This window comes from Azospirillum aestuarii (assembly GCF_016632405.1).
GTDB lineage: Bacteria > Pseudomonadota > Alphaproteobacteria > Azospirillales > Azospirillaceae > Azospirillum > Azospirillum aestuarii.
Window position 1 is genome coordinate 1 of record NZ_JAEPIV010000012.1, and the last position, 55901, is coordinate 55901.

At 70.4% G+C, this 55901-nt stretch carries 54 protein-coding genes (1 of these 54 running past the window's edge); 25 read left to right on the forward strand and 29 right to left on the reverse strand.

The window, feature by feature from the left end; all coding sequences use genetic code 11:
* Positions 1–44: 44 nt before the first annotated feature.
* The 3 genes from JJL56_RS19535 to JJL56_RS19545 are packed head-to-tail and all read right to left on the reverse strand — an operon-like array spanning position 45 to position 2616.
* Complete coding sequence (locus JJL56_RS19535; RefSeq protein ID WP_145626194.1) at positions 45–518, reverse strand: SRPBCC family protein; 474 nt, start codon at positions 516–518, stop codon at positions 45–47.
* Positions 519–530: 12 nt separating this feature from the next.
* Positions 531–1367, reverse strand: a complete 837-nt coding sequence (locus tag JJL56_RS19540; RefSeq protein ID WP_200486014.1) for a phosphoenolpyruvate hydrolase family protein — start codon at positions 1365–1367, stop codon at positions 531–533.
* Positions 1368–1380: 13 nt separating this feature from the next.
* Positions 1381–2616 carry a Tm-1-like ATP-binding domain-containing protein gene (locus JJL56_RS19545; protein ID WP_200486015.1) on the reverse strand — a complete coding sequence of 412 codons (1236 nt, stop codon included), beginning with the start codon at positions 2614–2616 and terminating at the stop codon, positions 1381–1383.
* 105 nt (positions 2617–2721) lie between these two features.
* Here JJL56_RS19545 and JJL56_RS19550 point away from each other — a divergent pair, with 105 nt between their 5' ends.
* On the forward strand, positions 2722–4533 hold the full coding sequence (locus tag JJL56_RS19550) for a phosphoenolpyruvate hydrolase family protein (RefSeq protein ID WP_200486016.1): 1812 nt from the start codon (positions 2722–2724) through the stop codon (positions 4531–4533).
* On the opposite strand, the gene JJL56_RS19555 is transcribed toward JJL56_RS19550, so the two are convergent.
* Positions 4515–5213 carry a phosphoenolpyruvate hydrolase family protein gene (locus JJL56_RS19555; RefSeq protein WP_200486017.1) on the reverse strand — a complete coding sequence of 233 codons (699 nt, stop codon included), beginning with the start codon at positions 5211–5213 and terminating at the stop codon, positions 4515–4517. The genes JJL56_RS19550 and JJL56_RS19555 overlap by 19 nt on opposite strands.
* Before the next feature lie 112 nt (positions 5214–5325).
* Here JJL56_RS19555 and JJL56_RS19560 point away from each other — a divergent pair, with 112 nt between their 5' ends.
* Positions 5326–6555, forward strand: coding sequence for an ABC transporter substrate-binding protein (locus tag JJL56_RS19560; protein WP_200486018.1), 1230 nt, complete (start codon positions 5326–5328; stop codon positions 6553–6555).
* A 34-nt stretch (positions 6556–6589) separates the two neighbouring features.
* On the opposite strand, the gene JJL56_RS19565 is transcribed toward JJL56_RS19560, so the two are convergent.
* The 14 genes from JJL56_RS19565 to JJL56_RS19630 all read right to left on the reverse strand — a co-directional run bounded on the left by JJL56_RS19565 (position 6590) and on the right by JJL56_RS19630 (position 20903).
* Positions 6590–7801, reverse strand: a complete 1212-nt coding sequence (locus tag JJL56_RS19565; protein ID WP_200486019.1) for a YlbE family protein — start codon at positions 7799–7801, stop codon at positions 6590–6592.
* Between the two features lie 38 nt (positions 7802–7839).
* On the reverse strand, positions 7840–8325 hold the full coding sequence (locus tag JJL56_RS19570; RefSeq protein WP_145626201.1) for a MarR family winged helix-turn-helix transcriptional regulator: 486 nt from the start codon (positions 8323–8325) through the stop codon (positions 7840–7842).
* A 96-nt stretch (positions 8326–8421) separates the two neighbouring features.
* Positions 8422–8802 carry an oxalurate catabolism protein HpxZ gene (gene hpxZ / locus JJL56_RS19575; protein ID WP_200486020.1) on the reverse strand — a complete coding sequence of 127 codons (381 nt, stop codon included), beginning with the start codon at positions 8800–8802 and terminating at the stop codon, positions 8422–8424.
* Complete coding sequence (locus JJL56_RS19580; RefSeq protein WP_200486021.1) at positions 8799–9968, reverse strand: amidase; 1170 nt, start codon at positions 9966–9968, stop codon at positions 8799–8801. Before JJL56_RS19580 ends, hpxZ begins: the two co-directional genes overlap by 4 nt.
* Before the next feature lie 118 nt (positions 9969–10086).
* Positions 10087–10788: an SRPBCC family protein gene (locus JJL56_RS19585; protein ID WP_200486022.1), complete on the reverse strand. Its 702-nt coding sequence runs from the start codon at positions 10786–10788 to the stop codon at positions 10087–10089.
* A gap of 4 nt (positions 10789–10792) precedes the next feature.
* Complete coding sequence (locus JJL56_RS19590) at positions 10793–11281, reverse strand: (2Fe-2S)-binding protein (protein WP_145679934.1); 489 nt, start codon at positions 11279–11281, stop codon at positions 10793–10795.
* The gene (locus tag JJL56_RS19595; protein WP_200486023.1) at positions 11278–12090 is read right to left on the reverse strand and encodes an FAD binding domain-containing protein; all 813 of its coding nucleotides are present in this window, start codon (positions 12088–12090) and stop codon (positions 11278–11280) included. Before JJL56_RS19595 ends, JJL56_RS19590 begins: the two co-directional genes overlap by 4 nt.
* A complete protein-coding gene (locus JJL56_RS19600) occupies positions 12087–14444 on the reverse strand; it encodes a xanthine dehydrogenase family protein molybdopterin-binding subunit (protein WP_200486024.1) in 2358 nt (785 codons plus the stop codon). The genes JJL56_RS19595 and JJL56_RS19600 overlap by 4 nt, the downstream gene beginning before the upstream one ends.
* Positions 14445–14468: 24 nt before the next feature.
* Positions 14469–15173 carry an ABC transporter ATP-binding protein gene (locus JJL56_RS19605; protein ID WP_200486025.1) on the reverse strand — a complete coding sequence of 235 codons (705 nt, stop codon included), beginning with the start codon at positions 15171–15173 and terminating at the stop codon, positions 14469–14471.
* Positions 15160–15963 (reverse strand): ABC transporter ATP-binding protein, encoded by an 804-nt coding sequence (locus tag JJL56_RS19610; protein WP_200486026.1) that lies wholly within the window; start codon positions 15961–15963, stop codon positions 15160–15162. Before JJL56_RS19610 ends, JJL56_RS19605 begins: the two co-directional genes overlap by 14 nt.
* Positions 15960–16997 carry a branched-chain amino acid ABC transporter permease gene (locus tag JJL56_RS19615; protein ID WP_200486027.1) on the reverse strand — a complete coding sequence of 346 codons (1038 nt, stop codon included), beginning with the start codon at positions 16995–16997 and terminating at the stop codon, positions 15960–15962. The genes JJL56_RS19610 and JJL56_RS19615 overlap by 4 nt, the downstream gene beginning before the upstream one ends.
* The gene (locus JJL56_RS19620) at positions 16994–17866 is read right to left on the reverse strand and encodes a branched-chain amino acid ABC transporter permease (protein ID WP_014199598.1); all 873 of its coding nucleotides are present in this window, start codon (positions 17864–17866) and stop codon (positions 16994–16996) included. The genes JJL56_RS19615 and JJL56_RS19620 overlap by 4 nt, the downstream gene beginning before the upstream one ends.
* Positions 17867–18099: 233 nt before the next feature.
* Positions 18100–19254, reverse strand: coding sequence for an ABC transporter substrate-binding protein (locus JJL56_RS19625; protein WP_145626210.1), 1155 nt, complete (start codon positions 19252–19254; stop codon positions 18100–18102).
* 59 nt (positions 19255–19313) lie between these two features.
* Complete coding sequence (locus JJL56_RS19630; protein ID WP_200486028.1) at positions 19314–20903, reverse strand: gamma-glutamyltransferase family protein; 1590 nt, start codon at positions 20901–20903, stop codon at positions 19314–19316.
* Between the two features lie 716 nt (positions 20904–21619).
* On the opposite strand from JJL56_RS19630, the gene JJL56_RS19635 reads away from it, so the two are divergent.
* The 14 genes from JJL56_RS19635 to JJL56_RS19700 all read left to right on the forward strand — a co-directional run bounded on the left by JJL56_RS19635 (position 21620) and on the right by JJL56_RS19700 (position 34320).
* Complete coding sequence (locus JJL56_RS19635) at positions 21620–22891, forward strand: amidohydrolase/deacetylase family metallohydrolase (RefSeq protein ID WP_200486029.1); 1272 nt, start codon at positions 21620–21622, stop codon at positions 22889–22891.
* A 200-nt stretch (positions 22892–23091) separates the two neighbouring features.
* Positions 23092–23370 (forward strand): hypothetical protein, encoded by a 279-nt coding sequence (locus JJL56_RS19640; RefSeq protein ID WP_035682977.1) that lies wholly within the window; start codon positions 23092–23094, stop codon positions 23368–23370.
* Between the two features lie 93 nt (positions 23371–23463).
* Positions 23464–23853: a hypothetical protein gene (locus JJL56_RS19645; RefSeq protein WP_145626213.1), complete on the forward strand. Its 390-nt coding sequence runs from the start codon at positions 23464–23466 to the stop codon at positions 23851–23853.
* Between the two features lie 265 nt (positions 23854–24118).
* Positions 24119–25255 carry an ABC transporter substrate-binding protein gene (locus tag JJL56_RS19650; RefSeq protein ID WP_040137895.1) on the forward strand — a complete coding sequence of 379 codons (1137 nt, stop codon included), beginning with the start codon at positions 24119–24121 and terminating at the stop codon, positions 25253–25255.
* A gap of 99 nt (positions 25256–25354) precedes the next feature.
* Complete coding sequence (locus JJL56_RS19655; protein ID WP_200486030.1) at positions 25355–26227, forward strand: branched-chain amino acid ABC transporter permease; 873 nt, start codon at positions 25355–25357, stop codon at positions 26225–26227.
* Between the two features lies 1 nt (position 26228).
* Complete coding sequence (locus JJL56_RS19660) at positions 26229–27200, forward strand: branched-chain amino acid ABC transporter permease (RefSeq protein ID WP_200486031.1); 972 nt, start codon at positions 26229–26231, stop codon at positions 27198–27200.
* Positions 27197–27985 carry an ABC transporter ATP-binding protein gene (locus JJL56_RS19665; protein WP_200486032.1) on the forward strand — a complete coding sequence of 263 codons (789 nt, stop codon included), beginning with the start codon at positions 27197–27199 and terminating at the stop codon, positions 27983–27985. The genes JJL56_RS19660 and JJL56_RS19665 overlap by 4 nt, the downstream gene beginning before the upstream one ends.
* The gene (locus tag JJL56_RS19670; protein ID WP_200486033.1) at positions 27982–28746 is read left to right on the forward strand and encodes an ABC transporter ATP-binding protein; all 765 of its coding nucleotides are present in this window, start codon (positions 27982–27984) and stop codon (positions 28744–28746) included. The genes JJL56_RS19665 and JJL56_RS19670 overlap by 4 nt, the downstream gene beginning before the upstream one ends.
* 99 nt (positions 28747–28845) lie before the next feature.
* Entirely contained in the window at positions 28846–30057 is a 1212-nt protein-coding gene (locus tag JJL56_RS19675; protein WP_200486034.1) for an FAD-dependent monooxygenase, read from the forward strand.
* 138 nt (positions 30058–30195) lie between these two features.
* On the forward strand, positions 30196–30951 hold the full coding sequence (locus tag JJL56_RS19680) for a maleate cis-trans isomerase family protein (protein ID WP_282188871.1): 756 nt from the start codon (positions 30196–30198) through the stop codon (positions 30949–30951).
* Positions 30952–30963: 12 nt separating this feature from the next.
* Positions 30964–31779: an alpha/beta fold hydrolase gene (locus tag JJL56_RS19685; RefSeq protein WP_200486035.1), complete on the forward strand. Its 816-nt coding sequence runs from the start codon at positions 30964–30966 to the stop codon at positions 31777–31779.
* Positions 31780–31806: 27 nt separating this feature from the next.
* Positions 31807–32853, forward strand: coding sequence for a 2,5-dihydroxypyridine 5,6-dioxygenase NicX family protein (locus JJL56_RS19690; RefSeq protein ID WP_200486036.1), 1047 nt, complete (start codon positions 31807–31809; stop codon positions 32851–32853).
* Positions 32850–33464: an isochorismatase family protein gene (locus tag JJL56_RS19695; RefSeq protein WP_145626221.1), complete on the forward strand. Its 615-nt coding sequence runs from the start codon at positions 32850–32852 to the stop codon at positions 33462–33464. Before JJL56_RS19690 ends, JJL56_RS19695 begins: the two co-directional genes overlap by 4 nt.
* Before the next feature lie 91 nt (positions 33465–33555).
* Positions 33556–34320 (forward strand): TetR/AcrR family transcriptional regulator, encoded by a 765-nt coding sequence (locus JJL56_RS19700; RefSeq protein ID WP_200486037.1) that lies wholly within the window; start codon positions 33556–33558, stop codon positions 34318–34320.
* Between the two features lie 118 nt (positions 34321–34438).
* On the opposite strand, the gene JJL56_RS19705 is transcribed toward JJL56_RS19700, so the two are convergent.
* Positions 34439–35455 (reverse strand): LacI family DNA-binding transcriptional regulator, encoded by a 1017-nt coding sequence (locus JJL56_RS19705; protein ID WP_145626223.1) that lies wholly within the window; start codon positions 35453–35455, stop codon positions 34439–34441.
* A gap of 221 nt (positions 35456–35676) precedes the next feature.
* On the opposite strand from JJL56_RS19705, the gene ptsP reads away from it, so the two are divergent.
* From ptsP to JJL56_RS19730, 5 genes are all read left to right on the forward strand, one after another.
* Positions 35677–38214: a phosphoenolpyruvate--protein phosphotransferase gene (gene ptsP, locus JJL56_RS19710; RefSeq protein ID WP_247891158.1), complete on the forward strand. Its 2538-nt coding sequence runs from the start codon at positions 35677–35679 to the stop codon at positions 38212–38214.
* Complete coding sequence (gene pfkB, locus JJL56_RS19715) at positions 38211–39176, forward strand: 1-phosphofructokinase (protein WP_200486038.1); 966 nt, start codon at positions 38211–38213, stop codon at positions 39174–39176. The genes ptsP and pfkB overlap by 4 nt, the downstream gene beginning before the upstream one ends.
* Before the next feature lie 32 nt (positions 39177–39208).
* Positions 39209–40951, forward strand: a complete 1743-nt coding sequence (locus tag JJL56_RS19720) for a fructose-specific PTS transporter subunit EIIC (protein WP_200486039.1) — start codon at positions 39209–39211, stop codon at positions 40949–40951.
* A 256-nt stretch (positions 40952–41207) separates the two neighbouring features.
* A complete protein-coding gene (locus JJL56_RS19725) occupies positions 41208–41792 on the forward strand; it encodes a DUF6655 family protein (protein WP_145626227.1) in 585 nt (194 codons plus the stop codon).
* A 143-nt stretch (positions 41793–41935) separates the two neighbouring features.
* Positions 41936–43540 carry a GAF domain-containing protein gene (locus tag JJL56_RS19730; protein ID WP_200486040.1) on the forward strand — a complete coding sequence of 535 codons (1605 nt, stop codon included), beginning with the start codon at positions 41936–41938 and terminating at the stop codon, positions 43538–43540.
* Between the two features lie 46 nt (positions 43541–43586).
* Here the strand turns inward: JJL56_RS19730 and JJL56_RS19735 are convergent, their stop codons facing one another.
* Positions 43587–44267: a LuxR C-terminal-related transcriptional regulator gene (locus tag JJL56_RS19735; RefSeq protein WP_145626229.1), complete on the reverse strand. Its 681-nt coding sequence runs from the start codon at positions 44265–44267 to the stop codon at positions 43587–43589.
* 305 nt (positions 44268–44572) lie between these two features.
* Here JJL56_RS19735 and JJL56_RS19740 point away from each other — a divergent pair, with 305 nt between their 5' ends.
* From JJL56_RS19740 to JJL56_RS19755, 4 genes are all read left to right on the forward strand, one after another.
* Entirely contained in the window at positions 44573–44773 is a 201-nt protein-coding gene (locus tag JJL56_RS19740) for a hypothetical protein (RefSeq protein WP_145626230.1), read from the forward strand.
* Between the two features lie 100 nt (positions 44774–44873).
* Entirely contained in the window at positions 44874–45302 is a 429-nt protein-coding gene (locus JJL56_RS19745) for a VanZ family protein (RefSeq protein WP_200486041.1), read from the forward strand.
* A gap of 110 nt (positions 45303–45412) precedes the next feature.
* Positions 45413–45655 (forward strand): hypothetical protein, encoded by a 243-nt coding sequence (locus JJL56_RS19750; protein ID WP_040137885.1) that lies wholly within the window; start codon positions 45413–45415, stop codon positions 45653–45655.
* 225 nt (positions 45656–45880) lie between these two features.
* Positions 45881–46918: an FkbM family methyltransferase gene (locus JJL56_RS19755; protein WP_345772610.1), complete on the forward strand. Its 1038-nt coding sequence runs from the start codon at positions 45881–45883 to the stop codon at positions 46916–46918.
* 6 nt (positions 46919–46924) lie between these two features.
* Here the strand turns inward: JJL56_RS19755 and JJL56_RS19760 are convergent, their stop codons facing one another.
* The 9 genes from JJL56_RS19760 to JJL56_RS19800 form a co-directional block, all read right to left on the reverse strand.
* A complete protein-coding gene (locus JJL56_RS19760) occupies positions 46925–49045 on the reverse strand; it encodes a tetratricopeptide repeat protein (RefSeq protein ID WP_200486043.1) in 2121 nt (706 codons plus the stop codon).
* Between the two features lie 122 nt (positions 49046–49167).
* Positions 49168–50472, reverse strand: a complete 1305-nt coding sequence (locus tag JJL56_RS19765) for an NAD(P)/FAD-dependent oxidoreductase (protein ID WP_200486044.1) — start codon at positions 50470–50472, stop codon at positions 49168–49170.
* On the reverse strand, positions 50469–51668 hold the full coding sequence (locus JJL56_RS19770; protein WP_200486045.1) for a M20 aminoacylase family protein: 1200 nt from the start codon (positions 51666–51668) through the stop codon (positions 50469–50471). The genes JJL56_RS19765 and JJL56_RS19770 overlap by 4 nt, the downstream gene beginning before the upstream one ends.
* Positions 51665–52189 (reverse strand): L-2-amino-thiazoline-4-carboxylic acid hydrolase, encoded by a 525-nt coding sequence (locus JJL56_RS19775; RefSeq protein WP_109068445.1) that lies wholly within the window; start codon positions 52187–52189, stop codon positions 51665–51667. Before JJL56_RS19775 ends, JJL56_RS19770 begins: the two co-directional genes overlap by 4 nt.
* Before the next feature lie 19 nt (positions 52190–52208).
* The gene (locus tag JJL56_RS19780) at positions 52209–52943 is read right to left on the reverse strand and encodes an ABC transporter ATP-binding protein (protein WP_200486046.1); all 735 of its coding nucleotides are present in this window, start codon (positions 52941–52943) and stop codon (positions 52209–52211) included.
* Positions 52933–53700, reverse strand: coding sequence for an ABC transporter ATP-binding protein (locus JJL56_RS19785; RefSeq protein ID WP_040137879.1), 768 nt, complete (start codon positions 53698–53700; stop codon positions 52933–52935). Before JJL56_RS19785 ends, JJL56_RS19780 begins: the two co-directional genes overlap by 11 nt.
* Positions 53701–53708: 8 nt before the next feature.
* A complete protein-coding gene (locus JJL56_RS19790) occupies positions 53709–54776 on the reverse strand; it encodes a branched-chain amino acid ABC transporter permease (protein ID WP_145626238.1) in 1068 nt (355 codons plus the stop codon).
* Positions 54757–55674, reverse strand: coding sequence for a branched-chain amino acid ABC transporter permease (locus tag JJL56_RS19795; protein WP_145626239.1), 918 nt, complete (start codon positions 55672–55674; stop codon positions 54757–54759). Before JJL56_RS19795 ends, JJL56_RS19790 begins: the two co-directional genes overlap by 20 nt.
* 132 nt (positions 55675–55806) lie before the next feature.
* Positions 55807–55901: the final stretch of an ABC transporter substrate-binding protein gene (locus JJL56_RS19800; protein ID WP_200486047.1), read on the reverse strand. The gene runs 1027 nt beyond the window's last position; 95 of the gene's 1122 nt are visible here — the last part of the coding sequence; its start codon lies off the right edge, out of view; the stop codon is at positions 55807–55809.

Here is a 55901-nt window from a genome sequence, read left to right on the forward strand (position 1 = left end):
GCCGATCTTCCAGGTCGCAGACTACGGCCTCGTCGCCGACCTGTTCAAGGCGGTGCCGGAGCTGCAGCAGGCGCTGTGACGCCGGCGCGGCACAGATCCGCGAGCGCCCGGAACCCCGCGGCGAAGGTGTTCCGGCCGACCTGCTCGCGCAGCGTGGGCAGGTCCTCGGGCCGGCAGTCGAAGTCGGCCCACCATTCGCCGAAGGTGCGGTTTCCCTCCGTCACCTCGGTCAGGCGAAAGGTCGCGACGTAGTCGGTGAGCGGCAGCGGGGATTCGAGGATCGTGTAGGTGTAGGAACGCTCCCGGTCGCTGAAGGACACCAGCTGTTCGCGCAGCCGGCCGCCGGGCGTGAGCCCGAAATTGCGGACGCAGCCGACCGTGTCGCTGCGCAGCCCATCCTCGATGTGGCTGTCCGCGATGATGGGATGCCAGGCGTGGTGGCCGTTGAAATCCCGCGCCTTGTCCCAGACCTGCCCGACGGGCGCGTCGATGACGGCGCTGACATAGACCCGTGCCATGCGTTCCTCCCCTCAGCGTTGCTTGGTGATGGCCTTGAAACGGCGCGTCTGCTCGGTCAGCGCGGTTTCCGTGGGCAGGCGCTCCATGCTGGACGCCCCGTAGAAGCCGTGGCAGACAGCGCATGCGCCGAGGACGAAGGAGGCGTCCTCCGGCGTGGCGATCGGGCCGCCGTGGCACAGCACGATCACGTCCTTGCGCACCCGCAAAGCCGCTTCCGCCCAGGCGTCGATCTTCGGCACGCAATCCTTCAGCGACAGCGCCGTCTCCGCCCCGATGCTGCCGCCGGTGGTCAGGCCGAGGTGGCAGACGATGATGTCGGCCCCGGCTTCCGCCATCGCAACCGCCTCCCCTTCCGAGAAGACATAGGGCGTGGTCAGCAGATCCAGCTCATGGGCGGCGCGAATCATGTCCACCTCCAGACCGTAGCTCATGCCGGTCTCCTCCAGGTTGGCCCGGAAGACGCCGTCGATCAGCCCCACGGTCGGGAAGTTCTGCACGCCGGAGAAGCCCAGGTCGGCCAGCCGCCGCAGGAACTGGTCCTGGATCATGAAGGGATCGGTGCCGTTGACGCCGGCCAGCACCGGGGTGTGCCGGACCACCGGCAGCACCTCGCGCGCCATGTCGACAACGATCTCGTTGGCGTTGCCATAGGCGAGCAGCCCGGCCAGCGAGCCGCGCCCGGCCATCCGGTAGCGGCCGGAATTGTAGATGACGATCAGGTCGATCCCGCCCGCCTCCTCGCATTTGGCGGACAGCCCGGTTCCGGCGCCGCCGCCGACGATGGGTTCGCCGCGGGCCATCATGCCGCGGAACCGGTCGAGGATTTGTTGACGGGGAATGCGGGGCATCGTCGAAGGCTCCTTATGGCGTCGTGCCGTGGCCGGCCGCGGCGATGTCCCGGAAGGCCCGGACGAGCGCGGCGGCGAAGGCGGGGTCGTTGATGTTGTGGGGAAGGCGGATCAGCCGGCGTGCGTCCGTCTGCTCGACGGTGCGCTCCAGCGCGTCGAACAGCGCGGCGTCCGCCTCGGGATCGTGGAAGGGCTGGCCCGGCGCGTCGAGCACCGACACGCCCCCTTCGGGGATGAGGAAGCGCACCGGCCCGGTGAAGGCGTTCAGCTTGCGGCCGATCCAGGCACCCATCGCCCGGTTCTCCTCCGCCGTGGTGCGCATCAGCGTGACCTGCGGGTTGTGCACGTAGAACAGCCGGTCGCGGTAGCGGTCGGGCACGGTCTCGCGCGGGCCGAAATTCACCATGTCCAGCGCGCCGCAGGACCCGACATAGGGGATGCCGGCCCGCGCGATGGCGTCCAGCCGCTCCTCCCCGGCGCTGAAGACGCCGCCCATCAGCAGGTCGCAGACCTCGGTGGTCGTCACGTCCAGCACACCCGACAGCAGGCCCGAGGCGACGAGCTTCTCCATCGCCCGCCCGCCGGTGCCGGTGGCGTGGAAGACCAGGCAATCGTAGGCGGGGTCGAGCGCCTGGGACACCTGCGTGACGCAGGGCGTCGTCACGCCGAACATGGTGAGGCCCAGCGCCGGCTTGGCGTCCGTCTCGGGGATCGCGCGCGCCACCATGCCGGCCATCGCGTGGGCGGCGTTGCCCAACACGCGGCGCGAAATCCGATTCAGCCCGGCGACGTCGGTGACCGAGGCCATCATGCAGAGGTCCGTCTCGCCGACGTAGGACGCGACGTTGCCCGACGCGACCGTGGACACGATCAGCTTGGGCGTTCCCACGGGAAGCGTCCGCATTCCCGGCGCGATGATCGCCGTGCCGCCGGAGCCGCCCAGCCCGATCATGCCGGCGACGTCGGGGCGCTGCTCGACGAAGCGGCGGAACGCGTCGGCCATGCGCGACACGGCCAGTCCGCGATCATCGGTGCCCAGCACGGCCTCCGCCCCGTCGGGGTGGCAGGACGCGACATCCCGCGCCGGGACGTCGGCGGGGACGGCCGGCTGACGGGTGCCCACATCGACCGTCACCGTGCGCAGCCCCTCCGCCGCGATCAGCCCCCGCACATAGTCCAACTCGACTCCCTTGGTGTCGTAACAGCCGACGACATAGACCGCCGCCGCTCCTTGCTCCGCATCCGCCATGGCCGGGCCTCCTCCCTTCGTCTTTTCCGGAAGTGTAGGCCGCCCGCCGGGGGCGCCAACCGGAGCGTTGCGGCGGAGCGGGTAATCTTGGGTATAATGGTTCGCATGACCGATGACCGCATGACCCAGGCTCTGATTGCCCATCACCGGACTCAGCTGCTGGACGATCTGCGGCGGGCCTGCGCGGGCCGGCACACGCTGCTGGTCGGCGCCGCCATCGGCACCGGCCTCGCCGCCCGCGCGGCGGCGCGCGGCGGCGCCGACTTCCTGTTGGCGCTGGCCGCGGGGCGCTTCCGCACCATGGGGGCGTCATCCATCGCCACCATGCTGGCGTTGCGGGACAGCAACGCCTTCGTCGCCGACTTCGCCTGCTCGGAGATCGTCCACGCCACGCCGATCCCGGTCTTCTTCGGGGCCAGCGCCTGGGGACTCGCGGAGGAGGAGTATCCCGCCTTCATGGACCGGCTGCGCGGCTGGGGATTCGCCGGTGTGGTGAACTTCCCGACCGTGACGCATGTCGACGGACGCTTCCGCGAGGCGCTGGAGCGCACCGGCCTGGGCTTCGCGCGCGAGGTCCGCCTGCTGGAAGCGGCGCGGGCCGCCGGGCTGGCGACCATCGGTTATTTCCGCCGCCGGGAGGAGGCGCTGGCGCTCGCCCGGACGGGGATTGACCTCTACTGCTTCAACATCGGCTGGAACGCTGGCGGCGCCGTTGGCGTGCCCAGCGGGGAGTCGGTGCTGCAGGTCGGCAACCGCGCCCGCGGCCACATCAAGGCGATCCGCACCGCCGACCCCGGCGCGCTGTGCGTGATCGAGGGTGGGCCGATCACCACCCCGCAGGAGATGCACGAGGCTTGCCGCGAGGCGCGGGCTGACGGCTACATCGGCGGCTCGACCATCGACCGCCTGCCCTCGGAAAGCTCGATGGAGGAGATGACCGCCGCCTTCAAGCTCGTTTCGACGCTGCAACGGCGCATCGACCGGCTGGAGCGCCGCCTCGACCAGACCGGCCAGGGGATGGGGCTGGTCGGCCGCACCGACATGCTGGTGGAGGCGCGGGCGCGGCTGGAGCATCTCGGCGCAGACGGCGGGCCGGTGTGGGTCGCCGGGCCGGACGGCAGCGGGCGAACGCTGGTGGCGCGATTGCTGCACGGGCGCGGTCCCCAGCGCCAGCGTCCGCCGATGACCGTCGATGCCCGCCATCTGGACGGCGGGTGGCTGTTCGGGGCGGAACCGGCGGAGGGCGGACGGCGCCGCCTGGGCTGGGTCGAGGCCGCGAACGGAACGACGCTGGTGATCGAGAACGCGGAGATCCTGACGCCCGGCACGCAGGCGGAACTTGCCGCCTTCCTGGAGCGCGGCAGCTTCCGCCGCCAAGGCGGCCAGGACAGCCTGCGCTCCAACGCGCGGATCATCCTGATCGGAACGGCGGGTCTGGAGGCCGCGGCCGGCGCCGGAGCGCTCGTGCCGGACTTGGCCCGCCGCCTCGCCCGACGCGACATCGACCTGCCGCCGCTGAGCGAGCGGCTGGACGACATTCCGCTGCTGGTCGAGCATTTCGCGGCGGCGCTGCGCCCATCGGCGGGTCCCGTGCGCCTCTCGCCACGGGCGTTCCGGCTGCTCATCGCCCATGACTGGCCGGGCAACCTCCGCGAACTGCGCGCGGTGGTGGAGCAGGCGCTGGACGGCAGCGGCGACGTCATCGAGGCGGAGGCCCTGCCCTCCCTGGACGGCAAGCGCGCGAGCCGCCCACGCCCCGACGCGCCCGGAGACCGGTCGCCCAAACAGTCGGAACGGGACTGGATTCTCGACGGCCTGCGGCGGCACCGCTTCCGCCGGGGGGAGACCGCCCGCTTCCTCGGCCTGTCGCGCAAGACGCTCTACAACAAGATGCGGCACTACGGCCTGTTGGAATGACCGCCGCCGGGCGGGAGCACCAGCCCGTCGGCCGCCTGCCTCATAAGATCATGATGATCCTCGAAGCCGGCCGGCCGATAAAGGAGGACGGGGCCGCCGCCCTCTCCGCGCAGTTCGGCGACGACCGCGGCGGCGTTCGCGACCGCCTCGGCGTCGCGTGACGGATCGCCGGTCGCGGCGCCGGGATGCACGACGAGGCGCACGGCACCCGCCGCCCGCAGGCGCCGGCCGATCGCCGCGTCGGCGGCGAAGCCGGTGACGGCGAACCCGGCCTGGGCGGCCTGCTCCAGGAACGACACCTCCCGCTCCGCACCGAGCCCGACGCCGCGCAGCGTCTCGCCGGTTTCCCCGTCGAACAGCGCGGTGGTGGGGAAATTGGCGACCGCGCGCACCCCAAACTGGCGCAAAGTCTCCAGAAACGGCCCCACCGGCCGGAAGGGGTCCACGGCCAGCACGCCGACGCACACACCCTCCGGCACGCCATCCGGCAGGGCGGCCAAGGCGGCGAGCAGCCGCCCGTTGCTGTCCTGGACGGGAAGCAGGGCCAGATACTCGGCTCGGTCCGCCGGATGCCCGCCGAAGGCCGGACAGAACAACCGCTCCCCCGCCCCTTCCGCCCATCCGGCCGGGGGGCCGAGCGCCGAAACGATTTGTACGTCGAACCGACCGTTTTTCCCCATTTTACCCATGCCCCGGATCGCGCGCCGTTGTGGAATCGACCACGGGGCGGGACGGTATGGCAACGGGTTTCGGTGAAGGCTCGCCGGGACGACGCAAAACAGGGAGGAAGCGATGAAGCGTCAGTTGGGCACCGCGCTGCTGTCCGGGACCGCGCTGCTGCTCGCCGCCATGCTGCCGGCGGCGGCGCAGCAGGGCGCGAAGATCTCGAACGACGTCGTCCGGATCGGGGTCATCACCGACCTGTCCGGGGCCTTCTCCGACCAGAGCGGCCGCGGCTCCGTCGCCGCCGCCCAGATGGCGGTGGAGGATTTCGGTGGCACGGTGCTGGGCAAGCCCATCGAGGTGCTGACGGCCGACCACCAGAACAAGGTGGACGTCGGCTCGGCCATCGTGCGCGAGTGGATCGACGCGCAGAACGTCGATCTCATCCAGGACGTGGCGAACTCCGGTCTGGCGCTGGCGGTGGCGGACATCGTCCGCGACAAGAACCGCGTCGCCATCTTCAACGGCCCGTCCGTCACCCGGCTGACCGGCGACAAATGCACGCCCAACACCATCCACTACGCCTACGACGCCTACGCGCTGGCCAAGGGCACCGGGGCGCAGACGATCAAGCAGGGCGGCGACACCTGGTATTTCCTCACCGTCGATTTCGCCTTCGGCCACGGGCTGGAGGAGAACACGGCGAAGATCGTCCAGGAAAACGGCGGCAAGGTCCTGGGCGCGGTGCGCTTCCCGCTGAACAACCTGGACTTCGCGTCCTACGTGACGCAGGCGCAGGCGTCCGGGGCCAAGATCGTCGGCCTCGCCACCACCGGAATGGACGCGCGCAACGCCATCAAGGCCGCCTCCGAATTCGGCCTGACCCAGAGCGGCCAGCAGCTCACCGGCCTCCTGCTGTTCGACACCGACGTCCACGCCCTGGGGCTGGAGGCGACGCAGGGGATGTACCTGACCACCGCCTTCTACTGGGACCGCGACGACGAGACCCGCGCCTTCTCCCGGCGCTTCCACGAGCGGGTGAAGATCATGCCGAACATGGGGCAGGCCGGCGTCTATTCCTCGACGCTCGCCTACCTGAAGGCCATCGAGGCCGCCGGCACCGACGAGGCCGGCCCGGTCATGGAAAAGCTGAAGAGCACGCGGATCAACGACGTGTTCGTGAAGGACGGCTGGGTGCGCGAGGACGGCCGCTTCATGCGCGAGATGTACCTGATGCAGGTGAAGAAGCCCTCGGAGTCCAAATACCCCTGGGACTACTACAGCCTGCGCGCCACGATCCCCGCGGAGGAGGCCTTCCGGCCGCTGTCGCAGAGCGATTGCCCCCTCGTGAAGAAGTGATGGGGGATCGTGTCTGAACCGCTGCCCCCGGTCGTCAGGCGCGACGGTCGGGGGCGTCCGGGAAACCGGCACGGCTCAGCGCGTCCACCACGGCCACCGCCTCGGCGTGGCAGGAGGGCGGGTGCCAGGCGAGGCCGCGCCCGACGATCCCGTCCTCCCCCGCCGCGTGCAGGGCGGCCAGACAGACCGGGGGAACCGGGCCGCCCAGCAGCACGGCGCGGGCATCCAGCCCGACGCGCCGCCCGTGGACGGGATGTTCGGCGCAGAGCAGCCGGTCCGCCGCCGCGATGGCCGTCTCGGCTGCCGCCCCCAGTTCCGCCCGCAGCAGCGGGGCGGCGTCGAGCGCCAGCGCACCGAAGCCCAGCGCGTCGATGACGGCGCTGTCCCCGATCGCCGGCAGGCGCGGGCGGGAAGCACCGCCGGGAGAGCCGATGTCCGGCCCCTGCGGGGCGGCCACCGGCGCGCTCGCCCAACCCTCGCCCATCATGCCCGACAGGCGCAGCCCGAAGCGCACCCCGTTGCCGCCCGCCGCCGTCACCAGCGCCGCCCCCGGCACGCCGTCGCCGGCCAGCATCATCGCCTTGCAGGCGGCCATCCACGGGTTCAGGAAGAACTGCCCGGCCTCCTTCAGGAAGGCGCAGACCTCGCCGGTCCCGCCCAGCCGCGACACCAGCGTCTCGGTCAGCAGCGCCGAGGCCACCCCGACGCGCCCGTGCAGTTCGTCCCCCTGCTCCATCGCCTCGCGGGCGATGCCGGACAGTTCCACCGGCCCGATCCCGGCCAGCGCCGGGCCGACCGCGCCGTGCAGCAGGCGCAGCCGCTCCACCACCGCGCCGCTGACGATGCCGAAGCGCAGGGCGGGGCCGCCGCCCTCGTTGAGCGGGCTGTAGGCGCGGGCACCGGAACCGCCAGCATCCTCCACCACATGCAGCCACATCGACCGCGACACGACGGCGGCGAGCGGGGTGACCACGCCGAAGTCCTGGGCGGGGCGCAGGGTCACGGCGCCGCTGCGCACCAGGGCGCGGGCCTCCTCCACGCCGTCGGCCATGCCTTCGAACAGCAGCGCCGCGGTGGCGGCGTTGAGGATCGGCGGGCAGATCTCCGCCGGATCGGCGAAGGGCGGCCCGGCGTGCAGCAGCGTGTGGCGGTCGAGCCCGATCCGCTCCCCGGCGGTTCCGGTTTCCGTCCACACCGGATCGGCGGCCAGCATCCGCTCCACGGCCCGCGCGGTGGCGTCGTTCATCGCGTGTGTCCCCAACTCTTCAGGTTTTTCCGATGCCGTTACGGCAGATGCAGCGGGGCGCGGCCGTAGCCGTTGCTGGCGTCCACCAGATGCAGCAGGTAGCGCAGGAAAACCGCCCGGTCCTCCTTCGGCAGGGGCGCGATGGTGCGGTCGTGGGCGCGCTGGGCCTTCTTGTCCATGCGGCGCAGCAGCTTCCGGCCCTCTGCGGTGATGGCGGCCAGCTTCATGCGCTTGTCCACCGGGCTGGCCCGGCGCTGGATCAGCCCACGCTCGGCCAGCCGCGCCAGAACGCCGGCGGTGGTCGTGCGGTCGATGCCGATCTGGGCGCCCAGCGTCACCTGATCCAGGTCGGGACGGTCCACCAGGGCGGTCAGCACGCTGTACTGGACGGGGGTGATGTTGAACTCCGCGCACTCCTCCATGAACATGGCGACGTGAATCTGGTGCAGGCGGCGGATCAGGAATCCGGGACGCTCCGCCAGGACGCGGTACGCCTCTTCGATCAGGGGGTCGTCTAAGGTCATCGCGGGCGGTCCGTCGGAGCGGGTTCGGGAAAGCGGCTAACAAGAGAGGATGGCGGCAGGCCGGAAAATCGGCAACCGGGCCGAAGGCTGTGACGTCTAGCCCATCAGCGACACATGCGCCGCGACGATCCGCCAGCCCTCGGGCATGCGGACCCATGTGTGGCTCTGCCGCCCGACGCGCTCGGTGGCGGGGCGCGTGAATTCGGTGTTGGCGGTCGCCATGTCGCGGCCATAGGTGGTGATGACGGTGTTGCGCAACACCCGGTCCAGCCCGGCCGCCGGGCGGCCCTGGCGGAAGGCGGCGATGGCCTCGTAGCCGTACAGGTTCTCGCCCACGCCGTAGCGCAGGGTTGCCGGGTGGTTCCAGAACAGCTCGTCCAGAACCGCCACGTCGTTGCCGGTCAGCGCGCACTCGTAGCGCTCGAAGGCGGCGGTGACCTCGGCCACCACTTCGGGGATGTTGATCTCAAGCGTCATGCGAAGAGGTCCTCGGCAATGGCCAGAAGGGTCGAATCGCCGCCGCGCGGGCCGATCAGCGACAGGCCAAGCGGGCAGCCCTGGAGCCGCGCCACGGGAATGGAGAGTTGCGGCAGACCGGCCAGACCGGCAGGGCACAGGATCGCCAGCGCCCGTCCCCGCTCCGCGTCCACCGCCGCCCCCGAGGAGCCGCGCAGCGGCGCGATGCCCGGCGCGCTGGGCAGGACGATCAGGCCGTCCGGTCCCAGCAGGTCGTCCATCCGCCGGCGGATGCCCTGCCGCGTCTCCGCCGCCGCGCGGGCCAGGGCGGGGTCGAGCGTGGCCGCCGCCGCGAAACGGTCGCGCACGCCCGGCCCGAAGGTCGGTTTCGTCGCCGTGATCCAGGCGCCGTGCGCCGCCCAGGCCTCGGCGGCCTGGAGCGTCTGGAAGACCGGCCGCCATTGGTCCAGCCCCTCCGGGGCCAGCGTCACACCGTCCGCCGACCCGAACCGCTCGCGCAGCCGGTCCAAGGCCGGGGCGAGGGCGGCGCGCACCGCAATTCCCGCGATGGCGAAGGCGTCCTCGGCGACCAGCAGGCGGCGCAGGGCCAGATCGGGCGCCGGGGGCAGCAGCACCGACCCGACGCGGCGGAGCAGCGCCGCCTCCCGCGCGAACCAGCCCACCGTGTCGAAGCTCGGTGCCAGAGGAACGGAGCCGTCCAGCGGAACCGCCCCGTGGGTGGGCCGGAGGCCGTAGAGGCCGCAATAGCTCGCCGGCAGGCGAACCGAGCCGCCGGTGTCCGTCCCGATGGCGAAATCCGCCGCCCCGCCCGCCACTGCGGCGGCCGACCCGCTCGACGATCCGCCGGGGATGCGGCCGGGCGCCTTCGGGTTCTCCGGCGTGCCGTAATGGGCGTTCTCGCCGGCCAGGCTCCAGGCCAGCTCATCGGTCAGCGTCTTGCCGGCAACGCGCGCCCCGGCGTCGAGCAGCCGCTGCACGGCGGGCGCGGTCTCTTGCGGGACGTCGTGGGTGCGCAGCCAGTCCGGGTTGCCGGCCCCGGTGGGCAGGCCAGCGATGTGGAACAGGTCCTTCACCGCGAAGCGCAACCCGGCCAGCGGGCCGCTTGCGGCTCCGGCGACCTCGGTCCGGCCGTAGGGGACGAAGGCGTTCAGGGGGTCGTTCGGCATGATGCGGGTTTAGGTCTCGTCAGAATTCCAAATTCCCCTCTCCCCTCCGCTCTCGCGCAAACGAAGTTTGCGCTGACGCGACAGGCGGACCTCTGGTCCGCCGAAAGCGGGGAGAGGGTCAGGGTGAGGGGGTTGCGCCTTTGCCGGACGCACCGCCACGCGCATCCCCCTCACCGGCCCTCCGGGCCACCCTCTCCCCAGAGGGGAGAGGGTTGGAAAAGAGCTTGCGCAGCCAATCCTTCAACATGCTCCACAGGAGATTGCCAGCGTTCAGTTCCTTGGCGGGCTCGGGGGCGGGCTCGAAGGCAGGCTCCGGGGCCGGAGCGGCAACCGCTTCCGAGGACGCAGCCGCCACCTCCTCCGCCGGAGCCGTCGCGGCGAGCTTGGCTTCCAGGTTGCGGGCGAATTCGGCGGTCAGGCGGTTGGCGATCTCCTGCACGATGGCGCCGCGGCTGAACTGGGCCAGAACGCCGGTCAGGGTGAAATCGACGGTCAGGTCGATGCGCGTCCCCGGCCCCTCCTCCACGACGGCGAAGGTCACGTCGGCCTTGGCGCGGGAGTTGTTCTTGGGGTCGGTGCCCTGGCCGTGGATGACGCCGGTGTGGGTCGCCTCGTCCATCGTCAGCGTGCCCTCGCCGGCGAAGGCGGCGGCGATGGGGCCGAGCTTCACGCGCATCTGCCCGAAGATCCGGTCGCCCTCGCGCGGCTTGGTCAGCGAGGCGCCGGGCATGCAGGCGATCACCCGCTCCACATCGCTCAACAGCGGCCAGACGCGGGCGCGCGGGAAGTTGACGGCAAGGGTCTGGGTCATGGTCGGCATGGGCTTACCCCGCGTTCGTGTTGCGCGCGTCGATGACGCGGCGGATGGCGTTGACGATCCCGACATAGCCGGTGCAGCGGCACAGATTGCCGCTCATCGCGGTGCGGATCGCCGGGTTGTCGGCGTCCGGGCGGCGCAGCACGACGTCGCGCGCCGCCACCAGCATCCCCGGCGTGCAGAAGCCGCACTGGAGCCCGTGCTCGGCGGAGAAGGCCTCGCGCAGCTCCGCGGCGACGGGGTCGTCGTCCAGCCCTTCCACCGTGGTGACGGACCGCCCGTCGCAAGCCACCGCGAAGGTGATGCAGGAGCGCGCCGGCTCGCCGTCGATCAGGATGGTGCAGGCCCCGCACACGCCGTGCTCGCAGCCCAGATGGGTGCCGGTCAGCAATTCCCGCTCGCGCAGGAAGTCGCCGAGATGCTGGCGGGGCGGCACGCTGGCCTCGACGCGCGTGCCGTTGACGGTCAGGGAAATGCTTTTGGCATGGGCGCTCATGACATCACCTGCGCGATGGCGCGCTTCAGCGCGACGGTGTGGGTCTTAAGGGCGATGGGGTCGTCCGCGGCGGGGCTGCCGGCGAGATGAGCGGCCATCGCCGCCTCCGTGCAGCCGCCCGCGAACAGGGCCGGGCCGTCAATCACCACCGGCTTGCCGGAGGTCGCCCCGGCGACGCAGCGCTGGACGCCGCGGGCCGGGTCGATCAGCACCGCCCCGGTGGCGTGGGAGAACTCGCCGGTCTTGCGGCAGACCTTGTAATAACCCCAGCGCGCCCGGTCGGACAGGGCGGGCACATGGATTTCCGCGACGATCTCGCCCGGCTGCAGGGCCGTCTCGAAGACGCCCAGGATGAAGTCGGTCATCGGCACCGTGCGCCGCCCGCCCGTGCCGGCGATCACCACGTCGGCGCCGAGCGCGGTCAGCACGTTCACCCAATCCGCCGCCGGATCGGCGTGGGCGAGGCTGCCGCCGATGGTGCCGCGGTTGCGCACCGCGCGGTAGGCGATCACCGCCGCCACGCTGGGAAGCACGCCGCGCGTCACGTCCGGATAGTCGCCGTCCTCCAGCCGCGCGTGGGTGACACAGGCCCCGATGACCAGCCGCTCGCCCTCCTGGCGGATCGTCCGAAGCTCGGCGATGCGGGTGATGTCCACCAGCAGCTCCGGCTGGGCCAGCCGCAGGTTCAGCATGGGGCCAAGCGACTGGGAGCCGGCCACCGGCCGAACCATCACGTCCTCGCGCGACAGAAGTTCCAGCGCCTCGGCGAGCGTCGCCGGCTGCGCGTAGTCGAAATCGACCGCCTTCATGCCGCACCCCGCGTTTCGGCGATGGCGCCAAGGATGGCTTCAGGCGTCATCGGTGCGTTCGTCACGATGACCCCCAGCGGCTTCAGCGCGTCGTTGATGGCGTTGCAGATCGCCGCCGGCGGGGCGATGGCGCCGCCCTCGCCGATGCCCTTCACGCCGAACTCGGTGTAGGGCGAGGGCGTCAGCATGTGGATGATCCTCACGTGCGGGACCTCGGTGAATCCGGGGATCAGATAATCCGCGAAGGTGGAGGCGAGCGGCTGGCCCTCCGCGTCGTAGGGCATCCGCTCGTAGAGCGCGGTGCCGACGCCCTGGGCGACGCCGCCGTAGATCTGGCCGTCGACGACCATCGGGTTGACCATGGTCCCGGCGTCCTCGACCACCACGTAATCGAGGATCTCGACCTGCCCGATCTCCGGGTCCACCGCCACCGCCACGGCGTGGGTGGCGTAGGAGAAGGTGCCGTGGTCGCTGCCCGGCTTGTAGCCGGCGGTGACCTCCAGCCCGCCCCGGTCGACGTCGGCGGGGAGGAGCTGCGGCGCGCGGTACCAGGTGTGGGCGATCTCGCGGATGGTCACCGCGGCGGCCCCGGCCTTCACCGCACCACCCTCCAGCACCACCCCGTCCGGACCGGCCTGCATCAGGTGCGCGCCGATCCGGCACAGCCGCTCGGCCAGCGTGCGGCAGGCTGTGGCGACGGCGCCGCCGGCCATGACCATGCTGCGCGACCCCCAGGTGCCCGTCGAATAGGGCGTCAGGCCGGTGTCGCCGTGCACCAGCTTGATCTTCTCCAGCGGGATGCCCAGCACCTCGTGCGCGACCTGGGCGAAGGTGGTCTCCATGCTCTGGCCGTGCGACTGCACGCCGACGCGCAGTTCCAGCCCGCCGTCCGGGGTGATGCGGGCCTGAGCCTGCTCGTGCCCCGGCACCATGGGGATGCCCCAGCCGTGATAGACGGCGGTGCCGTGGGCCGACTGCTCGCAATAGGTGGCGAAGCCGACGCCGATCAGCCGTCCGTCCGCCTCCCCGGCCTTCTGGCGGGCGCGCCAACCATCCAGCTCGATGGCGGCGACGGCGCGGCGGACGGATTCGGGATAGTCGCCGCTGTCGAAATGCTTCTTCGTCACGTTGTCGAAGGGCATCTTCTCCGGCGGGACGAGGTTCTCCAGCCGGACCTGCCACGGCTCCCGCCCCACGGCGTCGGCGACGGCGTCGATCATCTGCTCCATGGCGAAGCACACGCCGGTGCGCGCCACGCCGCGGTAGGGAACGATGGGCGGCTTGTTGGTGCAGACGGAGAAGGTGCGGCAGCGGTAATGCGCGAAGTCGTAGGGGCCGGGCAGGATGCTGCCGACCTGCGCGGCTTCCAGGCAGGCGGAGAAGGGATAGACGGAATAGGCCCCGGCATCGACCCAGGCGTCGGCCTCGATCCCCAGCAGCCGCCCGCGCGCGTCGGCGTAGGCGGTGATCTCGTAATGGTGCTCGCGGGCGTTGGCGGCGGCCACCAGATGCTCCCGGCGGTCCTCGGTCCAGCGGACGGGGCGGTCGAGGCGCATGGCGATCCAGGCGGCCACGATCTCCTCGGGCTGAAGCAGGCCCTTCCAGCCGAAGCCGCCGCCGACGTCGGGCGCCACCACGCGGATCAGCCCCTGGTCGAGGTCCAGGCATTCCGACAGGCCGGCGCGCACGATGTGCGGCATCTGGGTCGAGGTGGTCAGGACGAGCTGCTCGACATGGCGGTCCCAATGGGCGACCACGCCCTTGCCCTCCAGCGGCACCATGCACTGGCGCGCCGTGCGGATGGTCCGCGACACCTTCACCGGGGCGGTGGCGGCGAGCTCCGCGATGTTCCCGCCGACGTTGGTCTCCAGGAAGACGTTGTCCGGCCAGTGGTCGTGCACCTTCGGCGCGCCCGGCGTCACCGCCTCCAGCATGTCGGAATTCACCGGCAGCTCGGCGTAATCGACGAAGACGGAGGCGGCGATGTCCTCGGCCTCGGCGCGGGTGGCGGCGACGCAGACGGCCACCGGCTCGCCGACGAAGCGCACCTTGCCGTCGGCCAGCGCCGGCTGCTCCGACACCTTGAAGCCGGGCAGTCCCGACACGGCGCGGATCGGCTTCACGCCGCCCGCCGCCAGATCCGCCCAGGTGAAGACGGCGCCGCGGTGCTCCTCCGGGATCTCGATGCCGGTGATGGTGGCGTGGGCGACCGGGCTGCGCACGAAGGCCAGTTCCTTCATGCCAACCAGGGCGATGTCGCCGACGAAGCGGCCCCGCCCGCGCAGCAGCCGGTCGTCCTCCTTGCGGCGGACCCGCGCGCCCACTCCTGATCCGGCGGTGCTAACCTCTCCCATTCCCTGACCCTCTCGTTCTTCTTCTCAGCCGCCCAGATAGGCGCGCTGGATGTGGTCGTTGGCGAGCATCGCCTGCCCCGTGCCCTGCTCCATCACCTGCCCGCTTTCCAGCAGGTAGGCGCGGTCGCACATGTCGAGCGCGGCGTAGGCGTTCTGCTCCACCATCAGCACGGTCGTCCCTTCCCGGCGGATGTCCGACACGATCTCGAAGGTGCGCTCCACGAGGTTGGGGGCGAGGCCGAGCGACGGCTCGTCGAACAGCACGATCTTCGGGCGCGACATCAGCGCCCGCGCGATGGCCAGCATCTGCTGCTCGCCGCCCGACATGGTGCCGGCGGGCTGGTTCAGCCGCTCCTTCAGGCGGGGGAAGCGGTGGAACAGCCGCTCCATGTCCTGGGCCACCGCCTGATGGTCGCGGCGCAGATAGGCGCCCATCTCCAGGTTCTCGCGCACGGTCAGGTGGGGGAAGACGCGCCGCCCCTCCGGACAGTGGGCCACACCCAGCGCCAGCACCGTGCGGGGCACGGCGTTGCCGATCTCCCGCCCCTCGAAGGTGATGCGGCCGGACGCCAGCGGCAGCAGGCCGCTGATGGCGCGCAGCGTCGTGGTCTTGCCGGCCCCGTTGGCGCCGATCAGGGTGACCAGCTCCCCCTCCTCCACCGTCAGCGAGACGTTGCGGAGCGCCGGGATCTGGCCGTAGCAGACGGTGATCCCCTCAACCTTTAGCATGCTTCACCCCCTGGCCCAGATAGGCCTGGATCACGTCCGGGTTGGCGCGGATGACCTCCGGCGGGCCTTCGGCGATGATGCGCCCGTGGTTCAGCACCACCACGCGGTCGGAGATCGTCATCACCATGCGCATGTCGTGCTCGACCAGCAGGATGGTCACGCCGCGGTCGCGGATGCGCTGGACGACGCCCATGAAGGCCTCCGTCTCCGACGGGTTCAGCCCGGCTGCGGGCTCGTCCAGCAGCAGCAGCTTCGGGTCGGCGGCCAGCGCGATGGCGATGCCGAGCAGCCGCTGCTCCCCGTAGGCGAGGTTGCCGGCCAGCTCGTCGGCGCGGTGCGACAGCCCGACGAAGGCCAGGATCTCCGCCACCGCCGCCCGCATCCGCTCCGTCTCCGCCCGCACCGAGGCGAGCCGCAGCAAAGCGCCCCAGGTCTCCGCCCGGCCCTGCCGGTGCATCCCGGTCAGCACGTTGTCGAAGACGGTGCAGCCGGCGAAGATGCTGGTGCGCTGGAAGGTGCGCACGACGCCCAGCCCGGCGATGCGGTTGGAGGACAGGCGCGTCAGGTCGGTGCCGCGGAACAGCACCTTCCCGCCGGTCGGCTTCAGGAAACCGGTGATGACGTTGAAGGCCGTCGTCTTGCCCGCCCCGTTGGGGCCGATCAGGCTGACGATCTCCCCCTCCGGCACGGCGAAGCTCATCGAGGCGATGGCGATCAGGCCGCTGAAGTGAACCGCGACCTCGCGCACCTCAAGGATCGGTGCATCGGTGGTGTCGAGGGCGAGGCTCATGCCGAGGTCTCCTTGCGCAGGCCCAGCGCCGTGGCGGCGACGCGCTTGCGGCGGCCGGCGAACCAGTTCGTCACCGCCGGAACCATGCCCTGCGGCAGGAAGAAGACGACCACGATCATGGCGACGCCGTAGATGATCCACTGCACCTCGGGCCGCGCCACCTCGCGCAGCACCTCGGGCAGGATGCCGAAGGCGAGGCCGCCGACGATCGGTCCGGCCAGCGTGCCCTTGCCGCCCGTCACCACCATGATGACCATGGTCACCGTGTAGATGAACATGAAGACGTCCGGGTCGACGATGCGGATGTAGTGGGTGTAGAGCCCGCCCGCGGCCCCGGCCATGCCCGCCGCGATCACCGTGGCGACGACCAGATAGCGCGTCACGTCGATGCCGACCGAGCGCGCCAGCGACTCGTTCTCGCGCAGCGCCACCAGCGCCCGGCCGACCCGCGACTGCACCAGGCGCTGGATCACCAGGAAGCAGACCACCGCGACCGCCAGCACCAGAAGGTAGTTGTATTCCTTCTTGTAGAGCGGGATCACCCCGTCCCACGGCAGCCAGACCGACAGCGGAGGGATGTTGTTCAGCGCCATCGGCCCCTCGGTCAGGTCGACCCAGTTCAGCGCGACCATGCGCATGACCTGGGCGAAGCTGATGGTGACGATGACGAAGTAGGCCCCGCGCACCCGGAAGGCGAGCTTGCCGATCAGGAAGCCGAACAGCGCCGCCACCAGGATGCCGCCGAGGAAGGCGACCCACACCGGCTGCGGCCCCAGCACGAAGGGTTCCGCACCACCCAGATCCAGGTCGAAGCCCAGCGACAGCAGCGCGCTGGTGTAGGCGCCGATCCCGAAGAAGGCGATGTGGCCGAGGCTGAGCTGCCCGGTGTATCCGAGCAGCAGGTTCAGGCTCATCGCCCCGATGATGAAGATGCCGGTCGAGGTCAGGACGTAGAGGATGTACTGGTCGCCCAGCCACAGCGGCCCGACCGCCATGACCAGCACGAACAGCCAGGGGAGGAGACGCGTCGTCATCCGATCCGCTCCTTCATGGCGAAGAGACCCTGGGGCCGCACGATCAGCACGGCGATGATCAGCAGGAAGCCCATGGCGTCGCGGTAGCCCGACGACAGGTAGCCGGCGCCGAACTCCTCGGCGAGCGCCAGGACGAAGCCGCCGATGGTGGCGCCGGGGATGTTCCCCAGCCCGCCCAGGATGACGATGGCGAAGGCCTTCAGCGCCACCAGATCGCCCATGGTCGGGGTGACCACGAAGATCGGGCCGAGCAGCGCCCCCGCCGTGGCGGCGAGGCCGGAGCCGAGCGCGAAGGTCAGCGTGTACATCAGCCCGCGGTTGACGCCCATCAGCGCCGCCGTGTCCGGGTCCTGGAAGGTGGCGCGCATGGCGACGCCCAGCTTGGTCCGGTTGATGAGCAGGTAGAAGCCGCCCAACAGCAGCAGCGCCACGCCCAGGACGAACAGCCGGTTCATGCCCACCGACACCGACCCCAGGACCACCGGCTCGGTCGGGAAGGGGCTGGGCACCGACTTCGCGACACCGCCCCAGACGAGCTGCTCGCCGGCCTGCATGGCGATGCCGGCGCCGATCATCACCAGCATGGTGGTGTCGATGTCGGCGCCCTTCAGCGGGCGCAGCAGCGTGAATTCGATCAGCGCGCCCAGCGCCATGCCCAGCACGGCGGCCATCGCCAGGGACATGAAGAAGTTCAGCCCCATCATCCCGGCCAGCATGTAGGCCATGTAGGCGCCGAAAGTGTAAAGCTCGCCATGGGTGAAGTTGACCACGCGCATGATGCCGAAGATCAGCGTCAGGCCGATTCCCAGCAGCGCGTAGGTCCCCCCCAGGACCACGGCGTTCAAAAGGTGCTGCAGATGCGCTTCCACCGCGTGTCTCCATCCCTCGGTTTTCCCCTCTCCCCTCCGCTCACGCGCAAACGAAGTTTGCGCTGACGCGTCAGGCGGGCCCTCGGCCCGCCGAAAGCGGGGAGAGGGTCAGGGTGAGGGGGTTGCGCTTGTGCCGGACGCGCCGCCACGGACATTCCCCTCACCCTCCCCGCGCCTGCGGCGCGGGTCCCCTCCCTCTCCCCAGAGGGGAGAGGGCGTTTGAAAGGAGGGCCTTACGGCATCGTCACCTTGCCGTCCTTCACCTGGACGACGTAAACGTTGGCCTCGTTCTGGCCGCTCTCCTTGCCTTCCGGGCCGTCCTTCTTGAAGGCGATGTCGCCGTTCACGCCGTCCAGCTTGACGGTCCACAGCGCGTCGCGGATGGCCTGCGGCTCGGCCTTGCCGGCCTTCTTGATGGCCTCCACGATGGTCATGATGCCGTCATAGCCGCGGTAGCCCTCGGTCAGGCCGGCGAAGTCGTAGCCCTTCTTGTTCCAGCCATCGACGAAGGTCTTGGCGACCGTCGGGTGCACCGCCTTCTCCGGGAACCAGGGGGCGAAGAACAGCGTGAAGTAGCCGCCGTTCGCCGCCGCACCCGCCTGCGCGATGAGCTGATCGGGGGAGGAGGAGCCGCCGTTGGTGATGACCCGGTGCGGCAGGCGCAGCTCCGCCGCCTGCTTGAGGATCAGGGTGATCTGCTCGACGCCGGTGGTGACGAACAGCGTGTCGCCGCCCGACTGCTTGATGCTGGAGAGCTGGGCCGACAGGTCGGTGGCCTCCGGCGCCATCGTCTCGGTGACGCCGATCTTGACGCCCTTGGCCTGGAGCATCTTGCGGAACTCCTCCGCCGAGCCACGGCCGAAATCGTTGTTCACCGCCAGGAAATCGGCCTTCTGGATGGCCGGCTGGAAGTGGTCCAGCTTCTCCGCGAAGGACTTGGCCTCCATGGCGGAGGTCGGGGCGATGCGGAAGACCCACGGGTTGCCCGAGGTGGTGATCTTGGTCGAGGAGGAGGTCTCCACCACCATCGGCACGCCGTACTCCACCAGCTTCGGCATCACCGCCAGGGTGAAGGTGGAGCTCCAGGCGCCCATCAGCACCGGGACCTTGTCGCGCACGATCAGCTTCTCGGCGGAGGCGACGGCTTCCTTCGGGTTGCTCTTGTTGTCCTCGATGATCAGTTGGATCTTCTTGCCCAGCACGCCGCCGTTGGCGTTGACGACCTCCTCCGCCACCCGCGCGCCGTTGGCGACGTAGTTGCCCGACGCGGCGACCGCGCCGGTCAGCGGCTGGGTCACGCCGATCTTGATCGTCTCCTGCGCAAAGGCCACGCCCGGCGCCAGCAGTGCGGCGCTCAGCAGCAACGCCGTGGTCTTCATCGTCCGCATGTCGTCTAGCCCCCTCTTTTTGATTTGAACCGTCAGTAGGCGGTGGTCACCCAGTGGAATCACCAAGCGGCGACCGCGCCGTCGCTGCGGGGATCGGTCGCCCCCTCCAGCGTTCCGTCGGCATGGCGGACGATGGCGCCCGCATGCCCCATGGTGCTCGTGAACGGATCGAGCAGCTCGACCTCGTGCCCGGCGTCGCGCAGGGCGGCGACCAGGGCGGGATCGAAGCGGCTTTCCAGCTTCAGCGTCACGCTGTCCTCGCCCCAGGTGCGGCCGAGCAGCCAGCGCGGCGCCGTGACGGCGGCCTGCAGGCCCTGCCCGAACATCGCGTAGCGGGAGAAAGCGGCGGCCTGCGTCTGCGGCTGCCCCTCCCCGCCCATGGTGCCGTAGACCATGCTGCGCCCGTCGTCGAAGCGGGCCATCGCCGGGTTCAGCGTGTGGAAGGGCTTGCGCCCCGGCGCCAGCGCGTTCCAGCCGTCCTCCGCCAAGCGGAAGGAGGCGCCGCGGTTCTGCCAGGTAATTCCGGTCTCCGGCAGGACGAGGCCGGAGCCGAATTCGAAATAGACGCTCTGGATCATGCTGACGGCGCGGCCCTGCCCGTCGATCACGCCCAGCCACACCGTGTCGCCGGGTTTCGCCACATGCGGCCAGGGCAGCGCGCGGGCGCGGTCGATGTTCGCCGCCAGCCCGTCCAGCACGGCGTCGTCAAGGAAGCTCTGCGCCTCCCGCCCCATGTAGGCCGGGTCGCCGACCTCGCGGTCGCGCACCAGGAAGGCCTGCTTGGTCGCCTCGATCAGCCCGTGGATGTGGTCGAAGCCCTCGCCCTCCGTCACGCCCAGCCGGTCGAACAGGGCGAGGATCATCAGCGAGGCCAGACCCTGCGTCGGCGGCGGGTGGTTGAACAGCCGCGCCCCGCGCACGCCGACCGACAGGGCCGGGCGGCGGTGCGCCGCGTGGGCCGCGAGATCCGCCGCATCCACCGGCGAGCCGGCACGCTGCAGATCCGCCGCGATGGATGCTGCGAGCGGCCCGCGGTAGAAGCTGTCCAGCCCCTCCGCCGCCAGCCGGCGCAGCGTAGCGGCCAGCGCCGGCTGCCTCAGCGTGGAGCCTTCCGGCGGCACGGCGCCGCCCGGCAGGAACGTATCGGCGAAGCCCGGCACGTCCTTCAGCTCGTGCAGCTTCTGGCGGGTCAGCCCTTCCTGGCTGGCGGTGACCGGGATGCCCTGCTCGGCGTGGGCGATGGCTTCGTCCAGGATGCGGGCGAGCGGCAGCGGGTCGGCCCAGCCGGCGCTGACGGCCAGCGCCTCGCGCCAGCCGTCGATGGTGCCGGCGACCGTGTTCGCCGCCAACGGCCCGCGCCAAGGCACGGTGGCGTGGCCGTGGCGCCGGTAGAGGTCGAGCGAGACGGCCTTGCCCGCCCCGCCGCAGGCGTCGATGGCGACGGGATCGCGCCCCGGCTCGGCGATCAGCCAGAAGCCGTCGCCGCCGATGCCGGTCATGTGCGGGTAGACGACGGCCAGCGCTGCGGCGACCGCGACCGCCGCCTCGACGGCGGTGCCGCCGTCGCGCAGGATCTGAAGACCGGCTTGGCTGGCGAGATGGTGCGGGGAGGTGACCATTCCCCGGCGGCTGCGCGGCGTGTTCAGCATGGGAACCTCACGGAAGAAGGCCGCGCATCACGAAGAAACCTTCTCATTTTTATGGATATCCGACTTTTTCCGTTGGTTTCCCATCCCTTTGCGAACACCGTGCCAACCGGCAGAACACTGCGCATTTCGGTTCGGCGGGAGGTCTGACACGGCCAAGCGTCAAGGCCGGAAACCGCCTTAATGTTGGGCAAACGGATTGAGGGGAGGGCGGCGGAGAACCCGAAAGGATCGCTTTATCTCATTGATGATAATCGGGTAATTTGGAATTAAGAAGGCTTTGGCTTTCCGCTTCATTCGTGCGCAACCTCTGCCTGCCGCGCGGGCATTAATCAGCATGCTGATGATATTGCGGCACCCATGGAGTGCCCGGGCATACCCCGCTGCGGCGATGGCCGCTAAACGTTGAAGCGCTTCAAAACTCCCAATTTCCGCCTCGGCTTCTGCGTTCGTGCCCAAATTGGCAGCAGGGTCCCGCGCGTCACCGCCCGACCGTGAATCGTCAGTATACTGCGGAAAATGTTCCACCGGATGCCCGTGGGCGCATGCCGTGGTATGCCGTGGTATGCCGTATTGTGCGTATTTTGACCACCGAATGCCCAACAGACGGTCATTCGTCAGTATGCTGAAGTTTTGTGCGCCCCGGCGACTCCGACCCTCCGTGGCATGACGCTTGCTGAAAGGACGGGCAGATAAAAATCAGCGCAAGAAGGTGGGTTATGTCAGAGACGCACACGTTCGACCTCGTGCTCCGCGGCGGACGGATTCTCGATCCGGCCAACGGTCTGGATCTGGTCGGCGATCTGGCGGTCGCGAAGGGCCGCATCGCGGCGGTGGCGGAACGGCTGCCCGACGATGCCGCCGACACCATCCTTGATGTCTCCGGAAAGCTCGTGACGCCGGGCCTGATCGACACCCACGCGCACGTCTTCGAAAAGGTCACCGGCCGCTTCGGGTTGAACCCGGACATGGTGGGTGTGCGCTCCGGCGTGTCGACGCTGGTCGATCAGGGCGGGCCGAGCCTGATGACCCTGCCCGCCTTCCGCCGCTTCATCGCCGAGCCGGCGCGCTCGCGCACGCTGTGCTTCCTGTCGGCCTATCTGGTCGGCGGGCTGGAGGGCCACTATTACCCGCAGCTCTACCGCCCGGATTGCGTCGATGTGGACGCCACCATCCGCGTCGGGCGCGAGAATCGCGACATCGTGAAGGGCATCAAGGCCCATGCCGAGGTCGGCGGCGCATCGCGCTGGGGTCTCGACGTCATCAAGCAGGCCAAGCGCATCGCAGACGGCATCGGCGTTCCGCTCTACGTCCATCTCGGCCAGCTCTGGCCGGAGGTGGAGGGCGGCGAGGCCGTCGATCCCGACATGCTGGTGGAGGAGCTGGTCCCGCTGCTCGATTCGCGCGACATCCTGGCCCACCCCTTCACACGGCACCCCGGCGGCTTCATCTCGACCCGCACCGGCGAGGTGCATCCGGTCATCTACAAGGCGCTGGAGCGCGGCCTGACCGTCGATGTCGGCCACGGCTCGCACTTCAGCTTCGAGATGGCGCGGCGGACTCTGGCGGCGGGCATCCTGCCCTACACGCTGGGCGCCGACCTGCACGGCTACAACGTGAAGGCCCCGGTCATGGGTGCCGGCGGCGACCGCGAGGCCAACCCCTTCTACGGCGTCGCCCCCTTCAGCCTGACCCACGCGATGACCGAGCTTCTGACTCTCGGCATGGCGCTGGGCGACGTGCTGAAGACGGTGACCAGCAACCCCGCCGCCATGCTGGGCATGGCCGACGAGATCGGCGCGCTGACACCGGGCATGGCCGCCGACGTGGCGGTGCTGGAGGTCAAGGCCGGCCGCTGGCAGCTCAGCGACAACAGCGGCGAGCGGGTGACCGCGCCGGAGATGATCGTCCCGGCCTTCTCGCTGCGCGACGGCGCGGTGCAGGAGGTGGACAGCCCGCTGCTGCCGAAGCCCATTCCGGTGGCGGCGTAACGCGGCGGGCTTGCCCCCACCCTAACCCTCCCCCGCTGGGCGGGGGAGGGGACAGTCTCCCTCCCCTGCGAAGCTCTCGCGCAAACCAAAGGTTTGCGCTGACGCGGCAGGCGGACCTTCGGTCCGCTGAGAGCGGGAGAGGGCCGGGGTGGGGGCAGCGTCGGCACCCGAACACCCCCCATCCCACGAGGACTCCGCCCATGTCCGAAGCCGCGCTCGCCTTCTGGATGTTCGAGGTCCCAGCCCGCTGCCGCGATGCCGAGGGGCGGCGGCTGGGCAAGGCCCGCGCCCTGCTGCTCTCCCACCCGCAGCGCCAGCAGCGCATGATGCTGGAACTGGCGCACGACGCCCCGCTCGCCATGGGAAGCCGCATCGTCACAAGGCGCGCGGCCTTCCTGGTCGAGCGTTGCGAGGGCGAGTCCGGCTTCGGCTTCCGGCGCTACGCCGTGCGCTGCATCGGGACACGTCCGGCCTCGTGATAAAAACCGGGCGCGGCTGATCCACATCAAGGCGCCGGGCGCTCCGACGGCGAATATTAATCGAACGATTAATAACCCGCTTCGGAGACTCCCATGACCACCCCCGCCCCTGCGCCGCAAGAGGGCCTGTGCGCGAAACTCCTGCGCGGCTGGCGCGGTGCGCGGTCCCTGAACGCCCTCCAGGCGCTGGCCCCGCACGACCGCAGCCGCGTGCTGGCCGACGCCGGGCTGACCGACCTGAACGCGCCGTCCGTCCTGCGCGCCGGCCATGTCGGCGCACTGCTGCCCGCCGCGATGGCGCTGCACGGCGTCGATGGCGCGGTGGTGGAGCAGGACCGCCCCGACCTGATGAACGACCTGCAACGGGTCTGCGCGCTCTGCCGCAGCGCCCGCACCTGCCGCCGCCTGCTGGCCGAGGGCTGCACGCAGCCGGAGCACGCCCGGCTCTGCCCCAACGCCGACACGCTCGACGCGCTCCGCTGAGGCGCGCGCCGACCGGGCGCTAAACATCTCCCCGAAAAAATCCCCAACCGTCTTCGTCGGAAAAGCGATTGACAGCGCCGCGACGTGACCGTTAGCATCCCTGAATAATTAATTGGCCGTATAATAAAACACGGGAACGGTTGCCGCATCGGACGGAGCGCGTTCCCGAAACGGGCCGACGCGCCCACGCCGGGAACGGCGGGGCGCCGACAGGGAATCGTCATTCGCCGTCATCGCGACATCACCGTCGAACGCGGAGGGAGAGATGAGAAACGTGGTACTGGGCGGCCTGCTGTTGACCGGCATCGCCGCGTCGGTTCCGGCGCAGGCGCAGGACACGGTCAGGATCGGGCTGGTCCAGCCGCTGACCGGATCGGTCGCCTACAACGGCAAGTCCGTGGTGGAAGGCGCCCGGCTCGCCGTCGAGGAGATGAACGCCGCCGGAGGCGTCCTCGGCAAGAAGATCGAACTGATCGTCGAGGACGGCCAGTGCACCCCGGCCAACTCGGTCAACGCCGTCGAGAAGCTGGTGCAGAAGGACAAGGTCGTCACGCTGGTCGGCGCCTTCTGCAGCTCCGCCACCGCGGCGATCATGCCGGTGGCCCAGAAGTACAAGCTGCCGCTGATCACCGGCGTCTCGTCGAAGGCCAGCCTGACGGAACAGGGCAACCCCTACTTCTTCCGCGCCGCCGAGACGGACGCGCTGATGGCGGAGGCCTTCGCAAAGATCCTCGCCAACGACCTGAAGCTGACCAAGGTCGCCTACATCGGCGTCAACGACGATTGGGGCCGCGGCGGGGTGGAGGAATTCTCCCGTGACCTGACGGCGCTGGGCGTCAAGACGGTGCTGACCGAGTATTTCGACCACGGCGCCACCGACTTCTTCACGCTGCTGACCAAGCTGCGCGCCGCCAAGCCGGACGGCGTGTTCGTCGCCGCCGAGACCCAGGACGGCTCCATCCTGGTCAAGCAGATCCGCGAGATGGGGCTGGACACCAAGGTGTTCGGCGTCGGCTCCTGGGCCACCGCCGACTTCATCAACCTGACCGGCGAGGCCGCGGAGGGCATCCACGCCGCCGTCCCCTACGCCTCCAGCATGGACACCCCGCGCAACCAGACCTTCGTCCAGAAATACCAGGCGAAGTACGGCATCAAGCCCGGCAAGTACGGCGCCGCCGGCTACAACGCGCTGAACATCGCCGGGCAGGCCATCGCGCGGGCCGGCGGCACCGACGCCGAGGCCATCCGGGCGTCGCTCGCCAAGACCAGCTACGAGGCGCCGAACGGCGTCTACAAGTTCACCGACAAGGGCCAGGCCTACGGCTTCGACGCGGTGCTGGTGCGGATCGAAAAGGGCGAACCGAAGGTGATCGCCTCCACCCCGGTGGACGCGCCGCACTGACCGGCGGGCCCGCCGCGGGGATGGTCCCAACGGCACCATCCCCGCGGCGCGCACCGATCCAACGCACCGTTTGTGCGGGCCTGCTTTTGCGAGAACGTCATGGATCTCTTTCCGCAGTTCCTGGCCAACGGGCTGGTGATGGGCGTGTTCTACGCGCTCTCCGCCCTCGGTCTGACGCTGATCTTCGGCCTGATGCGCGTGGTCAACTTCGCCCACGGCGAGTTCTACATGCTGGGCGGGGTCAGCGGCTGGTTCGTCACCAATTACCTGGGTCTCGACTTCTTCAGCGGCCTGATCGTGGTCGCCGCCTTCATGGCCGCCGTCGGCTGGCTGGTCGACCGCTTCCTGATCGAGCGGGTGCGCGGCCAGGGTGAGGAGCCGGGCATCCTGCTGACCATCGGCCTGTCGATCTTCCTGGTCAACGGCACGCTCCTGCTGGTCGGCCCGGCGCCCATGAAGGTGGCCGGCGCAATGGCCGAGGGGCCGCTGTTCTTCGGCCCCATCGCGGTGACCAAGCTGCGCCTGCTGGCCGTGGCGGTGGGCATCGCGCTGATCGTCGGCGCCCATCTGCTGATCCGCCGGACCCGTCTGGGGGCGGCGATGCGCGCCACCTTCCAGGACCCGATGGCGGCCAGCCTCGCCGGCATCCGCACCGGCCACGTCTACGCCGCCACCTTCGCGCTGGGCTGCACGCTGGCCGCGCTGTCGGGGATGCTGCTGGCCTCCATCTACTCCGCCCAGGCGTCGGTCGGCGGGCTCATCAGCCTGAAGAGCTTCGTCGTGGTGATCCTCGGCGGCATGGGCAGCTTCGCGGGCGCCATCGCCGGGGGCCTGCTGCTGGGCGTCGCCGAGGCGATGTGGGGCGGCTACGTCTCGATGGGCATGGTCGACGTCATCGGCTTCGTCCTGGTCATCCTGATCCTGCTGTTCCGGCCCCAGGGCCTGTTCTCGATCCGCACGGAAAGGGCCTGACATGACCCTGGAACGCAACATCCTGCTGGCCCTTCTGGCGGGGGCGGCGCTTCTGCCCTTCGCGGTGACGGACCAGTACATCCTGCACCTCGCCATCATGGCGCTGTTCTACGCGGTGCTGGCGAGCAGCCTCAATCTGGTGGTCGGCTATGTCGGCGAGTTCTCGCTGGGCCACACCGCCTTCCTCGGCACCGGGGCCTACACGGCGGCGCTGCTGTCCACGCAGGCGGGGATGCCGATGTGGGTGACGATCCCGCTGGCCGGGCTGGTCTCCGCCGTCTTCGGCTTCGCCATCGGGGCGATCACGCTGCGGCTGCAAGGCCCCTACTTCGTCATCGTCACCCTGTCCTTCGCCGAGGTGCTGCGCATCGTCGCCAACAACTGGATCGCGGTGACCAACGGCCCGATGGGCCTGGCCGGCGTCGGCCAGAACCTCTTCGGGGACGTGACCGTCACCGACAAGGCCGGCTTCTTCCTGATCGTGCTGGGCATCGCCGCGGTGGCGCTCTACCTCTCCTACCGCTTCGTCTATTCCAACGCCGGGCGGGCGGCGGTGGCGGTGCGCGAGAACCGCTACGTCGCGCAGTCCATCGGCGTCGATCCCTTCGGCACGGCCATGCAGGCCTTCGTGCTGGGCGCCTTCCTGGCCGGCTTGGCCGGGGGCTTCTACGCCCACTACATCTCCTTCGTCGGGCCGGAGGTGTTCCGCTTCGCCTTCATGGCGACGATGATCATCATGGTGCTGCTGGGCGGCAAGGGCACGCTGATCGGTCCACTGGCCGGCGCGGTGATCGTGACAGTGCTGGAGGAGTATCTTCGCGAGATGCAGGAACTCCGCCTCACCCTGTTCGGCCTGATCGTCATGGCCATCGTCCTGTTCCTGCCCAACGGCCTGATGGGCTTCATCGCTCAGCGCCGCGAGCAGCAGGCCGCCCGGCCGCCCCTCAACGCCGCGAAGGAGCGCACCGTATGACGGCGACAACCGACCGGCAGCCGCTGCTGCGCGCCGACGACCTGACCATGACCTTCGGCGGCATCACGGCGGTGAAGGACTTCAGCTTCCACATCCAGCCCGGCGAGATCGTCGGCCTGATCGGCCCCAACGGCGCCGGCAAGACCACCTGCTTCAACATGCTGACCGGCTTCTACGCGCCGAGCAACGGGCGGGTGCGCTTCAAGGGGCAGGACATCACCAACCGCAAGCCCCACGCCATCGCCCGGCTCGGCCTCGTCCGCAGCTTCCAGAAGACCAACGTCATGAAGCGGCTGACGGTCTTCGAGAATGTGCTGACCGGCCATTACATGGCGAGCCGGCAATCCCTTCTCGCCACCTTCTTTCCCGGCGAGGCGGTGCGCCGCGCCGAGCGGGAGGCGCGGGAGAGCGCCGCCGCCATCGTCGAGACGATGGGTCTGGCCCAGCGCATGAACGCCCCGGCGCACTTGCTGTCCTGCGGCGAGCTGCGCCTGCTGGAGGTCGCGGTGGCGCTGGCCGCCAAGCCCAGCCTGCTGATGCTGGACGAACCCGCCGCCGGGCTGAACAGCCACGAGGCCGGGAACTTCGGCGCGGTGCTGAAGACGCTGATCGGGCGCAGCATCGACGCGCTGCTGATCGTGGAGCACAACATGGATCTGGTCATGTCGGTGTCCGACCGGATCGTCGTCCTCAACTTCGGCCGCAAGCTGGCCGAGGGCCGGCCCGCCGAGATCCTGGAGAACCGGCAGGTCGCCGAGGCCTATCTCGGAAAGGCCGCCGCATGACGCTGCTCTCCGAATCCCCCTCCCCCTCCGCCATCGCGCGGGCCGCCGACGCGCCGGTCCTCGCCGTCGACGGGCTGCACGTCGCCTACGGCTCCACCGCCGCGCTGCACGGCGTGTCGCTGGACGTGCGGGCCGGCGAGACGGTCGCCCTGATCGGCGCCAACGGCGCCGGCAAGAGCACCATCCTGCGGGCCATCTCCGGTCTGCTGAAGGCGCGCTCCGGCACCATCGTCTGGAACGGCAAGTCCATCGCCAACCTGCCCGCCGACCGCATCGTCGCCGCCGGCATCGCCCACTGCCCGGAGGAACGGCACGTCTGGCCGAACATGACGGTGCAGGAGAACATCGCGCTCGGCGCCTATCTCTGCCGCTCGCGCGAGGAGGTGCAGCGGCGCATCGGCATGGCCTTCCACCGCTTCCCACGCCTGCGCGAGCGGTCGCGCCAGATGGCCGGCACGCTCAGCGGCGGCGAACAGCAGATGCTCGCCATCGCCCGCGCGCTGATGTCGGAGCCGCGGCTGCTGATGCTGGACGAGCCCAGCCTCGGCCTCAGCCCGAAGATGGCCGACGAGGTGTTCGACGTGGTGCGCTCCGTCAACGCCCACGGCGTGACCGTCCTGCTGGTCGAGCAGAACATCCACAACGCGCTGGGCGTCGCCAGCCGGGCCTATGTGGTCAAGACGGGCCGAATCACCGCCAGCCGCCCCTCCGCGGAGCTGCGCGGCGACCCCGACCTGCTGCGCGCCTATCTGGGCGGCTGAAGGCCACAGCGACGGCGAAAGGCCGCGTCACGAACAATTAAACGAACGACCGAACAATTCTCGGTCGCCGTCCTTCAGGAGGCAAGAGTGCGAACCAACATGCGAATTGGCATCGTCGGCGGCGGCATCGGCGGCGTCGCGCTGGCCGGCAGCCTGCTCCAGCGCGGCTTCGAGGTCCGCCTGTTCGAGCGGGCGCCGGGCTTCGGCGAGATCGGCGCCGGCATCCAGATGACGCCGAACGCGGTGAAGGTCATCAAGTCGCTGGGGCTTCTGGACAAGATGCTGGCCGCCGGCTTCCTGCCGCAGTCGCTGGTCGGGCGCAACTGGCGCAGCGGGCGGGAGAGCTTCCGCACGCCGCTGATCGAGACCTGCCCGGTGCTCTACGACGCGCCCTTCATCCACATCCACCGCGCCGACCTGCACGCCATCCTGGCCTCGCTGGTCCCGGAGAGCGTCGCCAATTTCGGGGTGGGCTGCACCGGTGTCCGCCAGGACAAGAGCACGGCGGTCGCCAGCTTCAGCGACGGCAGCGAGTTCGAGGCCGACCTGATCGTCGGCGCGGACGGCGTGCGCTCCGTCGTGCGCTCCGCCCTGTTCGGGCCGGAGGCGCCGCGCTTCACCGGCCACATGTGCTACCGCGCGGTGGTGCCGACCGGCGGGGTGGTGGATTACGTCAGCCCCGACGCCTCCTTCTGGTTCGGGCCGCACAGCCATGTCGTGACCTACTACGTGCGCGGCGGCAACGCCGTGAACATCGTGGCGGTCGCCGAGACCAAGGAGTGGGTCGAGGAGTCCTGGAACGCCCCCAGCAGCAAGGAGGAGATGCTCGGCGCCTTCCGCGGCTGGCACCGCAACGTGGAGACGCTCTTCAGCAAGGTGGATCAGGTCTACAAGTGGGGCCTGTTCGACCGCGACCCGATGACGAGCTGGTCGAAGGGCCGCATCACGCTGATGGGCGACGCAGCACACCCCATGCTGCCCTTCCTCTCGCAGGGGGCCGCGATGGCGATCGAGGACGCCTATGTGCTGGCGGAATCCCTGAAGGGGCACGGCAGCGACGTGGCCTCGGCGCTGCGCGACTACGAGGCGGAGCGGCTTCCCCGCACCAGCCGCGTCCAGCTGGAGGCGCGGGAGCGCGGGCGGACCTACCACCTGCCCTCCCCGCTGGCCCAGGCCAAGCGCGACTTCGTCTACTGGCTGCGCGGCCTGTTCAACCCGCAGGCCACCGGCATCCAGGCCAACTGGGTCTACCAGTACGACGCCCGCGCCTTCCGCCCGAACCTCTCCGACAAGCCGCGCCTCGTCGCGTAATGCCCCCACCCTAACCCTCCCCCGCTCTCGCAGGGGAGGGGACTCAACTCCCTCCCCTGCGTTAGCGGGGGAGGGCCGGGGTGGGGGCAAGGGCAGCAACGAGAGCCAGCCGCCGCAAGACATCTCCAAGGACCGACCATGAACAGCAAGACCTATCGCATCGGCCAGATCGTCCCCTCCTCCAACACGACCATGGAGACGGAAATCCCGGCGATGCTGACCGCCCACGCGCTGGCGCACGGCACCCGCTTCACCTTCCATTCCAGCCGCATGCGCATGAAGACGGTGAAGAAGGAGGAACTCGCCGCCATGGACGCCGAGTCCGACCGTTGCGCGCTAGAGCTGTCGGACGCCCGCGTCGACGTGCTGGGCTACGCCTGCCTCGTCGCCATCATGAGCATGGGCAAGGGCTATCACCGCGTCTCGCAGGAGCGGCTGCACGGGCGCACCGCGGAGAATGGCGGAGCTGCCCCGGTCATCACCAGCGCGGGCGCGCTCGTCGATGGGCTGCATGTTCTGGGCGCGAAGAGGATTGCCTTGGTTGCCCCCTACATGAAGCCGCTGGCCCAGCTCGTCGTCGACTACATCGAGCATGAGGGCGTGCAGGTCGCCGACTGGCGCGCGCTGGAAATCCCCGACAATCTGGAGGTCGGGCGCCACGACCCGTCCCGCCTGCCGGCGATCGTCGCAAGCATGGACACCACCGGGGTGGACGCCGTGGTGCTATCGGCCTGCGTCCAGATGCCCTCGCTGCCCGCCATCGCGCAGGTCGAGGCGATGACCGGCAAGCCGGTGCTGAGCGCCGCCGTCGCCACCACCTACGCCAAGCTGAAGGCGCTGGGCCTGCCGACGCGCGTTCCGGGGGCCGGCGCCCTGCTCTCCGGCGCCTACTGAACGGGGGTTGCCATGACCAGCAGCACCTACCGCTACGGCGCGAACGTCCGCGCCAACGGCATCCGCCAGCATTACCTGCGCTATGGCGGCGAGGGGAAAACCCGTCCCGTGGTGATCGTGCCGGGCATCACCAGCCCCGCCGTCACCTGGGGCTTCGTCGCGGAGCGCTTCGGGCGCAATTTCGACACCTACGTGCTCGACGTGCGCGGGCGCGGCCTGTCGGAGGCGTCGGACGCGCTCGAATACGGGCTGGACGCCATGGCCGCCGACGTGACGGCCTTCGCCGCGGCGCTGGGCCTGCGCGACTACGCGCTGGTCGGCCACTCCATGGGCGCGCGCATCGGCCTGCGCGCGGTCAGCCGCCATGGCGCCGCCCCGGCGCGGCTGGTCATGGTCGATCCGCCGGTCTCCGGGCCGGGCCGCCGCCCCTACCCGGCGCAGCTTCCCTGGTACGTGGATTCCATCCGCCTCATGCGCGAGGGCGCCGACCTGGAGGCGATGCGGCCCTTCTGCCCGACCTGGACGGACGAGCAGCTCCGCCTGCGCGCCGAATGGCTGCACACCTGCGACGAGCGGGCCATCGTCACCGCCTTCAACGACTTCCAGACCGACGACATCCACGCCGATTTCCCGCGCATCCCCTGCCCCGCCCTGCTGATCGCCGCCGGGCGCGGCGACGTGATCCGGCCCGAGGAGGAGGCGGAGATCCGAAGCCTCCAGCCCGAGCTGGCCGTCACCCGCGTCGAGGGGGCCGGGCACATGATCCCCTGGGACGACGCGGAGGGCTTCTACCACGCCTTCGGCACCTTCCTTGGCACCGCCGTCTGACCGCTTATCCGGAAAGGGACACGCATCATGCCCGTCAGTGACGCCGATATGGTCCGCGCCTGGACCCATGTTCTGACCCTGTCGAAGCTGAAACCGCAGGAGGTGGTTACCGTCCTGACCAGCGACGGCACCCACCCGCAGACCCTGCGCACCGCCCTGATCGCCGCCTCGAACCTGGGGGCGCGGGTCAACCGGCTGGACCTGCCGCCGGTGAACGCGGAGCACGCCCACAGCCGCGACAGCCTCGCCTATCTCGGCACCACCCCGCTGACCGGAAACCGCGCCGCCATGGCCGCGCTGAAGGAAAGCGATCTGGTGCTGGACCTGATGACCCTCCTCTTCTCGCCGGAGCAGATGGAGATCCTGGAGAGTGGCACGAAGATCCTGCTCGCCGTCGAACCGCCGGAGGTTCTCGTCCGCCTGCTGCCCAGCCTGGAGGACAAGGCGACCGTCGGCGAGGCGACGGCGCTGCTGAAGGCGGCCAAGGAGATGCACGTCACCTCGCGGGCCGGCACCGACCTGCGCCTGCCCATCGGGGAGTTCCCGACGGTGCAGGAATACGGCTTCGTCGACGAGCCGGGGCGCTGGGACCACTGGCCGAGCGGCTTCGGCTTCACCTTCCCCAACGAGGGGCAGGCGAGCGGGCGGATCGTGCTCGACAAGGGCGACATCCTGCTGCCGATGAAGTCCTACCTGACCTCGCAGATCGAGATGACGGTGGAGAGGGGCTACGTCACCGCCATCACCGGCGGGTTGGACGCCGACCTGCTGAACGACTACATGGACGCCTTCGCCGACCCGGAGGCCTACGCCATCTCCCACATCGGCTGGGGCACGCAGAAGCGGGCGCGCTGGTCGACGCTCGGCCTCTACGACCGGGAGCAGACGCTGGGCATGGACGCGCGGGCCTTCGCCGGAAACTTCCTCTTCTCGCTCGGCCCCAACAACGAGGCGGGCGGGTCGCGCACCACCGCCTGCCACATCGACATTCCCATGCGGAACTGCACCGTCCGCCTGGACGGGCGCGAGGTCGTCCGCGAGGGCAAGCTGCTGGCCGGAAAGGAACTGGCATGAGTGTTTCGGAACAGGCCGTCTACGAGCGGCAGGGCTTCGGCCAGTCGCTGGGCATCCAGGGCCAGATCGGCTTGCTGATCGTCGATTTCGTCAACGGCTTCGCCGACCCGGCGGTGTTCGGCGGCGGCAACATCGCGCCGGCCATCGCCCGCACGGCGCAGGTGCTGGCGAAGGCCCGGCAGCGCGGCTGGTTCGTCGCCCACAGCCGGATCGTCTACGCCGACGACGGGTCGGACGGGAACGTCTTCTCCATCAAGGTGCCGGGCATGCAGACCCTGACCGAGCACGCCGCCATCAGCGCCATCGTGCCGGAGCTGACTCCGGTGCCGGGGGAGCTTGTGGTGCGCAAGACGGTGCCGTCAGCCTTTTTCGGGACCGGGCTGGCGCCGTGGTTGACACAGCGCGGCGTCGAGACTCTTTTGATCGCCGGAGCGACGACGAGCGGCTGCGTGCGGGCCAGCGTGGTGGACGCCATGTGCCACGGCTTCCGCCCGGTCGTCATGGCCGATTGCGTGGGCGACCGCGCCCTGGCGCCGCACGAGGCCAACCTGTTCGACATCGGCCAGAAATACGGCGACGTGGTTCCGGCGGAGCGCGTTCTCGCCTTGTGAGAAGCCGTCAGGGTTGAAAAGAGGATCGGACGTTGCACCATGTTAGACTTTCCATCCGAAGAGTGCCGCCGGGATTGAGATGAGCCGACCGATGAGCAAAGTGCAGGACAGCGTGCCCGTCGCCGACACCGCGCCGGAGAGCGGCCCGGCGCGGGGCCGTCCCCCGCGCAGCCGCCGCGCCGGGCCGGGCCGTCCGGAGGGCACCAGCAACGTGCGCGACCAGATCCTGGACGCGGCGGAGCTGGAGTTCGCCAACCTCGGCTACGCCGGCACCAGCCTGCGCAACGTCGCCGACCGGGCCGAGGTGACCCAGGCCCTCATCAGCTATTACTTCGGGTCCAAGCACGGGCTGTTCGAGGAGGTCTTCCTACGCCGCGGCCGGAAGATCGCCGACGAGCGCATGGAGCGGCTGGAGGCGCTGCGCCGCGGGTCCACGCCGCCGGCGGTGCGCGACATCGTCTACGCCTTCCTGATGCCGGCGCTGGCCATGCGCGAGACGGAGGGGGGCCGCACCTTCATGCGGCTCCAGGCCCGGCTGCACACCGAGCCGCCGGAGATTTCCTACAAGCTGCGCAACGAGGCCTACGACGCCTCGACCCGCATCTTCGCCGCCGCTCTGAAGGAGGCGTTGCCGCATCTGTCCGAGCGGGACGTCTATTGGCGGATGACGCTGATGATCGGCGCTTATCTCTACGCCTTCTCCGACACCCATCGGCTGGAGGAGCTGGCGCCGGGCATCTGCAACCCCGGCGACCCGGACGAGATCATCACGGAAATCAGCAGCTTCGTCAGCGCCGGGATGCTGGCCCCGGTGCCGGACCCCGTGCGGGCGCCGGGGAAGAGGAAGCGGGGGTAGGGTTTGTTGTTGGAGAGCGGTTGCCTTGGTGCCCCCCTCCCGACCTCCCCCCGCTTTGCAGGGGGAGGAGTTTAAGCCCTCCCCTGCGCAGCGGGGGAGGGTTGGGTGGGGGCCCAATTCAACCGCTCACCCCACCCGTCGATCCCCGCGCCACGCAGGTCCCCGACAGCACCACCTTGCGCGTCGCCCGCTCCGGGTCGTCGAGCCGCTCGAACAGCAGCGTCATCGCCGCCCGTCCGATCTCGTGGACCGGCTGTTCGATCACCGTCAGGCCGGGGCCGACCAGCTCCGTCCAGGGCTCGTTGTCGAAGCCGGCCACCGCCAGATCGCCGGGAATCGCCAGCCCCAGCGTCCGCGCCGCCTTCACCACCCCCATCAGCAGCAGGCTGTTGCTGACCATCACCGCGTCCGGCATGGCGCCGGAGCGCCGCGCCTCCGCCAGCCAGCGGGCGATCTCCGCCTCCGCCGCCTCGGCGGTCGGCGGGACGAAGCGCGCCTCCGCGTGCAGCCCATGGGCGGCCAGCGCCGCCTGATAGCCGGCGTGGCGCTCCACCGCCGTGGTGCTGGTGTTGCCGAACAGGCCGGCGATGCGGCGGTAGCCCTGTCCATGCAGGTGATCGACCAGAAGGGCGGCGGCCTGCGGGTTGTCCAGCACCACCGAATCGAAGCGCCCGGCGGGCGCGCTGCGGTCGATCAGCACCACCGGGAAATCCAGGTCGGCCCGGTCGAGCTGGGCCAGCGTCGCGCGGGTCGGCGCGAAGATCAGGCCGGTCACCCGCTCCTCCTGCATCAGCCGCAGGTACATGGCCTCCCGCTCCGGGTTCTCGTCGGTGTTGCACAGGATCACTCGCATCCCGGCCTGGAAGGCGGCGTCCTCCACCGCGCGGCTGACCGCCGTGAAGAAAGGGTTGCGGATGTCCGAGACGATCAGCCCGATGGTCTGGGAATGTTGCGAGCGCAGCCGCCGCGCCGACAGGTTCGGGCGGTAGCCGGTGGCCCGCACCGCGTCCTCCACCCGCGCGCGCAGCGCGTCGCTGACCGGGCCGTTGCTCAGCACCCGCGACACCGTGGCGACCGAGACGCCGGCCTCGCGGGCGACGTCCTTGATTCCGATGGCTTTGACGCTGTCGCTCATGATGATCCGGTCACCGATCCGTCTTGAAACCGTTTTTGAAATCGTTTCCATCCCTTGGGACCGTTTCACCGCCCCATACGGCTCAGTCTGCCCGAAGGAGGCGGCGGATTCAATGCAAACTCCGTTGACAGAGCCTTATGTAATCGTTTTCAATAACAGCGCTGCAAGGACGACACCCAAGACCGCCCGGCGCCAAACCGAACGGAGGAGACGGACCCGCCATGCCCCCCGACACCAACACCGCCATCATGCCCACCGGCCTGACCCCCGATCTGCTGCGGCCCGACCTGCTGCGGCTGAACGCCAGCCCGGCCGGCAAGGAGGAGGCGATCCGCGAGGCCGCCCAGCTCCTGATCGCGGCCGGCTGCATCGACCCGGCCTACGCCGCCAGCATGCTGCGCCGGGAAGCGGTGGCGAACACCTTCCTCGGCCACGGCGTCGCCATCCCCCACGGCATGGTCGAGGACCGCGGCATGGTCCGCCGCAGCGGCATCGCCGTCCTCCAGGTGCCGGGCGGCGTCGCGTGGAATCCCGGCCAGACGGCCCATCTGGTGGTCGCCATCGCCGCACAGTCCGACGCCCACATCGCCGTTCTGCGCCGGCTGACCCGGCTGATGCAGGACGAGGCGCGGCTGACCGGCCTGTTCACCGTCACCGATCCCGCCGCCCTCTCCGCCGCTCTCAGCGAGGACGCGCCCGTGACCGCTCCCACCACGCCGGGCGGCGATCTGGCGGAGCGGTTCGACTGGGTGGTCGATTACCCCACCGGCCTGCACGCCCGCCCGGCCACCGCCTGGGTGGAGACGGCGCGCGCCTCGGCCGCCCGCATCCAGGTCCGCCACGGCGATCTGGTGGCCGACGCCAAGGCGCTTGTGGCGCTGCTCCAGCTTGGCCTGCGCGCCGGCGACAGCGTGGTCGTCTCGGCGGAAGGCGACGACGCCGTGGCGGCGCTGGCCCGCATGAAGGCGACCATCACCCGGCTGACCGCGCGGGAGAAGGCGGACGCCGCCGCCGCGGCGCAGAAGGTCCGCGCGCCCGCGCGCGGCTGGACGCCGCCGAACCCGCTGCCCGCCGTGCCGGGGATCGCCGCCAGTCCCGGCCTCGCCATCGGCCCGGTGCATGTGCTGCCACGCGCCGTCGTGTCCGTGCCCGATGAGCCGGTCCCGCTGATCGAGGGCGGCGACCGCCTGCACGAGGCACTGAGCCGGACCCGCCAGACCCTGAAGGCGCTGGCCGACGACACCGCCCGCCGCCTCGGGCCTTCCGAAGCGGCGATCTTCACCGCCCAAGCGGAGATCCTGAACGACACCGACCTCGTCACGCTGGCCTGCCAGCTGATGGTCGAGGGGCACGGCGTCGCCTGGTCCTGGCACCGGGCGGTGGAGCGCACCGCCGCCGGGCTGGCCGCGCTCGACAACCCCGTTCTGGCGGCCCGCGCCGCCGACCTGCGCGACGTCGGCCAGCGCGTGCTGGCGCGGATCGACCCGGCGCTGCGCACCGGCGGGGCGCCGGACCTGCCGGACACCCCCTGCATCCTGATCGCCGAGGACCTGTCGCCCTCCGACACGGCGGCGCTGGACATGGCGCGGGTGATCGGGCTGGCGACGGCGCAGGGCGGCCCGACCTCCCACACCGCCATTTTGGCGCGCACGCTGGGGCTTCCCGCCATGGTGGCGGGCGGGGCCGCGCTGATGGAGCTGGCGAACGGCACCCCGGCCATCCTCGACGGGCAGACCGGGCGCCTGCACCTGTCCCCCGCCGAGGCCGACACCGCCGACGCCCGCGCCTGGATCGTGCGGGAGGAGGCCCGCAAGGCCGAGGAGGAGGCCCGGCGCGGCCTGCCCGCCCGCACCCGCGACGGCCACGAGGTGGAGATCGGCGCCAACGTCAACCGCCCCGATCAGGTGGCGGTCGCCCTGTCGCAGGGGGCGGAGAGCGTCGGGCTGATGCGCACCGAGTTCCTGTTCCTGGAGCGCGGCGACGCCCCCGGCGAGGACGAGCAGTACGAGACCTACCGCGGTATGCTGACCGCCCTGGAGGGCCGTCCGCTGATCGTCCGCGCGCTCGACATCGGCGGCGACAAGCAGGTGCCGCACCTTCAGCTTCCCCACGAGGAGAATCCCTTCCTCGGCGTGCGCGGCGCCCGCCTGCTGCTGCGCAGGCCCGACCTGCTGGAGACTCAGCTCCGCGCGCTCTACCGCGCCGCCAAGGACGGCGGGGCGCTGTCGATCATGTTCCCGATGATCACGGCGCTGGGCGAGGTGCAGGCCCTGCGCGCCGCCTGCGAGCGCGTCCGGGCGGAGCTGGACGCCCCCGCCGTGCCGCTGGGCATCATGGTCGAGGTTCCAGCGGCGGCCATCCAGGCCGACGTTCTGGCCCGCCATGTCGATTTCTTCTCCATCGGCACCAACGACCTGACGCAATACGCGCTGGCCATCGACCGCCAGCACCCCGAACTGGCGGCGGAGGCCGACAGCCTGCACCCCGCCGTCCTGCGGCTGATCCGCCTGACGGTGGAGGGGGCGGAGCGGCACGGCCGCTGGGTCGGCGTCTGCGGCGGCATCGCCGGGGACCCGTTCGGCGCGGCGCTGCTGACCGGGCTCGGCGTGCGCGAACTCTCCATGACGCCGCGCGACATCCCCGCCGTGAAGGACCGGCTGCGCGGCAGCGACCTGTCCGCCCTGAAGGAATCCGCGCAACGGGCGCTGGAGTGCGAGACCGCCGACGCGGTGCGCGCGCTCGACGGAGGCGAGGCATGAGCACGCTCGACGAAGACATCCGGCCCGTCGTCACCGTCACGCTGAACCCGGCCATCGACCAGACCATCACGGTGGAGGCGCTGCGCCCCGGCCATGTGCACCGGGCCGGCGCCGTGCGGCGCAACGCCGGGGGCAAGGGCGTGAACGTGGCGAGCTGCCTCGCCGATTGGGGCACGCCGGTCGTCGCCACCGGCCTGCTGGGCGCCGGCAACGCCGCCGCCTTCGAGGCGCTGTTCGCCGCCAAGGGCATCGCCGACCGCTTCGTCCGGCTGCCCGGCGAGACGCGGGTCAACGTGAAGATCGCCGACCTCGCCGCCGCCGACACCACCGACCTCAACCTGCCCGGCCTGACCGCCGACGCCGAGGCGCTGGACCGCGTGCGCCGCACCCTGCGCGAGCTGGTCCTGCCCGGCACGCCGGTCCTGCTGGCGGGAAGCCTGCCGGACGGGCTGCCGGCGGACAGCTACGCGACGCTGACGGCGGACCTGCGCGCCCAGGGCGCCCGCGTGGTTCTGGACAGCAGCGGCCCGCCGCTGGCGGCGGCGCTGGCCGCCCCGGACCTGCCCTTTTGCATCAAGCCGAACCGGCACGAGCTGGAAGCCTGGGCCGGCACGCCCCTGCCCGCCACCGCCGACCTGCTGGAGGCGGCGCGCGGGCTGCACCGCAGCGGCGTGGCGGTCGTGGTGGTCTCGCTGGGGGCGGACGGCGCGCTGTTCGTGGCCGACGGCCCGGCGCTGCACGCCCGGCTGCCGGCGATCAACGCGCTGAGCACGGTGGGGGCCGGCGACGCCATGGTGGCGGGGCTGATCGCCGCCTTCGGGGCGGATCGGACGCTGGAAGGTGTCGCCCGCCTGTCCGTGGCTTTCGCCACGGCGAAGCTCGGCTGCTTCGGACCCAACCTGCCGGGGGCGGACGCGGTCCGCGCGCTGGCCGAGCGGGTCGAACTCACAACGCTTCAATGAACGGGGAGCGGGCGACCGCTCGGGAGGAAACCATGGCGAACATGCTGGCCGTGATCGCGGCGGGCGATCTCAGCACCCAGGCCGTCCTGGCCGCCGAAGCGCTGCGCAAGGCCGCGGCGGCGCTCGGCCACACCATCCAGGTGGAGGTGCGCTCCAGCCTCGGCGTCCGCAACACGCTGCCCACCGGGGCGGCGCAGGGCGCGCAGGGGGTCATTCTCGTCGGCTCCGGCGATTTGGGCGAGGAGCGCTTCGCCGGGCTGAAGCGCAGCGCCGCGGCGCTCGACGCCGTGCTGCGCGACGCGCGGGCCGTGCTGGAACAGGCGCTCGCGTCCGCCCCGGCCCAAGCCCCGGCGCAAACGGGCACGAAGAAGATCGTCGCCATCACCTCCTGCCCCACCGGCATCGCCCACACCTTCATGGCGGCGGAGGGCATCCAACAGGCCGCCCAGGCGCTGGGCCACGCCGTGCGGGTCGAGACCCAGGGCTCTGTCGGCGCCCGCGACACGCTGACCGAGCAGGAGATCCGCGAGGCCGACGTGGTGCTGATCGCCGCCGACACGCAGGTGGACCTCGCCCGCTTCGCCGGCAAGCGCGTGTTCAAGAGCGGCACCAAGCCCGCGATCAACGACGGCCGCGCCCTGGTCGAACGCGCCCTGGCCGAGGCGCAGCCGCACGGCGCCGCCCCGGCGCTGGCCGACAGCGCGGCGGCGGGCAAGGCCGCCAAGGCGGAGCACGCGGCGGCGCAGCGCAGCGGCCCCTACAAGCATCTGATGACCGGCGTGTCCTTCATGCTGCCCTTCGTGGTGACCGGCGGCCTGCTGATCGCCATCGCCTTCGCGCTCGGCGGCATTTACGTGTTCGAGGACAGCCAGCAGGGCACGCTGGGCAACGCGCTGTTCCAGATCGGGGCCAAGGGCGCCTTCGCGCTGATGGTCCCGGCGCTGGCCGGCTACATCGCCTTCTCCATCGCCGACCGACCGGGCATCACGCCGGGCATGGTCGGCGGCATCCTCGCCGCCAATCTCGGCGCCGGCTTCCTCGGCGGCATCGTCGCGGGCTTCATCGCCGGCTACGCCACCAGCTTCCTCAACCGCAACATCAAGCTGCACAAGAATCTGGAGGGGCTGAAGCCGGTGCTGATCCTGCCGCTGCTCGGCTCGCTGGTCACCGGCCTCGCCATGATCTACGTGGTTGGCGCCCCGGTGGCGGAGGCCCTGGCGGCGCTGAGCGCCTGGCTCAAGGGGATGCAGGGAAGCAGCGCGATCCTGCTCGGCCTGCTGATCGGCGCGATGATGGCCTTCGACATGGGCGGGCCGGTCAACAAGGCCGCCTACGCCTTCTCCACCGGCCTGATCGCGTCCCAGGTCTACACCCCGATGGCCGCCGCCATGGCCGCCGGCATGGTGCCGCCGCTGGGCCTGGCACTCGCCACCAAGCTGTTCGCCGACCGCTTCACCAGGGAGGAGCGCGAGGCCGGCAACGCCGCGGGCATCCTGGGCATCGCCTTCATCACCGAGGGCGCCATCCCCTTCGCCGCCCGCGACCCGCTGCGCGTCATCCCGGCGCTGGTGCTGGGCGCGGCGCTGACCGGCGCCATCTCCATGGGCATCGGGGCGGAGCTGAAGGTTCCGCACGGCGGCATCTTCGTGCTGCCCATCCCCAACGCCGTCACCCATCTGGTGGGTTACGTCGTGGCGCTGGTCGCCGGGACGGTCACCACGGCGATCGCATTGCGCTTCCTGAAGCGTCCGGTCAGTACCGCCGTGACAGCGTAACAGCGCTGCGAAAGCATTGTTGAGATGAAAACGTTTACATAGCCCCTGGACAGAACGCCTCGTCGGCCCTATCTTTCTTTTGCTGCCTCGGCAGCACGCTCTATAGGGCGTTTCCTCCCTAGACTCAGGCCACGCACGGTTCCCGTGCGTGGCTTTTTTTTCTGTCCGTTGTTCCATCCGGGGCCGGTCCCAAATCTCTCCCTTGCCCAGACCGGGCGAACCTGAGAAGCCGGAGGGGAAAAGCACGAGGACCCGAATGCCCCGCAACAGACCGATCATCGCAGCGCTGGCGGCCACCACGGCCCTGGCTGCCGGATGCACCGATGTGAAGGAAAGTCTTCCGTCCCGGACCGCCACCGAACAGCTCCTGATCTCCAGCGCCGCGGACAACGCTGCCAACCGCCTGCGGCTGGAGCTGCCGGCGGACAAGCGCGCCTTCCTCGACACCGGCAACTTCGACGGGACCGACGCCAAATACGCCGCCAGCGCGATCAAGGAATCGCTGCTGCGCCAGGGCATCCGCCTCGTCCCCGACCGGACCGCCGCCGACACGATCATCGAGATCCGGCTGGGCGCCCTGTCGGTGAACCAGAGCAAGACGGTGCTGGGCATTCCCCCCATCACCCTTCCTGGAACGATCACCCTGCCGGAGGCGTCGGTCTACAGCTCCACCGAGAACCAGGCGGTCGCGAAATTCTCCGCCTTCGCCTACGACAACCAGAGCGGCGTCCTGGTCGCCTCGACGGAGCCGGCCTACGGCCTCTCGGGGGAGCAGAGCTACCGGGCGATGACGCTGTTCTCCTGGCGCACCTCGCCCCCCTACCCCGAAGACGTCAACTGACGACACCAACCGGCGCGGGCATGTCCGTGCGAATTTTGCGTTCAACCAAAGCCATTGCCGCATTCTCTGGCGCGGCTGGGGGTGGACGCGTAACATGCCGTGGTCCCGCGGGGCGCGGCATCAGGCGCAAAGGCGACGGCACAGTGGACGATCATGGGGCGGAGCGGGACAGCGGCGGCGCCCGACGATCGGAACGGCTGCTGCTTGCCCAGAAGACCGCCCTGGAGCGGGCGATCGGCGGCGCCGGGCTGGACGAGGTGCTGGCCCTGCTGGTCCGGGCGGGCGCCGAACAGCTCGGCGCGCGGGCGGCCATCTTTCTGGTGGACGAGGGCGGTCTCAGCCTGCGCTTCGGCGTGGCGGCGGGCCTGCCGGACACCTACACGCGGGTGGTGGATGGGTTCGAGATCGGGCCGCAAGCCCCCTCCTGCGGTCTGGCCGCCCACAGCGGGGAACGGGTGGTGGTCGAGAATGTGGCGCTGGACCCGCGCTGGGCGCCCTACTACGCGCTGACGCGGGAGCATGGCATCGCCGCCTGCTGGTCCACCCCAATCCGCGCGGTCAATGGGACGGTGCTGGGCGCCTTCACCATCTACCACGCCACCCCCTGCGCGCCCGGCCCGCTGGACCTGGAGTCGGTGGATCTGCTGACCCATACCGCCGCCCTTCTGATCGAACGGGACCGGACGGAGCGGGAGCGCCAGTCCAGCGAAGCGCTGCTGTCCTCGGTTCTGGAGCATCTGCCGGTCGGCGTCGCCGTCTACGACACGCAGGGCCGCACCACCCGCAACAACCGGCTGATGCGCGACTACACCAACGGTTCCCTGCCCTCCGCCGACGACCGGGAGGCGGCGCGTTGGCGCGCCTTCCACCCCGACGGGCGGCCGGTCGAGCGCAAGGATTTCTCGGGCGCGCGCGCTTTGCGGGGCGAGATCGTGGTGCCCGGAATGGACTTCCTGCACCGCGCCGCCGACGGGACGGAGCATTGGACGCGCGTGTCGGCCGCCCCGTTGCGCGACGGCGACGGGCGGATCACCGGTGTGGTCGCCGTGGTCAGCGACATCGACGCGGAGAAGCGGGCGGCGCAGGGCTTGGCCGCGGCGCTGGACGAGGCCCGCCGCAGCGAGCTGGTGGCCCACGAGATGAGCCACCGCATCATGAACAGCTTCCAGCTTCTGCACGGGCTGGTCGCGATGCAGACCGCCACGGTCACCGACCCGGCGGCGCGCAAGGTGGTGGAACAGGCCTTCTCGCGAATCCAGGCGATGGCGCTGGTTCAGCGCCGCCTGTTCGAGGCGACGCGCAACGACCTCGCCACGCTCGACGCGGCCGACTATCTGCAACGGCTGGGGGAAAGCCTGACCGGCGCCTTCATCGATTCGGGCCGCTGCACCCTGGTCATCGACGCCACGCACGGAATCCCGATGCCCGCCGCGCAGGCCTCGTCCATGGGGCTGATCGTGACGGAGCTGGTGCTGAACGCCCTGAAGCACGCCTTCGGCGCGCAGCAACACGGGACGGTGACGGTGCGGTTCGAAGCCTGCGGAGACGACCGCCGGCTGACGGTGACCGACGACGGGGCCGGTCTGCCGGACGGCGCGGGCACGGTGAAGCCCGCCGGGTCGGGGCAGGGCATGGGCATGACGCTGGTGCACGGACTGGTGCGCCAACTGGGCGGAACGCTGGAGATCGACCGCCCCGATCGGGGCGGCCGCCCCGGAACCCGCTTCGTTCTGACTTTTCCAGCCTGACGGCTTCGAAGCCACCGGATTCCGGGATGGCGCGGCGTCCCAATCTTTAGGCGACGGCTTCCATCGGCTTTTCCACCTTGCCGCCGAAGCCGTTCTCCAGCGCCCAGATCGCCGCCTGGGTGCGGTTGGAGGCGTTGATCTTGCGCAGCAGGCTCTTCAGGTGAACCTTCACCGTCGCTTCGGTGATGTTCAGATGATTGGCGATCATCTTGTTGCTGTCACCCTGCAGCAGGCGCTCCAGGATCTGCGTCTCGCGCTGCGACAGGCCCTTGGCCGCGGTCGGGCCGTTGGCGCTGCTGTTGGCGCCGGCCTTGCCGGTGATGAGAAGGGCGGCGAGGTGGGTCGGGAAGACCTTTTCGCCGATCATCACCAGACGCAGCGACTGCGCCAGCGCGGCGGGGGAAATGTCCTTCATCAGGAAGGCGTCAGCCCCGGCCTGGATGGCGTTGGCCATTTCCTGGGCGTCGAGGTGGCTGGCCAGAAGGACGAGCCGCGCGGTCGGATACTGCTCCCGCAGGACGGTCACGGCCTGCACCGTGCCGTTGGCGGAAGCCGGGTCCATCATGATCAGCTCGGGCATGTCGCCCTCCATCATGCCCGGCGGCGGTACGTCGCTGAAACTGGCGGCCTCTTTCGTGATGCGGAACTCCCCTTCCGAGAAGAGGGCCTTCATGCCTTCGCGGAAAAGTTTGTTGGCGTCGATCAGAAAGATGGAGACCGATTGCATCGTCCAGTCACTCTCGAAGGTGATTGAGATGAGTCACCCTACCCTATCGTTGGCGGTCCGGCTACCCGTCCGTTAGTAGAATATTAACCAATGAAGTCCGAGGCACGTCCTCCCATCGGGCATATGCCCCTCCCCGGAAAGCCGGTCCAGGACGCTCCCGGATGCTTGGAAACCCAAAAAACCGTGCCTGAACAGGCCACTACCCACTTTGCGCAGGAATCGGACGCCGTCTCGTTAATATCACGGCAACCATAATCGGCCATTGGTACAGTCATCGTAATTCATCGCTTGGATGGGTGCCCGACATGCCGATGGTGTCCATGTGGACGAAGATCAGTCCGTGTCACTTCGTGATGCAGGACTGTCACCGCCAGATCGAAATCCGTTACCACGCCACCGGCTCGCAGAGCGGTTGGGGCGTCTACGCCGATGGAACTCTGGTGCAGCGGCGCGCGGCCTTCACCGAAGCGCGCGGCGTTGCCATGGGGCTGGCGACCGGTTCCTGAAACGGGTCTTGCCCGCCTGATGTCACAGCGTGGACGTCTGGCGGTTAACCGGCTCTTGAGACTGTTCCGCGCAGGATGGCCTTCGTCGCAGGAGGCCGTCATGACGTTCCGCCCACTTCCCCTTGCTTGGCGCCGGCTCGCGCTCTGCGCCCTTCTCGGCCTCATGGGGATCGCCTTCTGGGCCGCGCTGCAACCGCAGTTGGCGCCCAGTGGCCTCTACGGCTTCGACAAGCTTGTGCATGCCGGGGCCTTCGGGCTTCTGACCCTTCTCGGCATCCTGGCCAGCGCCAGCCGGCGCGCGGCCTTTCTGGCGGTGCTGGCCGTCTTCATGCTCGGCGGCACCATCGAAGTGGCGCAATCCTTCGTCCCGGGACGCGAGGCCAGCCTGTCCGATCTGGCCGGGGACGCCGTGGGGATCGCGCTGGGAATCACGACCGTCCGGCTGGGACATCGCGCCGCCGAACGCGCACGCCGCACACGCCATGGAATAGTCACGCAGCCCACGGCGTTCGCGTCCTTACCGGAGTGAGGAGACGCACGGTCCGGACCGGCAATCCCGAGCAACCTTCTCCGTTTTTTGGTTTTGTTCGTCTACCAAACCATGCTATGCCGAAAGGCAGAACATCTGGAGTAACGCTTATGGACTGGCATAACGAAAAGGCTAAGACCGGCGCGCGCGCCCTGGAATCCGCGTTCGGCGTGATGCTGACGGTCTGCGAGGCCACCGACGGCTGGTGGAACTGGCACGCGGAGCATGAGGGGCTGAGCTGGACTCCCGACGCCCGCTGGTTCGCCACCCGCCGCGAGGCGCAGGATGCGGCGGAGGAATGGGCCTCCACCCTGGCGCCGCAGCATCTGGGCTTCCTTCACCGCGCGGCCTGACGCCGCAAACTTGTGCGATCGGGGCCAATGTGAACGGGGCGGTGCCGTTGACCCGCCCCGCGTCCGCTTCCACAATGGCCACCGTGCCAAGGCGACGGGAAGCGGCTGCGATCATCCCTTGGGACTGTCAATCAGGTCCATGGCGGTGATGAGATGCAGCACGAGACGCTCCCCCTTCCCGGACTTTCGCTTCAAAAAGCCTTCCTGCCGCCCGAGGCAAAACTCGTGGCGGTCGGAAACGGTGCCGGGCGCTGGACGGACTCCGCCGCTGGCCGGGCATGCCTTGCCCTTCCCTCTTCCCGACCGACGCTCGACTCATGGTGCGGTCCGGTTGGGCCGCGCCACATCGACTGGCTGGTTCTGGACGGTTGCGGCGACGCCCTGGCGGTGCTGGACGGGGCCGCAGAGTTGCTGCGGCTGCGCCGCATCGACTTCCTCCAGTTCGAGGAGGCCGAGGCCGGCGGGCCGTTGGCCGCGCTTTACAAGCGCCTGCAAGCCAACGGCTATTCGCTGTTCCGCTTCGCCGACCGCAATCTGGAATTCCGCGGCACGCCGCCGGAGGACGGGCGCGGCGGCACGCATATGGCGGTCGCCCCCCGGCACTGGAACCGGCTGTTCGCGCGCAGCCAGGGCATGTTCCGCTACAAGGACCTGTTCCCCCGCCACGGAGTCGTGCCGCGCGGCATCATCCATGTCGGCGCCCATGAGGGGGAGGAATACACCAACTATCAGGAGGCCGGCGGTGCCCGCGTCCTGTTCGTCGAGGCGGACCCGGCGACCTTCGCCACGCTCCAGACCCGTTTCGCCGGCAACGGCGACGTCGTCTGCCTGAACGCGGCAGTCTCCGACACCGCCGGGCGGGGGCGCTTCTCCCGCATGTCGAGCCGCCAGTCCAGTTCCCTGCTGGAGCCGACCGGGCATCTGACCGTCTATCCCCACATCACCGTCGACGAGGTCATCGAGGTGGAGACCCGAACCCTGCCGGACCTGCTGGCGTCCAACGGCCTCGCGCCGGAGGATTTCAACGTGCTGGCGATCGACGCGCAGGGCTCGGAATGCCGGATTCTCAACGGCTGCGGCGATCTGCTGCCCCGGTTCGACGCGGTGATGACCGAGGTGAGCTACGCGGAGCTGTATAAGGGCTCCGGGCTCGCCGCCGATGTGGACGACATCCTGTTCGCCCACGGCTTCGCCCGCGTCGCCGAAACCAGCCCCTACCATCACAGCTGGGGCGACGCGCTTTACGTGCGCCGTCCCGGCTGATATCGCTCAGGGAAGCAGGACCGGCCCGTCCCAGGGATCGAAGGGCACCAGCCGCGCCCTTTCGCGGTCCGGACGCAGGGCGGCGCGCAGCGCCGGGTTCAGCATCGCCGCCGTCACCGAGAAGGAGCTGTTGGACACGGCGACCCGGTCGGCCCGCGACAGAATCCAGTGGTCGGTGAAGAACTCCGCCCCCGGCAGCGGCGTCCCCAGATCGCCGGCGAGGACCGGGCGATAGCGGCTGAAGCGCTCCGCCAGTTCCGGCGCGTCGGTGGCGAGGTAGAGCACCGGCCGGTCCAGGCTGGGCCACACCCCGGCCAGCCAGTCGAGATACCAGCCCTCCGGCGCGATCCAGAACCGGTCGTTCAGGCCGAAATCGCCGCGACGCAGATGGATCGCCACCAGGGTCCGGCCGCGCGCCCGCAACCCGTCCAGCGCCGCCGCGGCCCGCTCCGCCACCGCATCGACCGGCGTGAAGAGAGTGCGAAACCGCGCGCGATGGGGGGCCAGCGGCGCGGTGTCACCACAGAAATAGCCGACCACGTCGTGGCCGTCCGCGCCCGCCAGCGCCCGCCCGTCCAGCAACGCGGGAACGCCGCAGTCCTCCTCGTGCAGGCTGGGCAGCGGCGGGCCGGGAAGCGGGTCGTCCAGGCCGTAGAGATGGCGCCCGATCCACTCCGGGGTTTCCAGTTCCATCCCGTTTTGCTCCGCGCAGACGCGCAGACAACCGTATTGCAGGAGCTGGTTGCCGAACCGCCCCGCATGGCCGAGCGAGGACACCGACAGGCGCCGCCTGCCCGACGCTTGGCGCGGCGGCGGGGCGTCGCCCACGGCCCGGCGCAGCAGCAGCATGGCCCGGCGGGAGAAGCCCGTGCCGATGCCCGGTGCGGCGGCGATCGTCCGGTCGTAGAGCGCCAGCGCTTCACCGTCGGCCCCCTGCGCCTCGCGGACTTCACCGGCCAGCAGCAGGGCCGCGGGCAGGCCGGGGGCGAGCCGCAGCGCCCGACGCGCGCAGCGGCCGGCCCACGCCGCATCGCCCCGTCGCAGCGCGGCGCGGCCGAGCGCCACCCAGGAATCCGCGTCGTCCGGACGCGCGGCCAGCGCCCGTTGCAGCAGCGTCGCCGCCCGCTCCGCCAAGCCGGCGCGCTCGCACAGGCGGCCACGCTCGGCAAGCGCCGCCGCGGCGCCCGGATGCAGCCGGCCGGCGCGGTCCAGCACCCGCCCGGCTCCCTCCAGGGCGTGCAACGCATCGAGCGCCGTGCCGAGGGCGAGGTGCAGCTCCGCCGAGGCGGGGTCGAGCGACAGGCCGCGCCACGCCGTTACCAGCGCCGCGCGCGGCTTCTCGGCGATCTGCTGGGCGGCGGCGAGTCGGACCAGCAGCCCTGTGTCGGCGGGCGCGGCCAGCGCCGCGCGCCGCCCCGCCGTGACCGCCACGCCACGCTGCCCCAGCGCGCTGCGCAACAGACACAGGCTGGCCCAACACCCGCCTTGCGCAGGGTCCAAAGCCACCGCCGGACGAAGCCCGGCAATGGCCCGTTCCGTCTGGCCAAGCGCCTGCCGTGCCTCCGCCTCGGCCATGCGGGCGCGCAACAGCGTCGGGTCGAGCCGGGCCGCGATCCCAGCCAGCCGGGCGGCCTCTTCCAGCCACCCAAGTCCCTTTGCGGCCATCGCCGCGTCGAAGGTGGCGGAGAGGTTTTGCGGATCGAGGGCCAGCGTTCGCGTATAGAGCGCCAACGCGGAGGCCAGGGCGCCGGAATCGAATGCGGCATCGGCCAGCATGCGGAGCGCCGGGGCCAACCGCTCCGCCGCCTCCGCGTGATCCGGTTGCAGGCGCAGCGTGGCGAGCCAGCTTGCCGCCGCGTCCGCGGTCTGCCCGAGCGCGTCCTGAACCTTGCCGCGGTTGAGATGATAGACCGGCGACGCGGGATCGCCGGCCACGGCGGCGTCGAGATGGGCGAGCGCCGCCGCGACCCGCCCGGTCTGGGCGAGCAGCAGCCCCATCAGATGGCTGGCGTCGGGATGACCGGGGACCGCCTCCAGAATCCGGCCATAGAGGGTTTCCGCCTCCGCCACGCGCCCGGCGATGTGATGGTCGAGCGCGATGGACAGGGCTTCGGAGACGGTGGCCATGAGCCGGGGCAATCCGCGTGGGGCCGCTTCGGGACGGCGCCACAGTGGCCGGGCCATTCTGGACTGTCAACCGCAGGACGGCATCCCCTCTCCCGGGGCGGGAGAGGACTTGTCGCCCACCGTCAGCCCGTGCGGTCCAGACGGCGCAGATGCAGCATGTAGAGCCGGGAGAAGCGCGTCACCAGATCGTGGAACGGCAACGGCTTGACCGGGGTGAAGGGCAAGGCCAGCTCCTGCGCGCCCGTCCCCGTGGCGTGGCGCGCCAGTTCGCGGCCCACGGCGGTGCCCAGCGCCATGCCGCGCCCGTTGTAGCCCACCGCCCCGGTCACGCCGGGCGCCAGCTCGTGGAAATGGGGCCGGAAATCGGCGGTCATCGCCAGATGCCCGCTCCAGTTCCGCGCGATGGCCGGGTCGCCGGCCTGGGGGAAGACGCGGCGGATGCGCTCGCGCGTGCGCTCCCGCGCCCGCCGCTCGGCGTCCGCCGACCGCACCAGCGTGCAGCCGGAGACCAGCCGGTTGTCGGCGGTCCAGCGGAAGAAATGCAGGTCGCCGCGGGTGTCGCTGCACGCCATGTCGGAGGGCAGCACGCTGGCGCGCAGGGCGGCGGGCAGCGGCTCCGTCACCATCTGGAAATTCAGCACCGGCACGATGGAGCGGCGCAGCCCCGGCCACAGATCGTCGGTGTAGGCGTTGGTCGCCAGAACGACGCGGTCGGCGGTCACGCTGCCGCGCGGCGTGGTCAGCGTCCAGCCGGTGCCGGCGCGCCCGATGGACACCACCGGCGTGTCGCAGTGGAGGACGACGCCCAGCCCGAGGGCGGCCCGCGCCATCTCGCGGGCCAGCGACAGCGGGTTCACATGGCCGCCGGTCGGGGCGACCATGGCGCCGTGCCAGAAGCGCGTGCCCAGCGCCCGTTCCGTCTGCGCCGCGTCGAGCAGGGCGACCTCCGCCCCCAGCGCCCGCCACTGCGCGACCCGCTGCTCGGCCGCCGCCATGCGGCCCGGCCGGTGGGCCGGCTGGATCCAGCCCTTCTGCACGCCGTCGCAGCGCATCTGGTAGCGCTCGATCAGGTCGAAGACCAGCGCCGCCGAGCCGCCGACCATGCGGGCGAGCGCCGATCCCTTCGCCTCGCCGTAGGCCGCCGTCAGGTTGACGGGGTCGAGGCGCGACAGCGTCGGGATGATCTGGCCGTTGTTGCGGCCCGACCCGCCGAAGCCCGGCTCGCGCGCCTCCAGCACCGCCACGCGCACGCCCCGCTCGGCCAGATGGATCGCCGTGGACAGGCCGGTGACGCCCGCCCCGACCACCGCCACGTCCACCCGGATCGCCCCGTCCAGCGGACCGGTCTCCGGGCCGGAGACGGCGCTCGCCGCCCAGTGGGACTCCGGCAGCGGCGCGTCCAGCAGCGGTTTGAGAAGCGCGCTCATCGCGTCCCCTCCTCCACCAGCAGCGTCTTCGCCAGCGCCACCCAATAGCTGGCGCCGATGGCCAGATTGGCGTCGTTGAAGTCGTAGCCGGGGTTGTGCAGCAGGCAGCCGCCGTCGGTCGGCCCATTGCCCAGCCAGACGTAGCAGCCGGGACGCTCCTTCAGCATGAAGGCGAAATCCTCCGCGCCCATGGAGGGCATCGGATCGTGGTCGATGTTCTCCTCCCCGACCAGCGTGGCGGCGACGCGGGCACACAGCGCGGTCTCGGCGGCGCTGTTGACCGTCGCCGGGTAGCGCCGCTCGTAGCGCACGCTGGCGGTGCAGCCGAAGGCGGCGGCGGTGTGCTCGGCCAGCGCGCGCAGCCGCGCCTCGACCACGTCCTGCACCCCTTCCTTGAAGGCGCGGACGGTGCCGCGCAGCGTCACCTCCGCCGGGATGACGTTCCAGGTGTCGCCGCCGGTGATCCAGGTCGTGGAGACCACGGCGCTGTCCAGCGGGTGCAGGCTGCGCCCCGGAATGGTCTGCAGGGTGGTCAGCAGATGGCCGGCGGCGGTCATCGGGTCGTGGCCGAGATGCGGCATGGCGGCGTGGCTGCCCTTGCCGTGGACCGTCACCTCGAAGATGTCGTAGCTGCCCATCATCGGCCCCGGCCGCAGCGCGATCCGGCCCAGCGGCAGGCCCGGCCAGTTGTGCATGCCGTAGACGCCGTCCACCGGGAACCGCTCGAACAGCCCCTCGGCGATCATCTCGCGGGCGCCGCCCTCGTTCTCCTCCGCCGGCTGGAAGATGACGTGCAGCGTCCCGGCGAAGTCGGGATCGTCGGCCAGGACCTTGGTGGCCCCCAGCAGCATGGTGGTGTGGCCGTCGTGGCCGCAGGCGTGCATCCGCCCCGGATTGACCGAGCGGTGGGCGAAACCGTTGGTCTCATGGATGTGCAGGGCGTCCATGTCGGCGCGCAGCGCGATGGCCCGGCCGCCGGGGCGGCGGCCCTTCAGCGTGCCGACCACGCCGGTGCGCCCCAGCCCCGTCGCCACCTCCAGCCCGAAGGCGCGCAGCTTGTCCGCGACGAAGGCGGCGGTCTCGTGCTCCTCGAAGGCGGTTTCGGGATGGGCGTGCAGATGGTGCCGCCACTGCCGCATCTCCGGGGCCAGGGCCTCGGCGGCGGGATGCAGGCGGACGTTCGCGGGGATGGTCATTCCGGGGACTCCTGGGGTCCGCCCGCCGGCAGGCTGTAGCGGAAGTCGCAGTGGCTGGCGCCCTGCATGATGGTCTGGGTGCGGGTGAAGCGGACATCGGGGCGGTAGCCGCACATGAACTCGCCGTCCCGGTTGCAGGACAGGATGTCGCCGATCTCCTCCACGCCCATGGCGCGGTAGCTTTCGGCATAGCGGCAACGGGTGACATTGAAGCCCAGCCGGTCGGGCGCGCTCTCGATCACCTCCAGCCGCAGGGCGTCGCCGGCGGTCCACAGGGCCAGCCGCTCATGGAAGGTGGCGAGGTCGGCGGTGCCGCGGGTGGCGCGGTCCTCCGCAGCCATGGCGGCGCCGGCCTCGCGGGCCATCACCTCGATGGCGCGGGCGAGCACGGCGCGCGCCCGCTCCCGCCCGATCTCGGGCAGGAGCTGGTCGTAGAGCGCCTTGGCGAAGGCCGCCTCGATGCGCCGCCGCTCCAGGATGGGGAGGGGGGCGGGGGCGGCGTTCTCGGTGTCGGTGGTCATCGCTGGGGTCCTTTCTCCGTCAGCCGCCCAGATAGGCCGCCCGCACGCGCGGGTCGGCGGCCAGATCGGCGGCGCTGCCCGAGAGTGTCACCCTTCCCGCCTCCATGACATAGGCGTGATCGGCGACGCGCAGCGCGGCGCGGGCGTTCTGCTCCACCAGCAGGATCGAGGTGCCCTCGCTCCGGATCTGGACCAGCAGGTCGAAGATCTGCTTCACCACCATCGGCGCGAGGCCGAGCGAGGGCTCGTCCAGCAGCAGCAGGCGGGGCTTCGACATCAGGGCGCGGGCGATGCACAGCATCTGCTGCTCGCCGCCCGACAGCGATCCCGCCTTCTGGGTCAGCCGCTCGCGCAGGCGGGGGAACAGCTCCAGCATCCGCTCCATGCGGGCGGCGCGGTCGTGGCGCAGCGTCCGCCCACCCAGCAGCAGGTTCTCCCGCACCGTCATGGTCCCGAAGATCTGCCGCCCCTCCGGCGCCTGGGCGAGGCCGCGGCGCACCACCTCGTGGCTGGGGCTGTCGGTCATGTCCTCGCCGTCGAAGACGGTGGCGCCGCCGCTGGTCCGGTAAATGCCCGACAAGGCGCGCATCAGCGTGGTCTTGCCGACGCCGTTGGCGCCCAGCACGGCGACGATGGCCCCCTCCGCCACGTCGAGCGAGACGCCGCGCAGGATCTCCTGCGGCCCCATGCGCACCGTCAGGTCGCGGACCTCCAGGATGCGGCGGGTGGTGGTCTGTGCTCCGTCAAGCGGCATCGTCTTCCACTCCCAGATAGGCTTCGAGGACGGCGGGGTCGCGCTGCACCGCCTCCGGCGTGCCGTCGGCGATCTTGCGGCCGGACGCCAGGACGATGACGCGGCTGCAGCTTCCCATCACCAGCCCCATGTCGTGCTCGACCAGCAGCACGGTGACGCCGCCCGCGTGCAGGCGGCGGATGAAGTCGGCCAGCTCCGCCGTCTCGGTGTCGTTGAGGCCCGCCGCCGGCTCGTCGAGGATCAGCAGCCGGGGCGACGTCGCCAGGGCGCGGGCGATCTCCAGATACTTGCGCTTGCCGTAGGACAGGTTGGCGGCGATGTCCCCGGCCTGGGCGGTCAGACCGACGCGCTCCAGCGCCTCCCAGCTCCGCTCGCTGACCGCACGGCTGTGGGCGCCGCCGTTGACCAGCGCCCGCCAGGGCGACTGGCCGAAGGCGCCGACCGCCCCGACCGACACGTTGTCGAACACCGTCATGTTGGGGAAGACGCGCAGGTTCTGGAAGGTGCGGCCCATGCCCATGCGGGCAATCTGCCAGGGCTTGCGGCCCGTGACGTCCTGCCCGTCGAAGGTCACGGTGCCGTCCGACGGCGGGGTGAAGCCGGTGATCAGGTTGAACAGGGTGGTCTTGCCGGCGCCGTTGGGGCCGATCAGCCCGACCAGCTCGCCCTTGGCGATGGTCGCGCTGACGTCGCTGACCGCCAGCAGGCCGCCGAAGCGCCGGGTCAGCCCCTGGATGGAGAGAAGCGTGTTGCTCATGATCCGCCTCACTTCCAGCCGACGGGCGTGCCGCCGGCGATGGTGGCCCAGCCGCGGGAGAAGGAACGGCGGACGAAGCCCAGCGCGGTGCCTTCGGCCAGCATGCCCTTGGGCAGCAGCAGGATGGACAGGAACATGGTCGCCCCGACGGCGATCATGCGGTAATCGCCGATGTCGCGCAGCGCTTCCGGCAGGACGATCATGAACAGGGCGCCGACGACCGCGCCGGGAAGGCTGCCCAGCCCGCCGACCACCACCATCGCCAGGATCAGGATCGATTCCATGAAGCGGAAGTTGTCCGGCGCGATGTAGGCGGAGGTGTGTGCGAGCAGCGCCCCGGCGATGCCGGCGAAGAAGGTGGCGACGACGAAGGACTCGATCTTCAGCCGCTCCACGTTGATGCCCATGCTGTCGGCGCACTGGTCGTCCTCGCGCAGAGCCCGCAGCGCGTTGCCGTAGTAGGAGTGGGTCAGCCGGTGCAGCACCCAGACGCAGGCGACGGCGATGACCGCGACCGCCAAATAGCGGCTGAGCAGCGTGTCGGCCTGCCAGCCGAACAGCTCGATCGGCGGGATGCCGCGGATGCCCATCGGGCCGCGGGTGAAGTCCACCCAGTTCAGCAGGATCACGTAGATCATCTCGCCGATGCCGAGCGTGGCGACGGCGAAATAGATGCTGACCAGCCGCATGGTCGGCAGCGCCACCAGGAAGCCGAACAGCGCGGCGATCAGCCCCGCCGCCGGCAGCGTGACGATGAAGGGCAGGCCGAGCTTGGTCGACAGCAGCGCCGCCGCGTAGGCGCCGATGCCATAGAAGGCGGCGTGACCGATGGACAGCAGCCCGGCGGTGCCCGTCACATGGTTCAGGCTGGCCGACAGGATGACGAAGATCATCGTCGTGATGGCGATCTGGGCGAGGTAGCTGGACCCGGTGCCGACGATCGCGGCGGGCACGGCGCCGAAGGCGACCGCCAGCAGAAGGAGGGTCCAGGCGAACCGCCGGCCTCGCCCGGAAAACGCGGCGGGCGGCGCGAGGGTGGCCGGCATCAGCCGGGCGTCAGGCACGTTCACGTCCATGTCCGAACAATCCTTGCGGGAAGAAGACCAGCGTGATGACCAGAAGGCTGTAGGTGATCAGGTCCTTCCAGCCGCTCGACAGGAACTCGGTCGCGATGCTTTCCGACACGCCGAGCAGCAGGGCGCAGGCGACCGCCCCCGGGATGCTCGACAGGCCGCCCATCACCATGGCGACGAAGGCCTTCACGCCCGGCGCGAAGCCCATGTGCGGCGAGATGGCGCCGTCGTAGAGGCCGACGAGGATTCCCGCCGTGGCGCCCAGCATCGAGCCGACCGCGAAGGTGGTGACGATGGTGCGGTCGGTGTTGATGCCGACGTAGCGGGCGCCCAGCTGGTTGTTGGACACCGCACGGATGCCGAGGCCCGTCTGGGTGCGGTAGAGCAGGAACTGCAGCGCGCCCAGCATGACGGCGGAGGTGGCGAAGATGACCAGGCTGCCGCTGGCGACCATGATCGGCCCGATGGCGACCGGCTGCTGCAGCAGGTAGCCGGACGGGATGCCCTGCATGTCGCCGCCGAAGATGTGCATCATGATCTCGCGCGTCACGATCGACACGGCGAGCGAGGAGAGCAGCGTCGCCTCGCGCATGGCGCGGGATTTCTGGCTGGCCTCGTCGGTGAAGCGGCGGAAGGGGCGGAAGGCGATGCGCTCCAGCCCGACGCCGGACACCGCACCCACCGCCAGAACCAGCGGCACCACCGCCAGCAGCGGCGGGGCCAGCGCGGTGATGACCATCAGACCGACGAAGGCGCCGATGGTGTAGACCTCGCCATGGGCGAAGTTGACGACGTTCAGGACGCCGAAGATCAGCGTGAAGCCGATCGCCATCAGGGCGTAGACGCACCCGATGGACAGGCCGTTGATGACCTGCTGAAGGAAGAAGACATCGAAGACCATGGCGTGCTCCAGGCTTCGGGGAGCGCGCCCGCCGGTCCCGGCGGAGCGCGCACCACGGCGTGTGTCCCGAAAAGCGGATCGTGTGGCGTGCGCCGGGAGCGGTCGTCCCGGCCCAAGCCCGTCAGGGGCCGGTCAGGGACCGGTCACGACCTGGAAGCGGCCGTCCTTCACCATCATCTTCGCCAGCGCCTTCGCCGGCTCGCGGGTGACGGGGTCGAAGCTGGTGG

Bases quoted from the DNA above. Each gene is read 5' to 3' on its own strand.
- JJL56_RS19550 (WP_200486016.1), top strand. From the start codon at position 2,722: ATGACCGATGACCGCATGACCCAGGCTCTGATTGCCCATCACCGGACT.
- JJL56_RS19580 (WP_200486021.1), bottom strand. From the start codon at position 9,968: ATGCCGAACGACCCCCTGAACGCCTTCGTCCCCTACGGCCGGACCGAG.
- JJL56_RS19610 (WP_200486026.1), bottom strand. From the start codon at position 15,963: ATGAGCCTCGCCCTCGACACCACCGATGCACCGATCCTTGAGGTGCGC.
- JJL56_RS19735 (WP_145626229.1), bottom strand. From the start codon at position 44,267: ATGCAATCGGTCTCCATCTTTCTGATCGACGCCAACAAACTTTTCCGC.
- JJL56_RS19535 (WP_145626194.1), bottom strand. From the start codon at position 518: ATGGCACGGGTCTATGTCAGCGCCGTCATCGACGCGCCCGTCGGGCAG.
- JJL56_RS19545 (WP_200486015.1), bottom strand. From the start codon at position 2,616: ATGGCGGATGCGGAGCAAGGAGCGGCGGCGGTCTATGTCGTCGGCTGT.
- JJL56_RS19630 (WP_200486028.1), bottom strand. From the start codon at position 20,903: ATGCTGAACACGCCGCGCAGCCGCCGGGGAATGGTCACCTCCCCGCAC.
- JJL56_RS19640 (WP_035682977.1), top strand. From the start codon at position 23,092: ATGTCCGAAGCCGCGCTCGCCTTCTGGATGTTCGAGGTCCCAGCCCGC.
- JJL56_RS19765 (WP_200486044.1), bottom strand. From the start codon at position 50,472: ATGAGCGCGCTTCTCAAACCGCTGCTGGACGCGCCGCTGCCGGAGTCC.
- JJL56_RS19540 (WP_200486014.1), bottom strand. From the start codon at position 1,367: ATGCCCCGCATTCCCCGTCAACAAATCCTCGACCGGTTCCGCGGCATG.
- JJL56_RS19625 (WP_145626210.1), bottom strand. From the start codon at position 19,254: ATGCGGACGATGAAGACCACGGCGTTGCTGCTGAGCGCCGCACTGCTG.
- JJL56_RS19570 (WP_145626201.1), bottom strand. From the start codon at position 8,325: ATGACCTTAGACGACCCCCTGATCGAAGAGGCGTACCGCGTCCTGGCG.
- JJL56_RS19790 (WP_145626238.1), bottom strand. From the start codon at position 54,776: ATGGACGTGAACGTGCCTGACGCCCGGCTGATGCCGGCCACCCTCGCG.
- JJL56_RS19785 (WP_040137879.1), bottom strand. From the start codon at position 53,700: ATGAGCAACACGCTTCTCTCCATCCAGGGGCTGACCCGGCGCTTCGGC.
- JJL56_RS19685 (WP_200486035.1), top strand. From the start codon at position 30,964: ATGACCAGCAGCACCTACCGCTACGGCGCGAACGTCCGCGCCAACGGC.
- JJL56_RS19750 (WP_040137885.1), top strand. From the start codon at position 45,413: ATGGACTGGCATAACGAAAAGGCTAAGACCGGCGCGCGCGCCCTGGAA.
- JJL56_RS19655 (WP_200486030.1), top strand. From the start codon at position 25,355: ATGGATCTCTTTCCGCAGTTCCTGGCCAACGGGCTGGTGATGGGCGTG.
- JJL56_RS19560 (WP_200486018.1), top strand. From the start codon at position 5,326: ATGAAGCGTCAGTTGGGCACCGCGCTGCTGTCCGGGACCGCGCTGCTG.
- JJL56_RS19775 (WP_109068445.1), bottom strand. From the start codon at position 52,189: ATGACCACCGACACCGAGAACGCCGCCCCCGCCCCCCTCCCCATCCTG.
- JJL56_RS19590 (WP_145679934.1), bottom strand. From the start codon at position 11,281: ATGAGCGCCCATGCCAAAAGCATTTCCCTGACCGTCAACGGCACGCGC.
- JJL56_RS19645 (WP_145626213.1), top strand. From the start codon at position 23,464: ATGACCACCCCCGCCCCTGCGCCGCAAGAGGGCCTGTGCGCGAAACTC.
- JJL56_RS19770 (WP_200486045.1), bottom strand. From the start codon at position 51,668: ATGACCATCCCCGCGAACGTCCGCCTGCATCCCGCCGCCGAGGCCCTG.
- JJL56_RS19615 (WP_200486027.1), bottom strand. From the start codon at position 16,997: ATGACGACGCGTCTCCTCCCCTGGCTGTTCGTGCTGGTCATGGCGGTC.
- JJL56_RS19700 (WP_200486037.1), top strand. From the start codon at position 33,556: ATGAGCAAAGTGCAGGACAGCGTGCCCGTCGCCGACACCGCGCCGGAG.
- JJL56_RS19745 (WP_200486041.1), top strand. From the start codon at position 44,874: ATGACGTTCCGCCCACTTCCCCTTGCTTGGCGCCGGCTCGCGCTCTGC.
- hpxZ (WP_200486020.1), bottom strand. From the start codon at position 8,802: ATGACGCTTGAGATCAACATCCCCGAAGTGGTGGCCGAGGTCACCGCC.
- JJL56_RS19565 (WP_200486019.1), bottom strand. From the start codon at position 7,801: ATGAACGACGCCACCGCGCGGGCCGTGGAGCGGATGCTGGCCGCCGAT.
- JJL56_RS19605 (WP_200486025.1), bottom strand. From the start codon at position 15,173: ATGCTAAAGGTTGAGGGGATCACCGTCTGCTACGGCCAGATCCCGGCG.
- JJL56_RS19760 (WP_200486043.1), bottom strand. From the start codon at position 49,045: ATGGCCACCGTCTCCGAAGCCCTGTCCATCGCGCTCGACCATCACATC.
- JJL56_RS19720 (WP_200486039.1), top strand. From the start codon at position 39,209: ATGGCGAACATGCTGGCCGTGATCGCGGCGGGCGATCTCAGCACCCAG.
- JJL56_RS19650 (WP_040137895.1), top strand. From the start codon at position 24,119: ATGAGAAACGTGGTACTGGGCGGCCTGCTGTTGACCGGCATCGCCGCG.
- JJL56_RS19740 (WP_145626230.1), top strand. From the start codon at position 44,573: ATGCCGATGGTGTCCATGTGGACGAAGATCAGTCCGTGTCACTTCGTG.
- JJL56_RS19680 (WP_282188871.1), top strand. From the start codon at position 30,196: ATGAACAGCAAGACCTATCGCATCGGCCAGATCGTCCCCTCCTCCAAC.
- JJL56_RS19595 (WP_200486023.1), bottom strand. From the start codon at position 12,090: ATGAAGGCGGTCGATTTCGACTACGCGCAGCCGGCGACGCTCGCCGAG.
- ptsP (WP_247891158.1), top strand. From the start codon at position 35,677: ATGCCCCCCGACACCAACACCGCCATCATGCCCACCGGCCTGACCCCC.
- JJL56_RS19665 (WP_200486032.1), top strand. From the start codon at position 27,197: ATGACGGCGACAACCGACCGGCAGCCGCTGCTGCGCGCCGACGACCTG.
- pfkB (WP_200486038.1), top strand. From the start codon at position 38,211: ATGAGCACGCTCGACGAAGACATCCGGCCCGTCGTCACCGTCACGCTG.
- JJL56_RS19600 (WP_200486024.1), bottom strand. From the start codon at position 14,444: ATGGGAGAGGTTAGCACCGCCGGATCAGGAGTGGGCGCGCGGGTCCGC.
- JJL56_RS19705 (WP_145626223.1), bottom strand. From the start codon at position 35,455: ATGAGCGACAGCGTCAAAGCCATCGGAATCAAGGACGTCGCCCGCGAG.
- JJL56_RS19585 (WP_200486022.1), bottom strand. From the start codon at position 10,788: ATGCCGACCATGACCCAGACCCTTGCCGTCAACTTCCCGCGCGCCCGC.
- JJL56_RS19670 (WP_200486033.1), top strand. From the start codon at position 27,982: ATGACGCTGCTCTCCGAATCCCCCTCCCCCTCCGCCATCGCGCGGGCC.
- JJL56_RS19555 (WP_200486017.1), bottom strand. From the start codon at position 5,213: ATGGGGAAAAACGGTCGGTTCGACGTACAAATCGTTTCGGCGCTCGGC.
- JJL56_RS19675 (WP_200486034.1), top strand. From the start codon at position 28,846: ATGCGAATTGGCATCGTCGGCGGCGGCATCGGCGGCGTCGCGCTGGCC.
- JJL56_RS19795 (WP_145626239.1), bottom strand. From the start codon at position 55,674: ATGGTCTTCGATGTCTTCTTCCTTCAGCAGGTCATCAACGGCCTGTCC.
- JJL56_RS19690 (WP_200486036.1), top strand. From the start codon at position 31,807: ATGCCCGTCAGTGACGCCGATATGGTCCGCGCCTGGACCCATGTTCTG.
- JJL56_RS19725 (WP_145626227.1), top strand. From the start codon at position 41,208: ATGCCCCGCAACAGACCGATCATCGCAGCGCTGGCGGCCACCACGGCC.
- JJL56_RS19780 (WP_200486046.1), bottom strand. From the start codon at position 52,943: ATGCCGCTTGACGGAGCACAGACCACCACCCGCCGCATCCTGGAGGTC.
- JJL56_RS19660 (WP_200486031.1), top strand. From the start codon at position 26,229: ATGACCCTGGAACGCAACATCCTGCTGGCCCTTCTGGCGGGGGCGGCG.
- JJL56_RS19635 (WP_200486029.1), top strand. From the start codon at position 21,620: ATGTCAGAGACGCACACGTTCGACCTCGTGCTCCGCGGCGGACGGATT.
- JJL56_RS19695 (WP_145626221.1), top strand. From the start codon at position 32,850: ATGAGTGTTTCGGAACAGGCCGTCTACGAGCGGCAGGGCTTCGGCCAG.